The 57,671-nt window shown below is 30.0% G+C and carries 51 protein-coding genes and 1 tRNA gene (1 of these 52 cut by a window edge); 20 read left to right on the plus strand and 32 right to left on the minus strand.

From position 1 onward, the window contains the following. A protein-coding gene (locus tag BA195_RS02335; protein WP_068702041.1) for a DUF4175 family protein crosses the window boundary here: on the minus strand, positions 1–2,015 show its 5' portion. Its footprint begins 1,300 nt before the window's first position; 2,015 of the gene's 3,315 nt are visible here — the first part of the coding sequence; it begins with the start codon at positions 2,013–2,015; the stop codon falls past the left edge of the window. A 124-nt stretch (positions 2,016–2,139) separates the two neighbouring features. Between BA195_RS02335 and BA195_RS02340 the strand changes: the two genes are divergently transcribed. From BA195_RS02340 to gltX, 3 genes are all read left to right on the plus strand, one after another. Then, positions 2,140–2,985, plus strand: coding sequence for a transporter (locus BA195_RS02340; protein ID WP_068702043.1), 846 nt, complete (start codon positions 2,140–2,142; stop codon positions 2,983–2,985). Between the two features lie 98 nt (positions 2,986–3,083). Further along, complete coding sequence (locus BA195_RS14310; RefSeq protein ID WP_176714941.1) at positions 3,084–3,251, plus strand: hypothetical protein; 168 nt, start codon at positions 3,084–3,086, stop codon at positions 3,249–3,251. Between the two features lie 88 nt (positions 3,252–3,339). Then, a complete protein-coding gene (gltX, locus tag BA195_RS02345; protein WP_068702045.1) occupies positions 3,340–4,857 on the plus strand; it encodes a glutamate--tRNA ligase in 1,518 nt (505 codons plus the stop codon). Positions 4,858–4,910: 53 nt separating this feature from the next. Here gltX and BA195_RS02350 read toward each other — a convergent pair whose 3' ends face one another. Together BA195_RS02350 and BA195_RS02355 are read right to left on the minus strand one after the other, a co-directional pair. Continuing rightward, positions 4,911–5,504: an outer membrane beta-barrel protein gene (locus tag BA195_RS02350; RefSeq protein WP_084443023.1), complete on the minus strand. Its 594-nt coding sequence runs from the start codon at positions 5,502–5,504 to the stop codon at positions 4,911–4,913. Positions 5,505–5,562: 58 nt separating this feature from the next. Continuing rightward, complete coding sequence (locus BA195_RS02355; RefSeq protein WP_068702049.1) at positions 5,563–5,997, minus strand: TerB family tellurite resistance protein; 435 nt, start codon at positions 5,995–5,997, stop codon at positions 5,563–5,565. Between the two features lie 359 nt (positions 5,998–6,356). Here BA195_RS02355 and mfd point away from each other — a divergent pair, with 359 nt between their 5' ends. From mfd to BA195_RS02370, 3 genes are all read left to right on the plus strand, one after another. Further along, positions 6,357–9,692: a transcription-repair coupling factor gene (gene mfd / locus BA195_RS02360; protein ID WP_068702051.1), complete on the plus strand. Its 3,336-nt coding sequence runs from the start codon at positions 6,357–6,359 to the stop codon at positions 9,690–9,692. 87 nt (positions 9,693–9,779) lie between these two features. Beyond that, a complete protein-coding gene (locus BA195_RS02365) occupies positions 9,780–10,316 on the plus strand; it encodes a metal-dependent hydrolase (RefSeq protein ID WP_068702052.1) in 537 nt (178 codons plus the stop codon). A 3-nt stretch (positions 10,317–10,319) separates the two neighbouring features. Beyond that, positions 10,320–11,177: a DMT family transporter gene (locus tag BA195_RS02370; protein ID WP_068702054.1), complete on the plus strand. Its 858-nt coding sequence runs from the start codon at positions 10,320–10,322 to the stop codon at positions 11,175–11,177. Between the two features lie 73 nt (positions 11,178–11,250). Here the strand turns inward: BA195_RS02370 and BA195_RS02375 are convergent, their stop codons facing one another. Together BA195_RS02375 and dprA are read right to left on the minus strand one after the other, a co-directional pair. Then, on the minus strand, positions 11,251–12,336 hold the full coding sequence (locus tag BA195_RS02375) for a hypothetical protein (RefSeq protein WP_068702057.1): 1,086 nt from the start codon (positions 12,334–12,336) through the stop codon (positions 11,251–11,253). Between the two features lie 12 nt (positions 12,337–12,348). After that, entirely contained in the window at positions 12,349–13,449 is a 1,101-nt protein-coding gene (gene dprA / locus BA195_RS02380; RefSeq protein WP_068702059.1) for a DNA-processing protein DprA, read from the minus strand. Between the two features lie 95 nt (positions 13,450–13,544). Between dprA and BA195_RS02385 the strand changes: the two genes are divergently transcribed. Then, positions 13,545–14,441: an HU domain-containing protein gene (locus BA195_RS02385; protein ID WP_068702061.1), complete on the plus strand. Its 897-nt coding sequence runs from the start codon at positions 13,545–13,547 to the stop codon at positions 14,439–14,441. Positions 14,442–14,503: 62 nt separating this feature from the next. Further along, positions 14,504–15,016 carry an acyl-CoA thioesterase gene (locus tag BA195_RS02390; RefSeq protein WP_068702063.1) on the plus strand — a complete coding sequence of 171 codons (513 nt, stop codon included), beginning with the start codon at positions 14,504–14,506 and terminating at the stop codon, positions 15,014–15,016. A gap of 7 nt (positions 15,017–15,023) precedes the next feature. Here the strand turns inward: BA195_RS02390 and BA195_RS02395 are convergent, their stop codons facing one another. From BA195_RS02395 to BA195_RS02420, 6 genes are read right to left on the minus strand one after another with little or no spacing between them, the layout of a single operon-like run. Next, entirely contained in the window at positions 15,024–16,058 is a 1,035-nt protein-coding gene (locus tag BA195_RS02395) for an AI-2E family transporter (protein WP_068702064.1), read from the minus strand. Positions 16,059–16,067: 9 nt separating this feature from the next. Further along, positions 16,068–17,282 (minus strand): murein hydrolase activator EnvC family protein, encoded by a 1,215-nt coding sequence (locus BA195_RS02400; RefSeq protein ID WP_068702066.1) that lies wholly within the window; start codon positions 17,280–17,282, stop codon positions 16,068–16,070. Then, the gene (gene lolB1, locus BA195_RS02405) at positions 17,282–18,052 is read right to left on the minus strand and encodes a lipoprotein insertase outer membrane protein LolB1 (protein WP_068702068.1); all 771 of its coding nucleotides are present in this window, start codon (positions 18,050–18,052) and stop codon (positions 17,282–17,284) included. Before lolB1 ends, BA195_RS02400 begins: the two co-directional genes overlap by 1 nt. 19 nt (positions 18,053–18,071) lie before the next feature. Then, entirely contained in the window at positions 18,072–18,998 is a 927-nt protein-coding gene (locus BA195_RS02410; protein WP_068702069.1) for a tetratricopeptide repeat protein, read from the minus strand. A 31-nt stretch (positions 18,999–19,029) separates the two neighbouring features. Beyond that, positions 19,030–20,046, minus strand: coding sequence for a sugar phosphate nucleotidyltransferase (locus tag BA195_RS02415; RefSeq protein WP_068702070.1), 1,017 nt, complete (start codon positions 20,044–20,046; stop codon positions 19,030–19,032). A gap of 57 nt (positions 20,047–20,103) precedes the next feature. Further along, positions 20,104–21,765, minus strand: a complete 1,662-nt coding sequence (locus tag BA195_RS02420; RefSeq protein WP_068702071.1) for an ABC transporter ATP-binding protein — start codon at positions 21,763–21,765, stop codon at positions 20,104–20,106. A 303-nt stretch (positions 21,766–22,068) separates the two neighbouring features. Here BA195_RS02420 and BA195_RS02425 point away from each other — a divergent pair, with 303 nt between their 5' ends. The 3 genes from BA195_RS02425 to dcm all read left to right on the plus strand — a co-directional run bounded on the left by BA195_RS02425 (position 22,069) and on the right by dcm (position 28,790). Further along, positions 22,069–25,458 (plus strand): GEVED domain-containing protein, encoded by a 3,390-nt coding sequence (locus BA195_RS02425; RefSeq protein WP_068702073.1) that lies wholly within the window; start codon positions 22,069–22,071, stop codon positions 25,456–25,458. 76 nt (positions 25,459–25,534) lie between these two features. Continuing rightward, positions 25,535–27,406: an ABC-F family ATP-binding cassette domain-containing protein gene (locus BA195_RS02430; RefSeq protein ID WP_068702075.1), complete on the plus strand. Its 1,872-nt coding sequence runs from the start codon at positions 25,535–25,537 to the stop codon at positions 27,404–27,406. A gap of 139 nt (positions 27,407–27,545) precedes the next feature. Continuing rightward, positions 27,546–28,790, plus strand: a complete 1,245-nt coding sequence (dcm, locus tag BA195_RS02435) for a DNA (cytosine-5-)-methyltransferase (protein WP_068702077.1) — start codon at positions 27,546–27,548, stop codon at positions 28,788–28,790. Here dcm and BA195_RS02440 read toward each other — a convergent pair. Continuing rightward, positions 28,763–29,527, minus strand: coding sequence for an Eco47II family restriction endonuclease (locus BA195_RS02440; protein WP_068702079.1), 765 nt, complete (start codon positions 29,525–29,527; stop codon positions 28,763–28,765). The two genes, dcm and BA195_RS02440, sit on opposite strands and share 28 nt — an antisense overlap. A gap of 126 nt (positions 29,528–29,653) precedes the next feature. Next, a complete protein-coding gene (locus BA195_RS02445; RefSeq protein ID WP_068702081.1) occupies positions 29,654–30,370 on the minus strand; it encodes a 3'-5' exonuclease in 717 nt (238 codons plus the stop codon). A gap of 170 nt (positions 30,371–30,540) precedes the next feature. Here BA195_RS02445 and BA195_RS02450 point away from each other — a divergent pair, with 170 nt between their 5' ends. Both BA195_RS02450 and BA195_RS02455 read left to right on the plus strand, forming a co-directional pair. Then, complete coding sequence (locus BA195_RS02450; RefSeq protein ID WP_068702083.1) at positions 30,541–31,236, plus strand: response regulator transcription factor; 696 nt, start codon at positions 30,541–30,543, stop codon at positions 31,234–31,236. Between the two features lie 54 nt (positions 31,237–31,290). Further along, a complete protein-coding gene (locus BA195_RS02455; protein ID WP_068702085.1) occupies positions 31,291–32,334 on the plus strand; it encodes a sensor histidine kinase in 1,044 nt (347 codons plus the stop codon). 225 nt (positions 32,335–32,559) lie between these two features. Here BA195_RS02455 and purD read toward each other — a convergent pair whose 3' ends face one another. From purD to rnpA, 4 genes are all read right to left on the minus strand, one after another. Further along, positions 32,560–33,834: a phosphoribosylamine--glycine ligase gene (purD, locus tag BA195_RS02460; protein WP_068702087.1), complete on the minus strand. Its 1,275-nt coding sequence runs from the start codon at positions 33,832–33,834 to the stop codon at positions 32,560–32,562. A 142-nt stretch (positions 33,835–33,976) separates the two neighbouring features. Further along, positions 33,977–35,656: a DUF6909 family protein gene (locus BA195_RS02465; RefSeq protein ID WP_068702089.1), complete on the minus strand. Its 1,680-nt coding sequence runs from the start codon at positions 35,654–35,656 to the stop codon at positions 33,977–33,979. A 42-nt stretch (positions 35,657–35,698) separates the two neighbouring features. Continuing rightward, positions 35,699–37,324, minus strand: coding sequence for a S41 family peptidase (locus BA195_RS02470; protein WP_176714942.1), 1,626 nt, complete (start codon positions 37,322–37,324; stop codon positions 35,699–35,701). After that, entirely contained in the window at positions 37,314–37,697 is a 384-nt protein-coding gene (gene rnpA, locus BA195_RS02475) for a ribonuclease P protein component (RefSeq protein WP_068702093.1), read from the minus strand. The genes BA195_RS02470 and rnpA overlap by 11 nt, the downstream gene beginning before the upstream one ends. Positions 37,698–37,822: 125 nt before the next feature. Between rnpA and BA195_RS02480 the strand changes: the two genes are divergently transcribed. Then, positions 37,823–39,001 carry an acyl-CoA dehydrogenase family protein gene (locus BA195_RS02480; RefSeq protein ID WP_068702095.1) on the plus strand — a complete coding sequence of 393 codons (1,179 nt, stop codon included), beginning with the start codon at positions 37,823–37,825 and terminating at the stop codon, positions 38,999–39,001. Positions 39,002–39,091: 90 nt separating this feature from the next. Here BA195_RS02480 and BA195_RS14575 read toward each other — a convergent pair whose 3' ends face one another. From BA195_RS14575 to BA195_RS02510, 8 genes are all read right to left on the minus strand, one after another. Next, entirely contained in the window at positions 39,092–39,226 is a 135-nt protein-coding gene (locus BA195_RS14575) for a hypothetical protein (RefSeq protein WP_262509354.1), read from the minus strand. Between the two features lie 77 nt (positions 39,227–39,303). Then, positions 39,304–40,365, minus strand: a complete 1,062-nt coding sequence (locus BA195_RS02485) for an endonuclease/exonuclease/phosphatase family protein (RefSeq protein WP_068702097.1) — start codon at positions 40,363–40,365, stop codon at positions 39,304–39,306. 51 nt (positions 40,366–40,416) lie between these two features. Further along, positions 40,417–40,965, minus strand: coding sequence for a pyridoxamine 5'-phosphate oxidase family protein (locus tag BA195_RS02490; protein ID WP_068703891.1), 549 nt, complete (start codon positions 40,963–40,965; stop codon positions 40,417–40,419). A 5-nt stretch (positions 40,966–40,970) separates the two neighbouring features. Further along, positions 40,971–42,452 (minus strand): glycerol kinase GlpK, encoded by a 1,482-nt coding sequence (gene glpK, locus BA195_RS02495; RefSeq protein ID WP_068702099.1) that lies wholly within the window; start codon positions 42,450–42,452, stop codon positions 40,971–40,973. Between the two features lie 699 nt (positions 42,453–43,151). Next, positions 43,152–43,829, minus strand: a complete 678-nt coding sequence (locus tag BA195_RS02500; protein WP_068702101.1) for a response regulator transcription factor — start codon at positions 43,827–43,829, stop codon at positions 43,152–43,154. Next, complete coding sequence (locus tag BA195_RS02505; protein WP_068702103.1) at positions 43,822–45,663, minus strand: tetratricopeptide repeat-containing sensor histidine kinase; 1,842 nt, start codon at positions 45,661–45,663, stop codon at positions 43,822–43,824. The genes BA195_RS02500 and BA195_RS02505 overlap by 8 nt, the downstream gene beginning before the upstream one ends. 69 nt (positions 45,664–45,732) lie before the next feature. Further along, positions 45,733–45,879 carry a hypothetical protein gene (locus BA195_RS14315; RefSeq protein WP_176714943.1) on the minus strand — a complete coding sequence of 49 codons (147 nt, stop codon included), beginning with the start codon at positions 45,877–45,879 and terminating at the stop codon, positions 45,733–45,735. A gap of 203 nt (positions 45,880–46,082) precedes the next feature. Then, positions 46,083–46,613 (minus strand): RNA methyltransferase, encoded by a 531-nt coding sequence (locus tag BA195_RS02510; RefSeq protein ID WP_068702105.1) that lies wholly within the window; start codon positions 46,611–46,613, stop codon positions 46,083–46,085. Between the two features lie 103 nt (positions 46,614–46,716). On the opposite strand from BA195_RS02510, the gene mutS reads away from it, so the two are divergent. Then, positions 46,717–49,326, plus strand: a complete 2,610-nt coding sequence (gene mutS, locus BA195_RS02515; RefSeq protein WP_068702107.1) for a DNA mismatch repair protein MutS — start codon at positions 46,717–46,719, stop codon at positions 49,324–49,326. Positions 49,327–49,331: 5 nt separating this feature from the next. Next, positions 49,332–50,666 (plus strand): MATE family efflux transporter, encoded by a 1,335-nt coding sequence (locus tag BA195_RS02520; protein ID WP_068702109.1) that lies wholly within the window; start codon positions 49,332–49,334, stop codon positions 50,664–50,666. Between the two features lie 343 nt (positions 50,667–51,009). On the opposite strand, the gene BA195_RS02525 is transcribed toward BA195_RS02520, so the two are convergent. Further along, the gene (locus BA195_RS02525) at positions 51,010–51,885 is read right to left on the minus strand and encodes a glycine zipper family protein (protein WP_068702111.1); all 876 of its coding nucleotides are present in this window, start codon (positions 51,883–51,885) and stop codon (positions 51,010–51,012) included. Positions 51,886–52,009: 124 nt separating this feature from the next. On the opposite strand from BA195_RS02525, the gene BA195_RS02530 reads away from it, so the two are divergent. The 3 genes from BA195_RS02530 (at position 52,010) to BA195_RS02535 (ending at position 53,500) form a co-directional block, all read left to right on the plus strand. After that, on the plus strand, positions 52,010–52,777 hold the full coding sequence (locus tag BA195_RS02530; protein WP_068702113.1) for an enoyl-CoA hydratase/isomerase family protein: 768 nt from the start codon (positions 52,010–52,012) through the stop codon (positions 52,775–52,777). Between the two features lie 12 nt (positions 52,778–52,789). Then, positions 52,790–52,945 (plus strand): hypothetical protein, encoded by a 156-nt coding sequence (locus BA195_RS14320; protein WP_176714944.1) that lies wholly within the window; start codon positions 52,790–52,792, stop codon positions 52,943–52,945. A gap of 105 nt (positions 52,946–53,050) precedes the next feature. Beyond that, entirely contained in the window at positions 53,051–53,500 is a 450-nt protein-coding gene (locus BA195_RS02535; RefSeq protein ID WP_068702115.1) for a 6-pyruvoyl trahydropterin synthase family protein, read from the plus strand. Positions 53,501–53,545: 45 nt separating this feature from the next. Here the strand turns inward: BA195_RS02535 and pth are convergent, their stop codons facing one another. From pth to BA195_RS02550, 3 genes are all read right to left on the minus strand, one after another. After that, the gene (pth, locus tag BA195_RS02540) at positions 53,546–54,112 is read right to left on the minus strand and encodes an aminoacyl-tRNA hydrolase (protein ID WP_068702117.1); all 567 of its coding nucleotides are present in this window, start codon (positions 54,110–54,112) and stop codon (positions 53,546–53,548) included. A gap of 113 nt (positions 54,113–54,225) precedes the next feature. Next, entirely contained in the window at positions 54,226–54,810 is a 585-nt protein-coding gene (locus BA195_RS02545; RefSeq protein WP_068702119.1) for a 50S ribosomal protein L25/general stress protein Ctc, read from the minus strand. Between the two features lie 17 nt (positions 54,811–54,827). Continuing rightward, positions 54,828–55,769 (minus strand): ribose-phosphate pyrophosphokinase, encoded by a 942-nt coding sequence (locus tag BA195_RS02550; protein ID WP_068702121.1) that lies wholly within the window; start codon positions 55,767–55,769, stop codon positions 54,828–54,830. Positions 55,770–55,892: 123 nt separating this feature from the next. On the opposite strand from BA195_RS02550, the gene BA195_RS02555 reads away from it, so the two are divergent. Further along, positions 55,893–55,974 (plus strand) — tRNA-Leu (locus tag BA195_RS02555). A gap of 31 nt (positions 55,975–56,005) precedes the next feature. On the opposite strand, the gene BA195_RS02560 is transcribed toward BA195_RS02555, so the two are convergent. The 3 genes from BA195_RS02560 to BA195_RS02570 are packed head-to-tail and all read right to left on the minus strand — an operon-like array spanning position 56,006 to position 56,965. Then, on the minus strand, positions 56,006–56,254 hold the full coding sequence (locus tag BA195_RS02560; RefSeq protein ID WP_068702123.1) for a hypothetical protein: 249 nt from the start codon (positions 56,252–56,254) through the stop codon (positions 56,006–56,008). Beyond that, positions 56,244–56,618, minus strand: coding sequence for a hypothetical protein (locus BA195_RS02565; protein WP_068702125.1), 375 nt, complete (start codon positions 56,616–56,618; stop codon positions 56,244–56,246). The genes BA195_RS02560 and BA195_RS02565 overlap by 11 nt, the downstream gene beginning before the upstream one ends. Positions 56,619–56,635: 17 nt before the next feature. Then, positions 56,636–56,965 carry a hypothetical protein gene (locus BA195_RS02570; RefSeq protein ID WP_068702127.1) on the minus strand — a complete coding sequence of 110 codons (330 nt, stop codon included), beginning with the start codon at positions 56,963–56,965 and terminating at the stop codon, positions 56,636–56,638. Positions 56,966–57,671 lie beyond the last annotated feature (706 nt).

A 57,671-nucleotide genomic window follows, 5' to 3' on the forward strand; every position in this document is an offset into this window, starting at 1 on the left:
TCTTTAGTACTTAATTCTTTTTGTTTTTTAGAAAGTTCATTTAAGTCATCAGCTGCCTTTTGTAGCTTTTGTTCAATATAAAAGCGTTTAGTCATTTCTAGAATACGCTCTAAACTCTTTTCTTGTTGTTTATTTTGTTCAGCCAGTTCTTTCGTTTTTTTTATTAAATCTTCCCTAGTTAATTTTTCAGCTAATTTTTTAAGTTCATCTAATAATTTTTGTTGTTTTTCTAGCTTTTTAAGTTCATCAATACGCTTTTTTAATTGTTGTTTCTTTTCTTGTAAACTCTTGTTTTTCTCTTTCTTTTCACTAAAATTACGCTGTAAATTTTTAGTTTGTCGTTGCATCATCTGTTTGTAATGCTCTTGATGTTTAATTATATTTTTTATTTTTTTCTTATCCTTCCAATTAACATTTTCTTTATTTTGAAGATTAAACTGAATTTTTTGCAATTCTTTTTTACTCTTTTTTTGTTTTGTTAAGGAGTTTTCTAGCGTTTGAATATAATTTTGTTGCTCTTGTAATAACTCATTTTCTATTTCATTATTTGTTTTTTGTCTGTACGAGAACTTTTTGCTAATTGTTTTTTTACTACCGTTTACAGCATCGTTATCAAACACCTGAAAATAGAGTTCATAATCGATTCCTTTTGTTAAGTTTAATTCATTAGGAAATTCAAAGAAGAAACTTTGAATTGTGTTGTTGCTAATAGTAATTGATTTATAATTTTTACTTTCAATAATGTTCTTATCATAATAAACTAACTCTAATTTTTTAAAACCATAATCATCACTTATTTGTCCAATAAATTGAGCATTTCCACGTGAAATGCTATCAATATTAGACCTCACATTAATTAAAGGGTGTTCGTCTTTAATTACATTAATAGTAAATTGTAATTGTTCATAGTCTCGTAGGTTTTTGTTTGTTGTAGTTATTTGGTAATTAATCGAATTTTTTATTTGCTTAGAATAATAAAAATCATTGTGTTTATTTTTGCTAAAATGATAACGAAGTTTATTTAATAACAAGTTAACAGTATCAGTTTCAGATGTTTTTACATGCCATTTTACAATTGTTCCTTGTGGAACATTTAGATTTCCAGTATTATTTATGGTTTCATTTTTTTTCTTTGTATACTTAGGATAAGTTAAATTTAATGCTATGTTTTGAATAGCAGGTGTTTTTATAACTTCAATACTATACTGTAACGAAGTAATATTATTTGCTTTTGCATAAAAAATTATAGGCTCCTGAACATCAATAAATGTATAAGAAAATAAACCATTACCTTCATTGTTAAAAAAATAATGTTGCTTATTAAAATGAATTTTTACTTCTTCTGGAGTAATTTTACCAGTGGTTTGAATATATATGGTTATATCTTCTCCTCTAATAACTTTTAAATTTTTAGTAGTTATGTTAAAATAAAAAGGTGCGGGTGCTTGGTAAGCTGTTGAATGGTTTACAACACGGTTAAAACTATCAGATAAATTTTTTGTTGTTCCTGTTATAAACGAAAGTATCCAAATAAAAACAGGAATTGCAGCGTATTTTAAGTATTTAATATTACTACTAAAATTTATAGCCTTGTTAAATGATATGGGCTTTATTTCTTCTGCTTTTTGACTAATACTAGCTAATAATAAATCAGATTGCTCGTTAGTATCCTTTAATTGTAATATGTTTAAAAGTTTATCATTTACTTCTGGAAAATGGTTTCCAATCATTTTTGAAGCTTCTATATCAGAAATTCCTTTTTGTAATCCTGTAATTTTAAAAATTGGAAAACAAATAAAAAGGATAAATAAAAGGAGTTCAATAATTATAAATAGCCAAAACAATATTGTTCTAGCCAATGGTTTTAACCATAAAAAATATTCTATAAATAAGGTGAAAAATAAATATACTAGCCCTAAAGAAATAAATAAAATACTTCCTTTTATTAGTTTGTTGGTATAGTATTTTTTACTAAACTGCTGTAATTTCTGTGTTATTCTATTAAAATCTTCCATATCGATTTATAAAAGTACTATTTTTAAAAGTAAAATTTAGTTAAAGATTTCTGTAAGAACTTTTGTTTATACTAGACTAAGTTATTAAAACTTATATTAAACTTGATTTATATTTACTTTAAAGATGAAAAAACTATTTACTTTACTACTATTAACCATTTCTTATAATTTATTTTCTCAAAGTCCGTGGACTAAGAAAAAGCAAGAATCATATTTACAAGTTTCCTTTACAACAGTTCCATCTTATGATAAAATTTATGGTAATCCAGAGCGAACTACACAAAGAAAAATAACTGATAATACTTTACAATTGTATGGTGAATACGGAATAACAAATAAAACAACTTTATTTGCAAATTTGCCTTTTAAGATGTTAAAATCAGGTGATTTGTCTGAAGATATGTCATTAGAATTACCAACATTTGTTACTGAAAGAGCAACTGAAACAATGCTTGGAAATATTCAAGTAGGAATTAAACACAATTTTTATAACAAAAAATGGATTATATCAGGGCAGTTAGCAATTGAAGCAAATACAGGAAGCTATATAGAAAGCGCTGGTTTACGAAGCGGTTATGATGCTTGGACATTTACCCCATTATTTTTAGTAGGACGCGGTTTTAATAAATGGTACATACAAGCATTTACAGGTTTTGATATTCGTACAAACAACTATAGTAGTAATTATAAATTAGGTGGTGAAATAGGTTATAAAACTCTAAATTGGTTATGGATTGCTGGTTTTTTAGATGGTGTAGCTTCTTTAAAAAATGGTGATATAACATTGCCTCAAGAAAATTTAAGTACAAGTTTGTATGTAAATGATCAAAGTTTTGCTGCATTTGGATTAAAATTTATAGGAGAAATAAATAAAAATTTTGGTGCTAATTTAGCATTAGGAGGTGCCTTTGCAGGACGTAATGTAGCAAAAGTACCCGCAATTAGTTTTGGTTTATATCATAAGTTTTAATTTTTATGGTTTTACCTTACTTATTTTACGGTTAAATTTTGATAAAAGTATTTTGAATTAGATACATTGCTACTTTATTAATCTATAAACTTTAAACTATGTTAAAAAGTATTTCAAATTTAGGCTCTGTATTAAATAAATTAGAACAAAAAAAAATTAATGGAGGAACACAAATAAAAAAAGATTTAGGTTGGTGTAAAAGGAATTATGAAGTTGGAGAACCAGATTATAATTGTTGTGTTGATCCTAAAATAGCTGGTTGTTAATATTTTTATTTCTTTATAACTTAAAGGGTATTTGAATTTTCAAATGCTCTTTTTTTATGACTATATTTGGGCTTTCAAATTAATAACAATGACTGATAACGTAAGAGTGCGCTTTGCTCCTAGCCCAACAGGGCCTTTACATATTGGTGGTGTAAGAACTGCTTTATTTAATTATTTATTCGCAAAAAAATACAACGGAACTTTTGTATTACGTATTGAAGATACTGATCAAACACGTTATGTTGCTAATGCAGAACAATATATAATTGATGCCTTAAAATGGTGTAATATTCCTTTTGATGAGGGTCCAGGGATAAATGAAAAATTTGGTCCTTACCGTCAGTCAGAAAGAAAAGAATTATATAAAAAATATGCCGATGAGTTAATCGAAAAAGGTTGGGCATATTATGCATTTGATACTGCTGAAGAGTTAGATGCACACAGAAAAAATCACGAAGAAAATGGTAAAACATTTACTTATAACTGGCATAATCGTGAAAAATTAAATAGTTCATTGGCACTTTCAGCTGAAGAAGTTAAAGCTAAATTGGCAGCAGGTGATAAATATGTTGTTCGTTTTAAAACACCACAAGATGAAACTTTAATACTTGAAGATGAAATTCGTGGTAAAATTAAAATTGATACGAATGTATTAGATGATAAAGTATTGTTTAAGTCTGACGGAATGCCAACATATCACTTAGCAAATATAGTTGATGATCATTTAATGGAGATTTCACATGTTATTCGTGGTGAAGAGTGGTTACCTTCGCTCCCACTACATGAATTATTATACAAAGCATTTGATTGGAAAGCACCAAAATTTGCGCATTTACCACTAATTTTAAAACCAGTTGGTAAAGGTAAACTAAGTAAACGTGATGGTGATAAACTAGGGTTCCCAGTATTTCCATTAGCATATACGAATGAACAAACAGGCGATATTTCTAGAGGATATAAAGAAGATGGTTATTTTGCAGATGCTTTTATAAATATGCTAGCATTTTTAGGATGGAACCCTGGAACAGAGCAAGAAATTTTTTCTTTAGAAGCGTTAGTTGAAGATTTTGATTTAAGTAGGGTTAGTAAATCAGGAGCTAAATTTAGTCCTGACAAAACAAAATGGTTTAACCAACAATATTTACAGCAAAAATCAAATAAAGAGTTAGCAGCATTATATACTGATATTCTTACCAAAAAAAATATCACTACTGAGGTTGAATTTACTGAAAAAGTAGTTTCATTAATTAAAGAGCGTGCAACTTTTGTTGCTGATTTTTGGGAGTTATCAAGTTTTTTCTTCGAAAATCCTATTGAATATGATGCTAAAGCCGCAAAAAAGCAGTGGAAAGAAACTACTGGTGAGTTAATGCAAGAATTAGCTAAGTTAATTACCACTATTGATAATTTTACAATAGAAAATGCACAAACAGTAATAAAAGCTTGGATAACAGCTAAAGAAATAGGTTTTGGTAAAGTAATGCAACCACTACGTTTAAGTTTGGTAGGTAAATTAGCAGGACCCGATTTGTTTGATATTATGACAATGATTGGTAAAGAAAATACATTATTGCGAATCAATAATGCTATTGAAAAATTATCATAAAAACAAAAATGCCGCTTTTATAAAAGCGGCATTTTTTATGTAGTAAATTTTGTTTAAAACTGATTGTAGTAGCAAGAAGATGAAGATTTACCTCCTCTATTAATACTTCCTGTATTATTCCAGTTTAATTTAAAAACAACACCTAAAGTTCCTTGAATATGTGATCGCATACTTTCAAAACTATCTAAAGAATGTTTGTAATATACTTGTGGGTTGATTCCTATTGTATCATTTAGCCAATAAATTCCACCAGTTCCAATATTAAATGTAGGGGTCATTTTTCGTTCAGAATCCACTACACTTGCTCCTATAAAAGCATATGGTGCAAATTTTTCAAAAACAGGATTAAAATTATAACGTAACGAACCATCTAAAGAAAAATAACTTACAGAATTTTCTATAAAACCAACATCATCTATTGTATTTACAGACATAGCACCGTCAATAGATAAACGCTCACCAATAGGCATGGTTAAACTAAGTACAGGTACTTGAAATTGATAGCGATCTCCAATAAAATCTACATCATCACCACTAAATTTTGTAATTCCTACTCCAACACCTATTTGCCATGAATCGTTTAAATTTTGAGAAAACAATTGCATAGAAAAGCAAAGTATGGTAATAAGTATAATTTTATTTCTCATAAATTATAGGGAGGTTTATTTATAATAACTTAATAAATTGCAATTTAGTATAAATGGTTTAAATACTGTTTACTTTTTTTATAGCAATTATAAAATCTTCTAAATCATTTAAATTCATAACTAAATGTATAGCTTCATCACATACTTTTTCAACATTATCTATTGGGAACTGTAAAGCAACGGCTATTCTTTGCATTAGTGTAACTTGTTCCTTATCTACATGTTTATCTGCATAAATCATCTTTGTTAATAAATACAAACGTTCAATACGTTCATCGTAATTTACAGGTGAGTTTACAGGGTATTTTTCAGGATTCTTTAAAATTTCAACATATTCTGTTTGAGTAATGTTTAACCTCTTTGCTGCTCTGTCTAATAGTTGTTGTTCTCCTTCTGAAATTATTCCATCTGTTTTTGCAATTTTTACAACACTTGCAAAGTGTCCTATTTCTTGTTTGTGTTTTCCACTTGAATATAAATCTGATATTGCCATTTTTTTTATTTTAATTATTTTATAATAACGATAAAAAGTACCGTTTAAATTTTTACTAAAGTTAAGAAATCTATCAAAAATTAAAGATAATTTTTACTTATTATTTTTTATAAATTGATAAATATTATTAATAATAAATGATCTCTAAGAATATGTTTTAAACTCATAAAATAATAAGAGAATATATAATTATTATTTATTGTTTTTGTTAGTTTAAAACATATTTAAAATAAATATTTCTGTTTTAACTGTAACAAAAGACAAATTTTAAAAAAAGTAATCCAAAAAATAAAGTTTATAGATTATTTTTAATTTATAACAAAAAACATTCCTCGTATATTTGCGTAAATTTTTTTAGGTTGAGCAAGCAAACTATTGTAAATTATTACCAACAATCTAGCAATGTTAAGCAGATTGTAGATGCACTTCAACAAGAACAACCCCATTTTCAAATAGCGAATTTGGTTGGTTCTTCGTTGTCTTTTGTTATTTCTGAAAGTTTTAAAAAAGCAGATAAACCCTATTTGTTAATCTTTAATGATAAGGAAGAAGCTGCATATTATTTAAACGATTTAGAACAATTATTAGGCGATAAAAACGTGTTGTTTTATCCGGGGTCTTATCGAAGACCTTATCAGATTGAGGAAACTGATAATGCTAATGTGTTGTTACGATCAGAGGTTTTAAACCGAATTAATTCGCAAAAAAAACCAGCCATAATTGTTACCTATCCTACTGCCTTATTCGAAAAAGTAGTTACTAAAAAAGACCTCGAAAAAAACACTTTAAAAATTACGGTTGGAGAGAGTTTATCGCCCGATTTTGTAAATGAAGTATTATTTGAATATAACTTTAATCGAGTAGACTTTGTTACAGAACCTGGAGAATTTTCAGTACGAGGTGGAATAATCGATGTGTTTTCTTTTTCTAATGATGAACCATATCGAATAGAGTTTTTTGGGGATGAAATAGATAGTATTCGAACTTTTGATGTGGAAACGCAACTTTCTAAAGAAAAACTTAAGAAAGTATCTATAATGCCCAATGTAGAAAACAAAACATTACAAGAAAGTAGAGAGAGTTTTTTAAAATATATTTCAGCAAAAACAGCCATTTTTGTTAAAAATACTGAGATTCTTACCGATAATTTAGATAAGTTTTATAAAAAAGCCGAATTTTCATTTAATGAATTATCTACCGAACTTAACCATTCAAAACCTTCAGAATTATTTTGTAATGGTAGTTTGATTAAAAAACAATTAACAGATTTTACATTGGTTGAAATGTCATCTCAAACACAGTCGAGAGATATTTCAGAAATAAAGTTTAATACCCATCCGCAGCCTTCTTTTAATAAAAAATTCGATTTATTAATTCAGAATTTTAACGAATTTTCAACAAAAGGATTTACCAATTATATATTTTGTTCTAACGATAAACAAGCACAAAGATTCCATGATATTTTTGATGATAATGAAGCTGATGTTTCCTATGAAACCATTGTATTTCCATTATATCAAGGATTTGTCGATTTAGAAAATAAAATTGTTTGCTATACCGATCATCAAATATTTGAACGTTATTATAAATTTCGCTTAAAAAATGGGTACGAGAAAAAGCAATCCATCACATTACAAGAGCTTACCAAGTTAGAAATTGGCGATTATGTAACCCATATTGATCACGGAATTGGAAAGTTTGCAGGTTTACAAAAAATTGATGTAGAAGGCAAAAAACAAGAAGCAATTAAACTTATTTACGGCGACCGCGATATTTTATATGTAAGTATTCACTCGTTACATAAAATATCAAAATTTAATGGTAAAGACGGTAAACCGCCTAAAATATATAAGTTAGGCTCTGATGCTTGGAAAAAAGTAAAACAAAAAACGAAGGCAAGAGTAAAACATATTGCCTTTAATTTAATTCAACTTTACGCAAAACGAAAATTACAAAAAGGCTATGCTTTTGGCCCAGACACACATATGCAACATGAGTTAGAAGCAAGTTTTATTTATGAAGATACACCTGATCAGTTTACAGCAACGCAAGATGTAAAAAATGATATGGAAAAAGCCCAACCTATGGATCGTTTGGTGTGTGGTGATGTTGGTTTTGGTAAAACAGAGGTTGCTATTAGAGCCGCTTTTAAAGCGGTAGATAACGGAAAACAAGTGGCTGTTTTAGTGCCAACTACCGTTTTAGCGTTTCAGCACTTTAAAACCTTTTCTGAGCGTTTAAAAGATTTTCCGGTTACCATAGATTATCTAAACCGCTTTAGAACCACAAAACAGCGTAACGGTGTTTTAGAAGGTGTTACAAACGGAAGTGTAGATATTGTGATAGGAACACATCAATTAACCAATAAAAAAGTCAATTTTAAAGATTTAGGGTTGTTAATTATTGATGAAGAACAAAAGTTTGGAGTTGCCGTAAAAGATAAGCTGAAAACCATCAAAGAAAATGTAGATACCTTAACGTTAACCGCCACTCCTATCCCAAGAACATTACAATTTAGTTTGATGGCTGCACGTGATTTATCAGTTATAAAAACGGCGCCACCAAACCGTCATCCGATTGAAACCAATGTAATCCGCTTTAGCGAAGAAACGATTCGTGATGCTATTTCGTATGAAATTTCTCGTGGTGGTCAAGTGTTTTTTATCCATAATCGAATAGAAAACATCAAAGAAGTAGCAGGATTGTTACAACGTTTGGTTCCATCGGCAAAAATAGGTATCGGTCATGGGCAAATGGAGGGTAAAAAGTTAGAGGAATTGATGCTTGGGTTTATGAATAATGAGTTTGATGTATTAGTGTCTACCACGATTATCGAAAGCGGTTTAGACGTACCAAATGCCAATACTATTTTTATAAATAATGCCAATAACTTCGGATTGTCTGATCTGCACCAAATGCGTGGTCGTGTAGGTCGATCTAATAAAAAAGCATTCTGTAATTTTATTACGCCACCATTTCATATGATGACAGATGATGCTCGTAAACGTATTGAAGCATTAGTATTATTTTCTGACTTAGGAAGCGGATTAAATATAGCCATGAAGGATTTAGAAATTCGTGGTGCAGGTGATTTATTAGGTGGTGAGCAAAGCGGATTTATTAATGATATTGGATTTGATGCTTATCAGAAAATATTACAAGAAGCTATTGAGGAATTAAAAGAAAACGAGTTTAAAGAACTGTATCCGGTAGATGAAAATGAACCAAAAGAGTATGTAAAAGAAGTACAAATAGATACTGATTTTGAAATTCTTTTTCCTGATGATTACGTAAATTCAGTAACCGAACGATTGAGTTTGTATAACAAATTAGGAACCTTAACCGAAGAAAAAGAATTGGTAGAATTTGAAAGTCAAATTACCGATCGTTTTGGTGAATATCCAACTCAGGTTCAAGATTTATTAGACTCTGTTCGTATAAAATGGTTAGCGAAGGAACTCGGTTTAGAAAAAATTATTTTAAAGCAAAAACGTATGATTGGTTATTTTGTTTCTGATCAACAAAGCGGATTTTATCAAACTCCAGCATTTACAAAAATGTTGCAGTATGTTCAAAAAAACTCGAAAAGTTGTGTTATGAAAGAGAAGAAAACCAAAAATGGCTTACGATTATTAATCACATTTATTAGAATTGATTCGGTAAATACAGCTTTAAAAATATTACAAAAAGTATAGGTTCATATCATTTTGAGCGGAGTCAATAAATATTGATTAGATTTTTAACCTTTCGCATGCGCTCGAGGAGATACTTAAAAACATAAAATGGCATCAATATTTGGTCACGCACTAGCATCGTTTGCTCTCGGAAAAGGATTTTCTAAATCGCTTGTAAATTGGAAGTTCCTTTTATTAGGTATTGGTTGTGCAATACTACCAGACGCTGATGTAATAGGCTTTAGTTTCGGAATCAAATACAATAGTTTTTGGGGACATCGCGGCTTTTCGCATTCACTTTTCTTTGCGTTTATTTTAGGGTTTTTAATCACCTTAATATTTTACAGAAAAGAAATATTTACAAAAAAAGGTGTAGCACTCATTTTATTTTTTACAATAAGTACCGCTTCACATGCTATTTTAGATGCTTTAACAACTGGTGGTTTAGGAGTTGCATTTTTTTCTCCTTTCGATACGAGTCGTTATTTTTTTCCGTGGCGACCAATTAAAGTATCGCCGATTGGAATTGAACGTTTTTTTGGTGAAAGAGGTGTTAAAGTATTGATGAGTGAGTTTATTTGGATAGGAATTCCGAGTGTGATTTATATGTTAATTACGAGCTATTTTAAAAGAATCAAAAAATAACCAATGCAAAATAACCATCTTAAAAATATATCAGGCCTATTAGTAGCTACATTTTTTGTGAGTACTTCAGGTGTTTTGGGCAAATATATTGCTATGCCATCAGAGGTTATTGTATGGTTCCGCTCTGCTTTTGCTATGGTGTTTTTATACGCTTTTTGCCGTTTAAAAAAAATTGATATTCCATTAAAATCTACCAAACATGTGATTCCATTTATTATTAGCGCAATTTTTATGGCATTGCATTGGATTACCTATTTCTACGCATTAAAACGATCTAATGTAGCTATCGGTATGCTGTCTTTATATACTTTTCCAGTAATGATTGCTTTTTTAGAACCCTTGTTTTTAAAGATAAAATTTAATCCAATATATATTCTTCTAGGCTGCATGGTTTTGTTAGGGATTTATATGCTAGCGCCAGATTTTAATTTAGAAAGTGAAAATGTTCAAGGAATATTATTTGGACTACTCTCTGCTCTATGTTATGCTATCAGAATTTTAATTTTAAAACAATACGTATTGCAGTATAACGGGGTATTATTAATGTTTTATCAAACCTTAATAATTACTATTTGTTTAGTACCAGTATTGTTTTTTATGGATGTTTCTGGGTTAGAAACTCAATATCCGTATGTACTATTAATTGCTTTTTTAACTACAGCAATAGGTCATAGTTTAATGGTACATTCGTTACAGTTTTTTTCAGTTTCAACAGCAAGTATTATTAGTAGCGTACAACCAATATTCGGAATTGTTTTAGCATTCTTATTTTTAAATGAAGTTCCCACGTGGAACACTTTTGTAGGTGGAAGTTTAATCCTCGCAACCGTAATTATTGAAAGCATCCGAAGTAAAAAATGATAATAAATAAAGTATTAGGTTTTATTTAAAACTGTTAGAGTTTATTCGTCAATGCAGGTAGTTTAATAATAGCCTAATGTATTTTTTGTTGTTGCTGTATAATGCTTTTTAGGGTTACATCTTCATAATTTCTACGAACAAAGGTAAGGGCACTATCTAACACCTCACCCATTCCATCACTATCTCTAAAATTGATATCGCCAGTAAATTCAAAAATTTCTGTTTTTAATTTTTTAATATGTTTAGGAATGGAAATATTATCAGATTTCATGGCAGTAAGTAATCTGTTTAAACGAGAACGAGACCCTAATATGCGTTTTGCAACAATTGAGCGTTCTTCAAGTTGGTACTGTTCTATTGATTCAGAATCAAGTTTTTTAGTAACTAATTGAACCATTTTTAAATTTTCTTTAAAAAATTGAGGGTAATAGACCTTAAATTTTCCTTCGTAACATTGTTGATCAAAATCTATCGGACGTATTTTATACACCACGTTTTCAAAATCGTGTGTAGGTACTACAACATAATTGTACGAACGCATGTCGCCTAACAAACGAATCATACAACGTTCGTTAAATTTTACAAATTCTTTAGCTATTTGTGCTTTTTCAATTTCTAAACAATCGGCCAAATAATCTTTGATAAAAACATCTCCTGGAATTCCAGAAATATGTTCTTCAATTAAGGTGTCTTTATGCACCAAAAAATTTAAATTATAAGGTGATAAAATATCTTCTAATTCTAACCCGTAAATACGAGAAGCATCGGTTTTTTTTACATAAAAATACGTGTAATTATCATTTAAAATATTACGAACTTTTACTCTAAAAGGTTGTGAATTACCAAAGGTGCAAAAATCTACAGCATCAATATTTAAGTGTTTTATACTAGCGTCTGAACCGTTTGAATGTAAAATATTATACACTTTTTTAAGACTTAAATCGATTTCTTCTCGTTCAAACTCGTTGTAATAAACACGCACCCATAAAGTATCATTATCATCTTTATCATATACAGCTATTGATCCTTGAAAACGCAATAAATCATCATAAAAAATAGGAATTTGAATGGTTCTGTTATGTCTTTTTAAGTAAAGCGAAAGCTTTTTATTAACAGGATATGCAGGTTTTTTTTGAGATATTAATTTTTCTTCAGCCATGCTTCAAAGGTACTAAATGGCAAACAATTTACCAGGTAAAGGTTTTACTACTCCTTTAAGTTCCATTTGAAGTAAGATGGATGCTAATTTATAGGTAGGAATTTCACAATCAAGTGCAATAACATCAAGTAATTGTTTACCATTTTGTTGTAGGTAGTCGTAAATTTTTTGTTCAACGTTATTTAAATCAACAAATAACTGTTGTTGTAAAGGTTGGTTTTTAGGTTGTTTAAGATCCCAGTTTAACATTTTTACAATATCTGTAGCTGAGGTTAATAAATGCGCCTGATTATTTTTAATAAGTTTATTACAGCCTTTACTATACATATCGGTAGTTTTTCCGGGTAAGGCAAATACATCTCGGTTGTAAGAATTAGCAATATCAGCAGTTACTAATGAGCCTCCTTTTTCGGCAGATTCTAATATGATTGTTGCTTTTGAAATACCCGCAACAATACGATTTCGTTTTAAAAAATTTTCGCGTAGTGGTTGTTCATTATGATAAAACTCGGTAATAAATCCACCGTTTTTATTTACATCATTAATATATTTTTTATGAACTTTCGGATAAATTTGCTCAAAACCATGTGCTAAAACTCCAACGGTTTGCAAATTGTTTTTTATAGCGGCTTTGTGAGCACAAATATCAATTCCGTAGGCAAAGCCACTAATAATTATGGGATTATATGCAGCTAAGTTTTCAATAAGTTGATTACAAAAATCACGCCCGTAAGAAGTAATATTTCGTGTACCAACTATAGAAATAATTTTTTGACTGTTGAGGTTAATAGTTCCGTCTTTAAAAAATAATATAGGTGCATCAATACAGTTTTTTAAATTAAGCGGATAATCATCTTCTAAAAAATAAGAAAACTGCAATTTTTTTTTCTGAATATACTTTAGCTCCTCCTCTGCCCTTTTTAAGTTAGTTGTATCCAGTAAATGTTTTATAACATGCGTGCCAATTCCGTTTATTTTTTGCAAAGTATTTGCACTTTCTTTAAACACCTGTTCTACACTTCCTGTGGCAGTAATTAACTTTTTTGCTAAAATATCACCAATGTTTTTGGTTGCTTTTAATCGTAAAATGGCCACTAATTTTTCAGATTTCATACAGCAATAATTTGATTATCAATATACAAAAAAACTGTTGATAACATTTGTATGAAAACTTAAAACGACTTAGTAAAAAAACTATATTTGTTATTATGACATTAGCCAACTATATAAACGATTTATTATACAGATACGATTGCGTAATTGTTCCTAATTTTGGTGGTTTTGTAACCAATAAAATAGGCGCTAAAATGAACGATGCTACTCAAACATTTTATCCGCCGAAAAAGCAAATTACTTTTAATGCGTATTTACAGCATAATGATGGTTTATTGGCAAATTATATTGCTTCAAATAAAAATATTTCTTTTGAAAAGGCAACTACTTTTATTGCAAATGAAGTGGCTCAATGGAAAAATGAATTAAACAATACTGCTGTTAAAGTTGCCTCTGTAGGTAGCTTATCTTTAAATGAAGCAAAGCAAATTGTTTTTGAACCAAATACTACTAGTAATTTTTTAACAACATCTTTTGGTTTAGCTATTGTAGAAAGCGAATCTGTAAAAAGATTTAAGCAAACAGTAAAACCATTGCCAGTAGTTGTTAAAGAAAAAAGTAACACAGCTGTTTTATTAAAATATGCAGCAACAGCGACAATTTTATTAGGAATTAGCTATGCTGGTTGGAATGGAATTAAAAATCAACCTGAAAATGATTTGTTAGCAGCGAAACAACAAGCTGAAAAAAAACAAATTCAATCAGCAACTTTTGTTATTAATAACCCGTTACCGACCATCAATTTAAACGCAACGAAAACATCAAAAGGGAGTTTTCATATTATTGCAGGTGCTTTTCAGGAAATAAAAAATGCTGAAAACAAGCTTAAAGAATTGCAAGAGTTAGGTTACGACGCTAAAATATTAGGTAAAAATAAATTTGGTTTAACACAAGTAACATTTACTAGTTTTAATTCTAAAGAAGAAGCTCGTAAATCTTTATTAGAAATTAAAAAAACAGTTAGTGAAGATGCATGGTTATTGGTTAAATAATCATTCTTTTAAATTACTTATTTTTTTAGCTTTATGTATATCTTTGCATCAAAAATTAATTGATGAAAGCGCAAACACCTAAAGAATCATTAACAGTACTTACCGATCTTGTTTTACCAGGAGAAACTAATTATTTAGACAATCTTTTTGGAGGAGAATTATTAGCTCGTATGGATAGAGCTTGTAGTATTGCAGCACGTCGTCATTCTAGACGAATTGTGGTTACTGCTTCAGTAAATCACGTTGCGTTTACAAAATCAGTTCCTGTTGGAAGCGTGGTTACTTTAGAAGCTAAAGTTTCTAGAGCATTTAAATCATCTATGGAAATTTATGTAGATGTTTGGATTGAAGATCGTCAATCTGGTGAAAAAACAAAAGTAAACGAAGGTATTTATACATTTGTTGCTGTTGATGAAACAGGAAAACCAGTTCCAGTTCCACCAATTCAACCAGAAACTGAATTAGAGAAAAAACGTTACGATGCGGCTTTACGTAGAAAACAATTAAGTTTGGTTTTAGCAGGTAAATTAGACCCTAAAGAAGCTAAGGAGTTAAAAGCATTGTTTTTAGGTTAAAAGAAGCTTAAATCTTGTCTAAATCACCATTTTCAGATAAAAATATGGCTATAGATTTTGTTTTTTCAAACTGAGAGAAAATTATAATCATAATTACAGTAATAGGCACACTTAAAATCATGCCTGTTACTCCCCATATCTTACCCCAAATAGCTAAGGATAATATAGTTACTAAAGGGCTTAAATTTAAAGACTTACCAAATAATTTAGGCTCTATAATATTACCTACAATTACTTGTACTGAACCAACAGCAATTAGTACTATTAAGAAGGGAGTAAACTCTCCAAATTGTATCAAACTAAAAATTGCTGGAAAAATTGTAGCAATTAACGAACCAATGGTGGGTATATAGTTTAATAAGAAGATTAAAAAAGCCCAAAAAGGTGCGCTGTCTACGCCTACAATTAATAAAACAATATAACTTAAAACACCTGTAAGTAAGCTTACATAAGTTTTTAAACGCAAGTAATTTGAAATGGAATATTCAATTTTTGTTAACATTAATTGCATACTTGTATGCTTATCTTTTTTTCTTTCAAATACTTTAACAAGTTTCTTTTTAAAACTACTTTCTTCTAAGAAGATAAATAAGGCATAGATGATAATCATAAAAGTATCGCCTAATAAACTACTAATACCGTTAGCAATATCTCCTAAAACCGATCCGTAATTAAAATCACCAATTACCGATTTTACTGATTTTATGATATCAATATGAAAATAAGTATCTAAACTTTTAATAGTTGCATCAATATTTGGCTCATATTTAGAGTATGATGTTGATAAATTTGTAATACTATTGGTAATAATTTCAGAAATAAAACCAAAACCCAATACAATAAAAGTAAATACAAAAACATTACTTAACCAACTAGTAATAAATCTTTTAGCAAACGGTATTTTGTAAATTGTTTTACGAATTTCACGTGTTAGAAACCAAAAAATTATGGCAAATATAAACGGTATTAAAATTCCTTTACCAACAACTAAAACAGCTATGATTGCAACAAAAATAATAATGAAGTTTGTAGAATTTTTCATACACTTATATTAATTAGTACGTATCCATGTTGCTGGATTTAACTTAGTAACATTTTTTGATAAAATAAAAAGTAACGTGGTTTTACCTGAAATTTTGTCGGTAAAAACCTTTCCTATTTTATCGCCTGTTTTTATTATACTACCCTTTTTAACATACACATTTTCAAGATTATTATAAGAGGATATATAACTACCATGTTGTATTAATACTGATTTTTTACCACCAGATTGCGATTGTAATGCTAATACTTTACCGTTAAATATACTTTTAGCATCTGTATTTTTTTTGGTAACAATATGCAAGCCAGGACTGTTAATTTTTATACCAGAAAATGTTGGATGAGGTTGCACACCGTATCTTCTGGTTATAATCCCTGTAACAGGCCAAGGTAAATTTCCTTTATTTTGCTCAAATCTTGCCAGTAATTTTTTTTCGGCAGCATCTAAAACAAATCCTGTCCCACCTTTTTTAGGTTTCTTTTTTCCTTTATTAGCCTTTGCAATTGCTTCTCTAATTAAACGATCTATACGAGCTGTTATTCGTTTTTCTTCTTTGATTTTCTTCTGTAAATTTCGCTTGTATTTACTTTCTTCTTTTTTAATTTTAGAAACTAATTTTTCTTGCGATTTTTTATCAGATTCTATTTCTTCTTTTTGTGATTTTTTAGCAATAATTAATAATTCTTTGTCTTTTTTCTTTTGTATTAAAGAATCATTAAATTGTTTAATTTCATTTGCCTTTACAATAAGATCTTCACCTTGTTTTTTTCGGTAATCATTGTATTGTTGCATGTATTTTAATCGCTTATAAGCTTGGTAAAAACTTTCAGAAGAGAGTAAAAACATGGTTTTACTTTGTTGCGATTTACTTTTATGGGTTTTTACAACCATATCAGCATACTCTTTTTTTAATTTTTTTAACTGCTCATTATATGTGGCAAGTTGTTTTTCGTTTAATGTTATTTCTTTTGATAGTTTTTGTGATTCTAACTCAATAACTTTTATTAAACGTTCTCTAGTATTAATTTTTTGACTTAAGTCCTTTAAATCATCTAAAGCATTCCCTTTTTCTTTTTTTGTTTTAAACAGTAAATTGTTAATCTGTTTAATTTCATTTTTTAGTTTTTGATGCTTCTTTTCTAGTGTTTTTCGTTCTTGACTATAAGAAGGAAAACCTATTAAAAAAACACTTAAAAATGAGATATATAAAACAGTTTTTTTCATTATAATTTTATTTCTTTATAACCTTTAGGCATTTTAAAATCAACATTTAACTTAGTATTAAAATCAACAGATCGAGTTGAAATATCAATATTTGTATAGCTATTGTTTTGTTTTGCGTTGATTTTTATCTTTTCTGGAAATAACACTCCTTTTTTATTTAAAAATTTAGGGTATGCTATATCTAAACGTTGATTTTTTTTTGTGCTTACAACCGATTGTTTATTTAATTTGTAATGAAGTGAATTTACATAAAAAAAGAGATTAAATAATTCGGATTGTTTTTTTGGGGTAAGTTGATACGATTTATCTGTAATTGTTACAGCATGTCTTTTTTGTCTTACATTAAATAACGATTCTCCTAACAACATATTTTGTAGTTGCTTGAAATTAATATCGGTACCTAATAATTTTTTGAGCATTGAAAAATCGCCATCAAAATAGTTTTTATAAAAAGGCGAATAGAATTGCACTTTTGTAGGCGTAATTTTGGCTTTAAAAACAGTTATATATTTGGTTCCTTTAAGCCAAATTACTTCATCTTTTTTAATTTTCATTCGTATTTTAAAGCCTACTTTTTCTTTATTACTTTTATAGTTTACTTTTAAACGAGCATCTACGGTTTTCTCATCAAAATTAGCATTAGTATGTTTTTTTGCTACTCTACGAGCAGACATTTCTTTAATTATGGTTGGTTTATTTGCTATGTTTTTACTCGACTTACACGAATAAAAACTTAAAAATAAAACAATAAGTAGGGTAACGTATTTCATAAAATTTATAAAAGGAAAACTATTTTAGCGTTTTTTCGGCTTTATTTTTAAAAAATGAAGCTTTTTTAGTATCATTTAATTTCTGATAAGCTTTTGCCATTTCAAAATAAAATTGTGCTTCAATTTTAGTGTTATCAATTACAAAATCAATGCCGTTTTGTAAACTTTGTAGCGCTTTCTTATATTGATGATTATTGTTAAGTGCTTTACCGTTCATTAAATAGATAAAAGGCTGTGCCGGAAATAAGGTTAAACCTTGCTCACTATATTTTAATAAATCAGTATGAGTATTTATATGTAACTTATTTAATAAAGGTTTTAAGTTTGCAAATGTTTTTTCTTTTTCAAAAATTACACGTAAATCTACATTTACAATGTTTTTAGGTGCTTTTTTAACTTTGTTGGCTACGTTATTATGTAACCTTTCTTCAATTCTTCGAAGCCTAGAATCTAATAATTTTGCGTTTCTTAGTTCTGATAAGACTTTTTTAGCTGAAGCTACATCACGATTTTGAAGATGTAAATAGACAAGTACTCTTTTTTTCTTCGGATGTTTTTTTGCAAGTTGTTTTTGAACTGTTACGGCTTGCTTAAAATCTGCAGTTCTTCGTAAAATAGCAACCTTATGTTCAAGCATCCAAAGATTATCTTCCTCTATATTTAAAGATAAATCGATGTATTCTAAAGCTTCAATATTTCTACCTAATTTTAAATAATTTTTAGAAAGTTCAAATAAAACAGCCGTATCATCAGGTGTTATTTCATTGCAGTTGTTTAAATATTCAATGGCTTTTTTGTGATTGAAAACAGCTTTTTGTGAAAGTGCTTTAAAAAAGTTTTCTTGAAAATCGATATTGTTTTTTTCGTTAATAGCTATAACACCAGGAATACTGTCTTGTGAATAACATATAAAGGCGTAAAAAATCAAGAAAAAAGATAAAAACATCTTAATTCTTGATTTTTTATGGATTGTTTTACTATGTAAGTTCTGTATAATCACCTATACTGACCGATGTATAATTAGCATTGTATTTTGCATGATTACCAATCATTGCATTATCTAATTTTGCGTTAGATATATGAACGTTTGTTTGAATTAATGAGTTTACAATTGTTGAGTTTTCAACAACACTATTTTCACCAATTGAAACAAAAGGTCCAATTTTTGTGTTTTTTAAAACCACATTTTTACCTACAAAACAAGGTTGTATTATTTCTGAGTTTTCTAATACAACGTCGTTAGCAACTAAATTGTTGCCATCAGCTTGCTCAAAACCTAAAACTTGCTTATTGGTATCAACCGTTGGATCTTTTTTACCACAATCCATCCAAGCATCTACTTTACCAGGTATAAATTTTGCACCTTGTTGTTTTAAAGACTCTAAAACCTCTGTTAATTGAAATTCACCTGAAGGGCGAATATCATTATCAATTAAATGCTTTATTTCTTCACGAAGCTTATCACCATCTTTAAAGTAGTAAATTCCAATAATTGCTAGATCAGAAACAAACTCTTTCGGTTTTTCAACAAAATCAGTAATGAATCCGTCTTTTAATTTCACCACACCAAAAGCACTTGGGTCTGCTACTTGCTTTACCCAAATAGCACCATCTGCGTTAGCATCTAACGTAAAATCAGCTTTAAATAAAGTGTCTGCAAAAGCCACAACGCACGAGCCGTTTAATGATTTTTTAGCGCAATAAATAGCATGCGCAGTTCCTAACGCTTCTTCTTGTACATATACTGATCCTTTAGCCCCTAAACTTTCGGCAATTGCTATTAATTTATCTTTAGTATCCGTAGGAAAACCTTTAGCAGCTGTACCAATTATAAAGGCAATTTCTTCTATTGGTTGGTTTACAACCGAAGTTATATCTTCAACCAAACGTTGTACAATTGGTTTACCAGCTATAACGGTTAACGGTTTTGGAGTTGTAAGTGTATGAGGTCTTAAACGAGACCCGATTCCTGCCATTGGAACGATTATCTTCATGTTTTTCTTTTCGTTTTTTAACGGTGCAATATACCATTAATAAAGCATTGAAAAAAGTTACAAACCTTCTGGTATTGCTGCTATTAATGTTTTGGTATATTCGGTTTTTGGATTGTTGTAAATTTCATCAGCATCTGCAATTTCTTCAAGTTTACCTTTATTCATCACTACTAATTGATCGGCCATGTATTTTACTACCGATAAATCATGAGAAATAAAGATATAGGTAAAGTTAAATGCTGCTTTTAATTGATTTAATAAATTTAAAACCTGTGCCTGTACTGATACATCTAAAGCAGAAACGGACTCATCACAAATAATTAATTTTGGCTTTAAAGCAATGGTACGTGCTATACCAATTCGTTGACGTTGTCCGCCAGAAAATTCATGCGGATATCTATAAAAATGCTCTTTTTCTAACCCAACTTTTTCTAATAATTCGCATACATATTCTTTTCGTTCTTTTGATGATTTTAAAATATTATGAACCTTCATAGGTTCTAAAATTGCGTTACCAACGGTAATTCTTGGATTTAAAGAAGAAAAAGGATCTTGAAATATAATTTGAATTTCTTTCCTTAATTTTTTAAAACCAGATTTTGAAAGTTTTGTAATATCTACTCCGTTATAAATTATTTCTCCTGAAGTTGCGTTTTCTAATCGTAAAATAGTTCTGCTTAACGTGGTTTTTCCACAACCGCTCTCCCCTACTAAACCTAAAGTTTCACCTTCATAAATTTTAAAAGATACATTATTAACTGCTTTTACAATTGTTGGCTTTATAAACCAAGAAGCATTAGAAATAAAATTCTTGTGCAAGTTTTTGATTTCTAGTAATGGAGGTTTTTTGTAAATTTTTTGCTGAAATTCAGCACGTTCACTATCAGAATAAACAGTTTTATTTACCGTATTATTAATAAAATCGTTAACCGTTGGTAATATTTTAAAACGCTTTTTAGTATTCGGTTTTGAGTTTATAAGTGCCTTAGTATAGTTTTCTGTCGGATTCATAAAAACCTGATCAACTTTACCTTGTTCAACAATTTTTCCTTTATGCATTACTACTACGTTGTTTGCAATTTCAGAAACCAAAGCCAAATCATGAGAAATAAAAATAATTCCCATTTTATACTCTTGTTGTAATTCTTTTAAAAGTAAAATTATTTCTTTTTGAACCGTAACATCTAAAGCTGTTGTAGGTTCATCGGCAATTAAAAGTTTTGGTTTGCAAGCAATTGCCATAGCAATCATAACCCGTTGTTTTTGTCCGCCACTTATTTGGTGTGGATAGGAGTTAAAAATAGTTTCAGTTCTAGGAAGTTTTACTTTTTTAAAAAGTGAAATAACCTCTTCTTTTATTTGTTTATTTGATAGATTGGTATGCTGTTCTAAAATTTCAGAAACCTGATTACCACAAGTTAAGGTAGGATTTAAAGAACTCATAGGTTCTTGAAAAATCATGGCTATTTCACTCCCTCTAATTTTTTGAAAATTATTGTTGTTGTAGGTCAATAAATTTTGCTTTTCAAACAGAATTTCTCCTTTAATATTTGCAAATTTAGGAAGCAGCCCTAAAATAGCTAAAGAAGTTACTGATTTTCCGCTTCCACTTTCTCCAACAATACCCACAATTTCGTTTTGTAATATATTAAAAGAAACATTTTGAATAATTGCAGGAGCATTTTTAAAACTTATTGCTAAATTTTTAACTTGAAGCATTGGTGTAATTTTTAATAAAAATACGATTTATATTTATATTTAACTTTTAAAAAGTACTTTGAGTTGTAATTTGTTGATTTTTAGATAAAAACACTAAACCTAGTATTTGTATAGGGTTAAGAGGTATTTTTTCGCTTTGGTTTTATTGAAAATGTATTTTTTTGTGTGTAAAAATATCATTTTTTGTATTTTTTTATATATTTGTCGTCTATTTATTAAAAATTTAAGAGTTTTTAACGTAATTATATTAAGTTGTAATTTTTATTTTTAATAGATAAAACTAACTTTATAACCCTTCAAAAAATGAAACACAAGTACTTAAAAAGTCTTGTATTAGCTGGTGTTGTTTTAGGATTAAATTTCCAAACACAAGCTCAAGACAAAAACGAAGTAGCTAAAATTCGTAGTAATTATGATTTAGCAAAACTTCAAAAAATCAAAGGAGATTTTCAAAAGACTTCAAAAAGAGAAAAGGCATTAGCCGTACAATTAGCAAAACAAAAAGGTTGGAAAACTAAATTTACAACAAGTAAAGGTAATTTAGTTGAATTACAAAGAGTTGTAAACGGAAAACCAATTTACTATACAACTTACAATGTTGATGCTGCTAAATCTACAAGAACAAACCATTTAAATTCAGGCGGATCATTAGGTTTAAATCTAATGGGACAAGGAATGACTGCTCATGTTTGGGATGGTGGTTTAGCAAGAATAACGCATCAAGAATATGATGGTGCCGGAGGAAATAATCGTTTTTCTGTTGGTGATGGTACTACGGCAAGACATTATCATGCTGCTCACGTAACAGGAACCATTATGGCTTCAGGTGTAGTGGCTAATGCAAAAGGTATGGCACCACATTCAAAAGCAATTGGTTATGATTGGAATAACGATAAAACAGAAGTTACCAATGCGGTAGCTGGTGGAATGTTAATTTCTAATCACTCTTATGGTTTTGCAACTAGAAACCAACAAGGCCAAGTACAATTACCTCAAAATTATTTTGGAGGTTATATTGATGAAGCTAGAGATTGGGATCAAATTTTATTCAATGCTCCAAACTATTTAATGGTGGTAGCAGCGGGTAACGATGGTAGTGATAATACTGCAAATAACAACCCAACAGGAGGTTATGGTTTTGATAAATTAACAGGGCATTCAGTTTCTAAAAATAACTTAGTAGTAGCCAATGCTCAAGACGCAAATGTTGATGCAAACGGAAATTTAATTTCAGTAGTAATTGCACCTAGTAGTAGTGAAGGTCCTACGGATGATTTTCGTATAAAACCAGATATTACCGGTAATGGTTCAGGAGTATATTCTACTTATGAAAGTAGCGATACTGCTTATAACTCAATTACAGGTACTTCAATGGCATCACCAAATGTTGCAGGATCTTTATTATTGTTACAACAACATTATAAAAATCTAAACAGTGGTGATTTTATGAGAGCTGCTACTTTAAAAGGATTGGCTTTACATACTGCTGATGATGCTGGTGCTACAGGGCCAGATGCTGTTTTTGGATGGGGATTATTACACACAAAAAGAGCTGCAGAAGCAATTACAAACAAAGGAAACGAGTCTAAAATAGAAGAATTAACGTTAAACTCTGGTCAAACATATACAATTACTGTTGATGCTGATGGAGTTAATCCATTATTGGCATCAATATCTTGGACTGACAGACCAGGTACAGCTACTTCAACAGTAAATGCTACAACACCAGTTTTAGTAAATGATTTAGATATTAGAGTTTCTAAAAATGGAAACACATTTTTACCATACGAGTTAACAGGAGCAACTACGAGTGCAAAAAGAGACAATAATGTAGATCCTTTTGAAAGAGTTGATGTTACAGGAGCTTCAGGCACATATACAATTACCGTAACCCACAAAGGTTCTTTAGTTGGTGGTAGCCAAAATTACTCATTAATTGTAACAGGTATTACAGGTACACCAGTTGTGTGTAATGCAACAGTACCAACAGGAGTTACAGTTTCAGGAGTTTCTGACACAGGCGCAACGATAAATTGGGCAACAGTTACAGGTGCAACGTACGATGTAAGATATAAAGCTACGTCAGCTTCATCTTGGTCAACTAGTACAGTATCAACAACAACAAAAGTGTTAACTGGTTTAACAGCTTCAACTCAATACGAAGTACAAGTACGTAGTAAATGTTCTTCAGGAAACTCAAATTATAGTACATCTGTAAACTTTACAACACCAGCAGTTGTAATTTCTTATTGTAACTCAAAAGGAGCAAGTGTAAATGATGAGTATATTCAAAAAGTTGAATTAGGTACTATAAGTAATACTTCAACTGGAGGGAATGGATATTCTGATTTTACCTCGATAACAACAAACTTATCAAAAGGAGAATCTAATACTATTACAATAACTCCAAAATGGACAGGCACTGTTTATGATGAAGGTTATGGAGTTTGGATTGATTATAATCAAGATGGAGATTTTTCTGATGCAGGAGAAACAGTTTGGACAAAAGCAAAATCTAAAACAACTCCAGTAAGTGGATCGTTTACAGTACCTACATCAGCATTAAGCGGAGCAACAAGAATGCGAGTGGTATTAAAATACAATGCAACACCAACAGCATGTGAGGCTTCTATTCAATATGGTGAAGTAGAAGATTATACCGTAGTAATTGGAAATTCTCAGGCAGATACTACTGCACCAACTGCACCAACTAGTTTAACAGCATCAAGTGTAACACAAACTACTTTAACGTTAAACTGGTCAGCATCTACAGATAATGTAGCAGTTACAGAATATGATGTATATCAAGGAGCAACAATAATAGGATCAACAGCAAATACAACAGCAAATATTACAGGTTTAACAGCAGCAACTACTTATACTTTTTCTGTAAAAGCAAAAGATGCTGCTGATAATGTTTCAACTTCGAGCAATGTTGTAAATGTAACAACTTTATCAAATCAAGTTAGTTACTGTGCTTCTAAAGGAAATAGATCAAGTTATGAGTGGATTGATAATGTAGAATTAGGAGGTATGACCAATGCATCGGCAGGAAATAATGGTTATGGAGATTTTACATCAAAAGTAGCTACTTTAGCTAAAGGTAGTTCTAATCAAATGGTGGTAAGTGCTGGTTTTTCAGGAACTGCTTATAATGAGCACTGGGCTGTTTGGATTGATTTTAATCAAGATGGTACATTTGCAGATAGTGAAAAAGTAGTTTCAGGATCTTCATCAAGTGCTAATAACTTAACAGCAACAGTTGCTGTTCCGTCTGGAGCATTATTAGGACAAACAAGAATGCGTGTTTCAATGAAATACAATGCTGCACAAACGTCATGTGAAACTTTTGCAGATGGTGAAGTAGAAGATTATACTGTAAACATTACAGCATCAACAGCTAATTTTAATACTATTTTTACAGACATAAGCAATGCAGAAAACTTAGGAAATGAAGCAACCGTAAATATAACGGCATACCCTAATCCTGCAGTTGATAATGTTCAGGTTAAATTAGCATCTAAAGCTAAAAATGTAACTTATAAGGTTGTAAACGTAGTAGGTCGTGTAGTACAAAAAGGACGCTTAAATTCATTAAATAACTTAAATGTTTCGAGCCTAATGAAAGGTGTCTATATTTTAGAAGTTAATGATGGTCAAAAAATATTAAAAACTAAATTGATAAAAAAATAAGAAGACTTTCTTACTTAAATAAATAAAACCCGAGCAATTGCTCGGGTTTTTTGTTTCTTTGCATAAAATTTAGAACATGAATTACCTATCAGTTGAAGGCATAGCAAAAGCATACGGAGAAAAAGTACTGTTTGATAACATTTCTTTCGGAATTAACAAAGATCAAAAAATAGCTTTTGTTGCTAAAAATGGTAGTGGAAAAACTTCTATTTTAAATATTGTTGCCGGTATCGATGAGCCAGATTCTGGGCAAGTAGTTAGTAGAAAAGGAATCGATATCGCATATTTGTCGCAAGCGGATAATCACAATCCTGATTTAACCATTGAAGAAACTATTTTTTCTACTGATAATAAAGTTTTATCAGTAATAAAACAATACGAAAAAGCAGTACAAAATCCTGATAATGCAGATGCGTTTCAAGAAGCTTTTGAGCTAATGGAACAATACAATGCGTGGGATTTTGAAACGCAATACAAGCAAATACTATCTAAATTAAAGCTAGACAACTTACAGTTAAAAGTAGGAAAGCTTTCTGGTGGACAAAAAAAACGATTAGCACTTGCCATTGTATTAATTAAAAAACCAGATTTATTAATTTTAGATGAGCCTACTAATCATTTAGATTTAGAAATGATTGAATGGTTAGAAGCATTTTTTGCTAAAGAAAAAATAACCTTATTTATGGTTACACACGACCGTTATTTTTTAGAACGTGTATGTAACGAGATTATCGAGTTAGATAACGGTCAACTATATAAATACAAAGGAAATTACTCATATTATTTACAAAATAAAGAAGAACGTTTAGCTTTAGAAGCCACCAATTTAGGCAAAGCAAAAAGTTTGTTTAAAAAAGAATTAGATTGGATGCGTCGCCAGCCAAAGGCTCGTACAACAAAATCTAAATCTCGTACCGATGATTTTTATGCAATTAAAGAAAAAGCACACAAACGTCGTAATGAGCACGAAGTGCAGTTAGAAATTAATATGGAACGTTTAGGAAGTAAAATTATTGAGCTTCATAAAATGAAAAAATCATTTGATGATAAAGTAATTTTAGACGGATTTGATTACGTATTTAAACGAGGAGAACGTATTGGTATTATAGGTAAAAATGGTACTGGTAAATCATCTTTTTTAAACATGTTAACAGGAGCTATTGAGTTAGATGGCGGAAAAGTCGTAATAGGTGAAACAGTAAAGTTTGGCTATTATACCCAAAAAGGAATTACAATAAAAGAAGGGCAAAAAGTAATTGAAGTAATAAAAGAATTTGGAGAGTATATACCGTTAAGTAAAGGACGAAAAATATCTGCTGGTCAATTATTAGAACGCTTTTTATTTGATAGAAAAAAACAACACGATTTTGTTGAAAAATTAAGTGGTGGTGAACAAAAGCGTCTGTATTTATGCGCGGTTTTAATTCAAAACCCTAATTTTTTAATATTAGATGAACCTACAAACGATTTAGATGTTGTAACACTAAATGTACTAGAAAACTTTTTATTAGATTATCCAGGTAACTTAATGGTGGTTTCTCACGACCGTTATTTTATGGATAAAATCGTTGATAATTTATTTGTGTTTAGAGGCGAAGGACAAATTGATAACTTTCCTGGAAATTATTCTGATTTTAGAGCATATGAAGACTCTAAAGTAAAAGAGTATAGAGAAGCAAAAGAAGTTAAAAAAGAAGCAATAGCTCCTGTAAAAACAGCTAAAAAAGGCGTGTTAAGTTTTAATGAAAAACGTGAATGGGGTTTGTTAGAAAAAGATATTGAAAGACTTCAGAAAAAGAAAGAAACTATTGAAGGTAAGTTTAATAGAGCCGAATTTTTACCAGAAGAAATCAACGACAAATCTGTAGAACTTCAGCAAATAACCGACGATTTAGAAGAAAAAGAAGAACGCTGGTTAGAACTTTCAATGAAATTAGAAGGCGAGTAAGATTTTTTAGTTTACAGAGATTAGTATATTTGATAACCTTAATAAAATTACCAGACCTACTGTATTCTTTACTTTCTTAATATTGTTTATATAGATCTTTTTTTTGTAAATTTGTAACCAATGTATAAGGTTGTGTAATATGGTTACAAAAGAGTATTATTCGTTAAATGAAGTTTCTCAAATTTTAGGAAAGAGTAAAGAAACGCTAAGACGTTGGGATAGAGAAGGAAAATTTTCTGCTGTTAGAGAACCTATTAGTAAATATAGAATATACAAAAAAGAACAAATTAACGCTCTATTAGCACAGTTATCTATTGATTATGAAGATACAGTAGACAACTTTATAGCACCAGTTAAAGAATTTAAAGTTTTAGAATTATTTGCTGGAGCAGGAGGTTTGGCTGTAGGTTTGGAAAAAGCAGGAATAAAATGTGTAGCTCTAAATGAGATTGATAAATGGGCTTGCCAAACGTTAAGAGAAAATAGACCGAATTGGAATGTACTTGAGGGAGATATTAAATCTTTTGATTTTACAGAATATAATAATCAAGTAGATATCGTTACTGGCGGATTTCCTTGTCAAGCGTTTAGTTATGCTGGGAAAAAATTAGGTCTTCAAGACGCAAGAGGTACGCTTTTTTATGAATTCGCAAGAGTTGTAAAAGAGGTGAATCCTCTTATTTGTATTGGAGAAAATGTAAAAGGATTACTGTCTCACGAAAAAGGAAAAACAATAGAGGGAATGATCTCAATTTTAGATGAAATTGGCTATAATGTTGTTCCTGTACAAGTTTTAAAAGCTATCAATTATAAAGTTCCTCAAAAACGAGAACGTGTAATTTTAGTCGGAATTAGAAAGGATATTGATTTGAAATATGAATATCCGAAACCACATAACAAAATTTATAACTTAGTTGATGCTCTAAAAAAAGGAGAGTTATATGATTGTAATGTTCCAAAATCTGAAGGTTCAAAATACCCCGATCATAAAAAGGCTGTTTTAGATTTAGTTCCTCAAAAAGGATATTGGAGAAATTTACCTTTAGATATTCAAAAGGAATATATGGGGAAAAGTTTTTATTTAGGAGGAGGAAAGACAGGTATTGCACGTAGAATAGGTTGGGATGAACCAAGTTTAACGCTTACTTGTAGTCCAGCTCAAAAACAAACTGAAAGATGTCATCCAGAAGAAACACGTCCTTTTACAGTAAGAGAATATGCAAGAATACAAACTTTTCCAGATGATTGGAAGTTTATGGGGTCAATTTCGCAACAATATAAGCAAATTGGAAATGCAGTTCCTTGTAATTTAGGAAGAGAAATAGGTTATTCGATAATTAAATTCTTAAATACTCACTATTTAAGCTTATCAAAACCTACATAATAACTGTAGTTTTCAAAAGTTATTTCATCTAAGATACTCCTATTTGATTCTTTAGAACTTACAGAAATTTCTTCAAGCGCTGAGTTATTTTGCGTTTTCTCACTTTCTTGCTTTTTCAAATAGTCAGAAATGGCCTGTGGCAAAACTTGGTATAATTCAAACAAAGCGTTTTCTTTTCCTGATAACAATTTATAAAATTGATCTCCTGATATTTTATATACCCTACTGTGGCTATATTCCTTTCCGTTAATTTCGCCAAACCATTTTTCATTAAAGCTGTTTTTAGCTAAAACTTGCACCCAATAACACTTGGCTTGTTTATATGTATCTGCATATTTTGCTAATTTCTGAAACAAACTTTCAGCAGAACTACTATTCATGGTGTTGTGTTTATTTTTAATATCAGCAAATAAAGTATTATCAATTGCCTTTATATCAAATCCACTTAGATTTCCTATTTCAAAACCTGTAATTCCCCCTAGTATTTCTTCATGGAAAGTTCCAATAGAGTTGTTGGTAGATTTATCTATTTGGCGATTTATTTCGGTTTTAATCAATGTTTCTTCATCTAAATCATTGAATTTAGCGTCAAAAGTTAATTTGATAGTATCAATTTTGTTTTTGTAGAACTTCTTCTTGCTTATATTAGCTTTGGCTTTTAAATACGATTTATAAAGATTCTCAATACAAGATATTAGGTGTTCATCAGATATAAAACTTAAATATTTATTAGCCATATTTCAATTCATCTTTTAAAGAATACGAATTTAGAGAATATTATTGATTTTTTCATATGTCTTTCATAAATCGAATTATTGTACCTCTATCTGTTTAAAAACGTTTTGTAAAAATGTACAGCCAGTTTATACCGTCACAATGTTTTTAACATCTAACATTGGTTTATTTAAAAAACGCAAAACCAATTGTGCTACGGCTATGGTATCGCGTTCGCAATACTGCACAATACGAGGCAAGTTTTTTTCTTGATAATACACTTTGGCAACCTCGCTGCCGTCAATGTCTTGTTTGGGCGAAGGAATGCCTAAAATAGATGTTAGTAGTCTTAAAGATGTATAATGTTTATAATCACCAAATTTCCACAAATCTAAAGTATCTAAATGCGGAATTTCCCATGGTTTTTTACCAAAGAAGTTCAGTTTTTTAGGTAAATTAATTCGATTGATAATCATTCGACGTGCGATGTAAGGAAAATCAAATTCTTTACCATTGTGTGCACATAATATATGTTTGTTTTGGTTAAAGTGCTTATCAAGTAATTCTTTAAAGTTGTTTAAAATTAATGCTTCGTCATCTCCCGAAAACGAAGTAATTCTTAATTGATTTGTTCCATTATTTTCAACAAAATATCCTACTGATATACATATTATTTTTCCAAATTCAGCCCAAATACCAGCCCGATGGTAAAAATCTTCAACATTTATTTCATCCTTTCGTTGATATTGAGTTTTTAAAGCATACAATTCTTTTTTTTCATCAGATAAATCAGCAAATAATTCCACTTCAGGAACAGTTTCGATATCTAAAAATAAGATATTCTGTAAGTTAATTTTACCTAGCATTTTTTATTTCTTTTTTTAAAGATACAAAAACCACTATTAATTGTTTGCCTCAGAAAAAAAATAGATTTAAGTAAATGTTTATGAAAGATTAAATGAATGTTAAGTTAAACAAGAGTTAATAGGGTTTATAATATTATGGTTACTTTTGGATAACAGAATATAAATGAACTATGAATACGAACGATGTTAAAATTTTATTAGTCGATGATGAACCTGATATTTTAGAAATAGTTGGGTACAATTTAAAATCAGAAGGCTATCAAGTTTTTACAGCTAATAACGGTGCAGAGGCAGTAAAATTAGCTAAAAAGGTAATTCCGCATTTAATTTTATTAGATATTATGATGCCAGAAATGGACGGTATTGAGGCCTGCGAAAAAATCAGAGGAGTAAAATCGTTAGAAGATGTAATTATATCTTTTTTAACTGCTCGAGGAGAAGATTATTCGCAAATGGCAGGTTTTGATGCTGGAGCTGATGATTATATTACTAAACCAGTAAAACCAAAAATATTGGTTAGTAAAGTAAAATCACTACTAAGACGTTTAAAAACTGATGAAAAAACCGACTCAACAACTAAAGTAGGAGACATTATTATTAATAGAGATGAGTATGTGGTTTTTAAGGGTGATAAAAAAATAGCTTTACCAAGAAAAGAATTTGAATTGTTATCATTATTAACATCTAAACCAGGCAAAGTATTTAAAAGAGAAGTAATCTTAGACAGTGTTTGGGGTAATGAAGTTGTGGTAGGAGGTAGAACAATTGATGTTCATATTCGAAAACTTAGAGAAAAAATAGGAGATGATTTTTTTAAAACAGTTAAAGGTGTGGGCTATAAGTTTGTTTTAGAAGAAGAAAAATAAGAAATAAAGCTAAAAATTTTATAGATTGCTGAATAAGCAATCTATTTTTTTATAATGAATAAAATAAAAAAAACATATCGATATGCCCTTTGGTCGGCATTTTACTCTACTTCAATCTCAATAATAATAGCATTATTATCATATTTTCTTTTAATTAACCGCATGGGAATAAGCGCTATAATTATTTTTGGTATTGTGATGTTTATTGCATCATTTTTTATCATTCAATATAGGGCGGAATATTTTATTTATCAAAGGATAAAAAAATTATATCAAGACATTTCTATTTTAGATGTAAATGATTTAGAAAGAAAAACGGTAACTACTGATGTTGAAGAACTAACAAAAAGTGTACAAAAATACGTAGAAGAAAGAAGTAAAGAAATAGCCATATTAACACAAAGAGATTCTTTTAGAAGAGATTTTTTAGGAAATGTAGCACATGAATTAAAAACACCACTTTTTACCGTACAAGGCTATATTTTAACGTTAATTGAAGGTGCTGCAGATGATGAAGAAATACGCTCTAAATATTTGAGTAGAGCAAACAAAGGGGTAGAAAGGCTAACCTCAATTATTAAAGATTTAGATATGATTGCTAAATTAGAAACTGAGGGGATGAAAATGAATGTTGAGACTTTTAATATTTTAGAGTTAATTCAAAATGTTTTTGATCTTTTTGAAATGAAAGCAAAAAAACGAAATATTACCTTAACGTTTGATCGTATCTATGATTTTCCGCACTTTGTAAAAGGGGATATAGAACGTATTGAACAAGTTTTAATTAATTTAATAGTCAACTCTATAAAATACGGAAAAGTAGGAGGAGTAACTAGAGTGAGTATAGAAAGCTATAACCCAAATAAGTTTATTATAAAAATAACAGATGACGGTGAAGGAATAAAAGAAGAACATATTTCACGATTATTTGAGCGTTTTTACCGCGTAGATCAAAGCCGTTCACGCGAACAAGGAGGTTCAGGTTTAGGATTATCTATTGTAAAGCATATTATTGAAGCTCATAACGAAACTATTTTATTAAAAAGTGATTTTGGTAAAGGGTCTGAATTTTCATTTACTTTAGAAAAAATGATGTAAAAACCTATAAAATTTAACAGGTTGTGTAAATGTTATTGTTATTTACACAAAATTCAAAGCAATTGATACAATTTTTATTCATTGAACTGTTTTTAATGATGATATTTGTACCATAATACACATGGAAAATCATATTTGATAAATTGGGGGATTAATCAATAATGATATATAAAAAAAGCGCCACTTTGTTTAAAGTGACGCTTTTTTTATATAACATTATCGTTTTTACACTAAATCAAATCCAATATCTTTTCGATAATTCATTTCTTCAAAAGAAATTTTATCAATGCTTTTATAAGATTTTTCTAAGGCTTCTTCAATAGAATTACCAAAAGAAGTAACTGCCATTACTCTACCTCCGTTTGAGACTACTTTTCCTTCTTTTTCGGTAGTTCCGGCATGAAAAACGATAGAATCATTTACCGATTCGAAACCTGTAATTTCTTTACCTTTTTCATATCCTTCAGGATATCCACCAGCAACTAACATAACTGTTGTCGCTGTTTGATTGGTAACCTCGTATGATTTTTCTCCTAAAGTTTGGTTGGCAACTCCTTCAAATAAATCTACTAAATCCGATTCAATTCTTGGTAAAACAACCTCAGTTTCCGGATCTCCCATACGAACATTATATTCTACAACCGACGGATTTCCGTTATCGTTCATCAATCCGATAAATATAAATCCACGATAATCAATTCCGTCTTTTTGTAAACCATCAATAGTTGGTTTTACTACTAAATCTTCTACTTTTTGTAAAAAATCATCAGTAGCAAAAGGCACTGGAGAAATCGCTCCCATTCCACCTGTATTTAATCCAGTATCACCTTCACCAATACGTTTGTAATCTTTAGCAGAAGGTAGTATTTTATAGTTTTTTCCATCAGTTAAAACAAAAACCGAAAGTTCAATTCCGTTTAAAAATTCTTCAATAACTACGGTAGATGAAGCTTCTCCAAATTTTTGATTCGACAACATTTCTTCTAATTCTGATTTAGCTTCTTCTAAATCATTTAAAATTAAAACACCTTTACCTGCTGCCAATCCATCTGCTTTTAAAACATATGGTGGTTTTAAGGTTTCTAAGAAGCTTTTACCTTGTGTTAAGGTGTTTGCTGTAAACGATTCGTACTTTGCAGTAGGAATGTTGTGTTTTATCATAAATTGCTTCGAAAAATCTTTACTTCCTTCTAATAAAGCACCGTCTTTTTTAGGGCCAATTACAGGAATGTTTTTCAAGTCATTATCTGCTAAAAAGAAATCGTGAATTCCTGCCACTAAAGGAGCTTCAGGACCTACCACCACCATCGTAATGTTGTGTTGTAAAACCACCTCTTTTACTTTGTTAAAATCGGTAGGATTAATAGCAATATTTGTGGCTACTTTACTTGTACCTGCATTACCAGGTGCTACAAAAAGATTTTTTGTTTTGTTACTTTCTGACAGGCTTTTAGCAAATGCATGCTCTCTACCTCCAGATCCTAAAATTAAGATATTCATTATGTGTGTTGTTGCGTTGTAACTGCAAATATAAAACAAGAAAAAAGGCTATGAGCAAAACAAGTATCAAAAAAACAAAAAAGACTTCCTTTTTAGGTAAAAGAAGTCTTTTTAAAATTTATTTTTGATTATTGCCTTTCGATTAAAATATTTGCTCTAATATTTTTTGAGTAATCGCATATGTTGGTGTAACTCCACTCATACCTAAACCACCAGAAGCTAAAGTTGCACCTGTTTCTAGTGGATTATCTGATGCGTAATATGCATAACGTACTTTAATATCTTCTCGTACGTTTCCTCTAATTTTAGAGGCAGATTGTATGGCTTTTTGGTAATGTGCACCTTCCATTTCTAAACCGATAACATTCCAAGTTGAGTCGTGAAAGAAGTTTAATAAATCTTTATTTTGTAATGATGTTCCTAATACACTAACCATAGCTCCGTCAAAAACTTGTACGCCAAAACCTTCTAAATCTTGTTTTGTTAATTCATTTTTAAACGGATAATTGTCTGCAGTACCTTCAAAAATATGTGAAGAAGGAATCATAATATCTCCTTTTCCTCCTTCTAAGATGCCCGCTTTACCCATTATTGAAACTGAATCAACATTTAAATGAATTGTTTCTTTACCCGTTTTATAAGGTTTTAATAATTCATCCATCGTTTCGTAAGCTTGCTCACCAAAGGCATAATCCATCACGATAATTACAGGTTTTTCTCCTACCGAATTTACTTTTTGAAATAAAGTTGTATCAAAATCTATTTTTTCAGTATCAATAATTTGTACATTGATATTGGTTCCTGATGAATCTTTTAAATAGATTAATCCGTTTTCTGAAGCATGTTTTTTTACCGCTTTTTGTAAAGGTTGGCTATTAGCGTTACTTAATATTTCAAAAAGTTCAAAACCTTTGTGTTTTTTAACTTCTTTTGGTAGTGCTTTTTGCGCATAGATACTGTTCATAACACTATGCATGTTTGCACTAATAATATGAATAGGGCGTTCTAATAAATTATTATCTAAAAGATTCTTTTTAATGTTATTTGCCCAGATTTCACCATAAAAATGATGCCCGATTTCTTCAATTAAAACCGAACTAAATTTTACCGAGCGTTTTTGCTCTAAAAGTGCCTCGTTTATAGCTAATTTACCTAACCAATAAATAAGGTGAAAAAATCTGTTAGGATTTTCTTCTGAAGCAAAGGTATTATAGGCATCGTATACCTCGTCATATGTTCTTCCTAAAATATTTCCAAGATGTACAACAATCACATCTTTTTCTTCATCGGTTAATGTTTTGTTATATAAAACAGCTTCTTCTAAATGTGTCCATTCTCTAATAAAACCTTCGCCATTATCAATAACAACGCGATCTTTAATTTTATGAGATTCGATAAATAAGAAAGTAAGGTGTGTAAGAATATCGTAAATTTCAGAACGTCCACGCGTAATTTCAATATTCATTTGATCTTTATCGATACGGTAACAGTTTCTTCTTCTTTTTGGCGGAACGATGGCTTTGAATTTTGAATTTCTATAGCCTTCATCAGCCGTTAAATAAATAAACTGGCACTCTTCAATTCCTTCAGGTAAACGTTCAATAATATAGGTCAACCCGTTTAACTCGGTTTTGTCTTCAGCGATTGATCCGTAAATTTCTGGCCTTAATTGTAATAATGATTTACGCAAAGTTTCACCAGAAATTCCCATTGGTTTATAAAAACCACGACTAAATAAATGACGCATAGAAATATATAGTTTTTCGATGGCATTGGTAGATTCTTGGGCTCTAGTACGTTCTTTATGATTTGGTTTTGACATATATTCTTTTAAAATGTAAAGGTACAAATAATGTTATGGATACTATTTTGTTAAAATAGCAGTATATTTTTTTTGATTCTTTAATAGGTTTACTGCTTTATTGATGGTTTTATCATTTTTAAGTTGATGTTTAAAAACACCTTCTTTGTAAACGTATCTTTTTATAATTTCGTTTTGTATTTCTTTTAATAAAACATCTTCGTTTAAAGCTATTTTTTTAACTTTTTCTTTTTTTAGTTTTTCTAAAATTGTACTGTATTCTGTAGATATATTGGTGTTGTTTTTTACAGCTGTAAAAGCACTTTTAAATAACTTTTCTTCTTTGGTAACAAAAGCAGTGTCTTTTTGAAGTAAATAGTTTTTAAATTTTTTAAAATCGTTAGATTTAAATAGGTAATTTTCAGTGTTAAAATTTGGGTTGTTATTGGCAAAATCAGTAGCAAAGTTAAAAATAACTCTTGATTTTAACAGTTTTTTAGTTTCTGATGTTTTTTTAGAAAAGCCCATCTTTATATCAGGAGTTACCCCACCACCATCATAAACTGTTCTTCCGTTTTTTGTGGTAAATAAACTTACATTTCCGTCAGAAAATTTAGGCACTTTTCCTGTTTTAGCATCACGATTAGCATAATCTAATTCCTGAATACAACGTCCACTTGGCGTATAATATTTAGAAATGGTAGCTTTCATTTGTGTACCGTAATTTAACTCGAAATAACGTTGCACCAAACCTTTACCAAAAGAACGCTCGCCCATAATTACTGCCCGATCATAATCTTGTAAAGCGCCCGATACAATTTCAGAGGCTGATGCTGAACGATCATTTATTAAAACTACAATAGGAATTTCGGTATCTAAAGGCTCTCGATTGGTTTTATAAGTTCTGCTATTTTTTTTAATTTTTCCACGAGTATCTACGACCTTTAATCCTTTCGGAATAAATAAATTGGTAATATTTACAGCATCAAATAACGAGCCACCAGGGTTACTTCGTAAATCGAAAACCAGCTTTTTCATCCCTTTTTCTTTCAGTTCAGTAAAAGCTTTTGCTACTTGTTGTGTTGCTTTTTGATTGGTAAAACGTGTTAAAATAATGTAACCAGTTTCATCATCAATCATATCGTAAAAAGGAACAGGGTTTACAATAATTTTATCAAGTTGTAAACGTGTTTTTTTTACTTTTCCGTTTCTAGTAAATATTAATGAAATCTCTTTATTTGGAGTTCCTTTAATCATTTGAGAGTACTGACTTTTTTCTAAATCAGCCAACTTTTGCCCATTTACAGTAGTAATAATATCACCAATTTTTAAACCTGCATTATCTGCCGAAAAACCTTTGTGAATATCTGCAATGACAATACCTTGTTTTATGTAAAAAGTTGAAATTCCAATACCGCCATATTCTCCCTCTCGTCGAATACGCGCATCTTCAACATCTTGCTCGTTGTAAAAATTAGTGTAAGGATCTAAACTTTTAAGTGTATTTTTAATTGCTTTATTAGTTAACTCACCAGGGTTTATTTCATCAATATAATTAATGTTTAATTCCTTAAATAAGTTGTTATAAATTTCTATTTGTTTTGCAATTTCAAAAAAGCGAGATTGAAATGAGAATAATAAGAAAATAACAAGGAAAGTGCTTAAAAAAATAAGTTTTCTATTCTTCATCTTTAGTAGTTTCAGCTATAAAAAGCGTTAATAATTGCTGCATTTTACGTTCCAAATCAACATATTTCCATTCATCTTTTGCAATATAAGAAATCATAAACACATAAGGTTTACCAACAGCATCGTAAACGGTATGTTTTTCTTTTCGATAAGTTTCTCGTAACAAGCGTTTTATTCGGTTTCGGTCAACGGCACTTTTAAAATTTCTTTTAGGAACAGAAACTCCTACTTGAACAGGAAACTTAGAAGTATGTTCGGTTTGTATGTATACCATACGAAGCGGAAATTTTTTGACAACCTTTCCTTCTTCATATAATTTACCAATTAGCTTTTTGCTCTTTAATCGTTCTTGTTTTCCTAGTGTAAATCTCATCTACTACAAACATACATAAATCGATACTATAAACCATTTTTTTGAGTATTTTTGGAAGAATACTTTATTGTATTTAATAAATCATCAACAAAAATAACATCAGTAATTAATTTTAAAGTAAACTTATGAAACCCGATTTATTTCAAGCACCAGATTATTACCAAATAGATGATTTATTAACAGATGAGCACAAACTTGTTAGAGATACAGCCCGTGAATGGGTAAAGAAAAATTTATCTCCAATTATTGAAGATGCTGCGCAAGAAGCAAAATTTCCAACACAATTAGTTGGTGGTTTAGCTGAGGTTGGTGCTTTTGGCTCATACATTCCTACAGAATACGGTGGTGCAGGCTTAGATCAAATTTCTTATGGATTAATTATGCAAGAGCTTGAACGTGGCGATAGTGGTATTCGTTCAACAGCATCGGTACAATCTTCTTTGGTAATGGGACCAATTTTTAATTATGGAAACGAAGCACAACGAAAAAAATACTTACCAAAATTAGCTTCAGGCGAATGGATGGGAAGTTTTGGGTTAACAGAACCTAATCATGGAAGTAATCCTGGAGGGATGGAAACCAAGTTTAAGGACATGGGCGACCATTATGTATTAAACGGAGCAAAAATGTGGATTTCAAACGCGCCAATTTGTGATGTTGCTGTGGTTTGGGCTAAAAATGAAGAAGGTCGCATTCATGGATTAATTGTTGAGCGTGGTATGGAAGGATTTTCTACTCCAGAAACACATAATAAATGGTCGTTAAGAGCATCAATTACTGGTGAGCTTATTTTTGATAATGTTAAAGTACCCAAAGAAAACTTGTTGCCAAACAAATCTGGTTTAGGTGCACCTTTATTGTGTTTAGATTCGGCTCGTTACGGTATTGCTTGGGGAGCAATTGGCGCTGCTATGGATTGTTATGATACCGCTTTACGTTACGCAAAAGAACGTACACAGTTTGGTAAACCTATTGGTCAGTTTCAATTACAACAAAAAAAGTTAGCTGAAATGATTACCGAAATTACCAAAGCGCAACTATTAACTTGGCGTTTAGGAGTTTTAAAAAATGAAGAACGCGCAACATCTGCACAAATATCAATGGCAAAACGCAATAATGTTGATATGGCTATAAAAATAGCAAGAGAAGCAAGACAAGTATTAGGAGCAATGGGAATATCAGGAGAATATTCTATAATGAGGCATGCTATGAATTTAGAAAGTGTGATTACGTACGAAGGAACACATGATGTTCACTTACTAATCACAGGTTTAGATATTACAGGACTAAATGCATTTAAATAAGAAGAAGTGCTCTAAACGTTAAACCACCAACATTATATAAAGAGCACCTCTTCTAAAAATCAACTATTAAAAAACGATATATACCATTTGTTATTTCTTTCTATTTCCACTATTTATAAGAAGTAAAAGAGTAATAACTAAACCAAGACAAACAAAACCAAAAATAGCAATCATAATGGTTCCGTTTGTCCATGAAACTAAAGGGGTATTAACCAATTTTATCATATTGTATATAAATTATACTCCAAAAATAGATATAACACTTACTATAAAATATGACAAAAATCATATTCGCAAAAAAATTATTTAGACCTGTTATTGCTATTTTCTTTTTTACCGCTATTAATTAGTTCAGTTGTTTCTTTATCTTCTTCTTTTGTAGTTGTTTTTGTAGTACTTTTAATTATAGATGGATTGATGTTGAAGACACAGCAAATAGGAAAGTGATCAGAACCTGTATAACCTAAAAGACGTAGCTCTTTTATAATGATAGAAGTGCTATGAAAAACTAGGTCTAAAGGAGCTCTAAAAAACCAATATTTTGCATGATAAGAAGCAAGAATACCTCTACCATTTCTACCATCAATTAAGCCACTGTTTTTACGAAACAAATTAGCAATTCTAGACCAAGATACAGTGTTAAAATCACCAACAACAAGAGTTGGTTTATTAATTTCTTTAACTCGTTTTGCAATACACATTAAATCACCATCGCGTTCTTTGGAAGTTTCTTCTTCTGTTGGACTAGGTGGTGGCGGGTGCACGCAAAAAACTACAAAACTTTCCCCTTTTTTTGTTTTAAAGTGAGCTTCAATACTTGGAATATCATTTGCAACAAAATAATGTGTTCTTATTTTTTGAAAGGGAATTTTTGCATAAAAATGCATTCCGTAAGTGTTTTCTAGCGTTATCTTTTCGGTGTAAGGATAATCGTTTTCGAGGCTGCGCATTTCAATTTCCCAATCTTTATTACTTTCGATAGTAACAAAAAAATCAGGTTTTTCACTTCGGATAAATTCTTTAAACTTTTTAAACTGAGTATTAAACTGATAAATATTAGCAGAAATAATTTTAAACACCTGTAAATCAGTGATATTTTTGTTATCAGATTTGTGAAACTTTGTAAAACGAGCTAAAAGGTAAAAGTTATAAATAATTAAAGTTACCTGAAATATTAAAACAAACCAAAACCAACTAGTTTTATCAGTAAAAACAAAAAGACCAATACTTGCAATTATTTGAAGTATTAATAACTGTATTTTAATAAATTCAGGAACTCGAAAAGCCCAATGCTGATTTTTTATAAATGGCAGCAGGTTAAAAAATATAAGTACTAGTGATAAAACTAGAAAAAATACATTCATTTCTAATAATTTATACAAAGTTACTATAAAGACAAGCTAATTTAATTATAATTAGGATTGTTCTTTAAGTTTAGTTTCTAACCCATCAATACTTTTTTGATTTTTAGCATTCCAGTATTGTTTTATTCCGTTTTCGCCAATTTCACTTGCCCAGTCTAATAATTCGTTACGTTCTTCTTTGTATTCGTAAAATGGGATAGACATTCCACAAGAGTTTTGTGTTGTTTCAACGGTTACATCAAATATTTGACGTGTACCAGATAGTTTAGGAAATTGTGAAATTAACTCATCCCATTCAGAATCTTCGGGTAAAACTTCTTTAGCATGTCCGTATAAGCGTAAAATATTAGGAGCGCCATCAAAAGCACAAAACATAATGGTAATTCTGTTATCATCTAATAAATGAGCTGAGGTTTCATTACCGCTACCCGTAACACTTAACCAAGCTACGCGATTTTCGTTTAAAACACGAAAAGAATCCATTCCTTTAGGAGATAAATTAATACGTCCGTTTTTAGGAGCAGTTGCTACAAAAAATACTTTTTGCGCTGCTATAAATTGCTGAACTCTAGTGGTAATTTTAGTGTTGAATTTTGCCATAATTTTTAATTTATCCAATCTTTAGTACGTTCTACAGCTTTTTGCCATTTAGTGTATAATTTTTCTCTTTTTTCTGAAGAAAAAGTAGGAGTAAAGGTGTTGTTAATTTTTCGTCTATTTAAAATATCGTTTTGTTTCCATAAGCCAACACAAATACCTGCTAAATATGCAGCACCCATAATTGTGGTTTCAATAATTTCTGGTCGTTCAACTTTTGTGTTTAAAATATCTGCTTGAAATTGCATTAAGTAATCATTAGCGCAAGCACCACCATCAACTTTTAAAGAGGTTAAAGTAATAGCACTATCTTTTTGCATAACCTTTAAAATATCTTTAGTTTGATAAGCAAGTGAATCTAAAGTAGCTTTTACGAGGTGATTTTTTCCAGTATCACGGGTTAGTCCAAAAACGGCACCGCGTGCATACATATCCCAATATGGCGCACCTAAACCAGCAAAAGCAGGAACTACATATACGGGGTTTTCATCTGTTATAGTTTTTGCTAAAGCTTCACTTTCATCAGCGTTGTTAATAATTTCTAATCCGTCACGTAACCATTGAATTGCTGATCCTGCAACAAATACGCTTCCTTCTAAAGCATAATATATTTTATTATCAATTCCCCAAGCAATAGTAGTTAATAATCCGTTTTTAGAATATTCAAGATTTTCACCAGTATTCATTAACATAAAACAACCTGTGCCATAAGTATTTTTAGCTTCTCCTTTGTTAAAACATGCTTGTCCAAAAAGTGCAGCTTGCTGGTCGCCAGCCATTCCTGCAACCGGAATTTGATACCCATCTAAGTCATAATCTCCAAAATGATGTGAAGAAGGTTTTACTTCAGGTAGCATAGCAATCGGAATATTGAGTTCTTCTAACAATTTTTTATCCCAACACAGTTTTTTAATATCATATAACATTGTACGAGAAGCATTACTATAATCTGTAGCATGAACTTTACCGTTGGTTAAATTCCAAAGCAACCAAGTATCAATAGTACCGAATAATAAATTTCCTTTATCAGCTTCTAATTTTGCACCTTCAACGTTGTTTAAAATCCAATTTATTTTGGTGGCAGAAAAATAACTATCTATTACTAAGCCTGTAGTTTTTTTTACATGATTTTGTAAACCTTTTTCTTTTAATTGTTCACAAACATCCGCCGTTCGTTTGTCTTGCCAAACAATAGCATTGTAAATAGGTTTACCTGTTTTTTTATTCCAAACAACAGTGGTTTCACGTTGGTTGGTAATACCAATTCCTACAATTTCTGATGGATGAATATTTGCTTGTTGAATTACTTTTTTTAAGGTTGTAAGTTGTGATTGTAAAATTTCTTCAGGATTATGTTCTACCCAACTATGTTGTGGAAAAATTTGCTCAAACTCTTGTTGATTTATAGCAATAATTTCTCCAGATTCGTTAATAACCACTGAACGAGAACTTGTAGTACCTTGATCTAACGCAACAATATATTTTGCCATTTAAAATTGTAATAAATAATTAAAAAAGCAATTTACAAATTTAAATTTTGTGTAATAAAAAACCTCCTTGATAATTTTAATCAAGAAGGTTTTTACCCCTTAAGTTTACTAACACTAGTGTTTTAAAGCGTAACCAGCACCTTTACCTAACTCAGATAAAGTTGATAAGAACTCGTTAAAAACACGTGTAGTTTTCTTTAATAAAAAAATCCCCATTTTTTTAAAAATTTAATTAATACCCCCTAAATTTTGTTCAAAAGAACATTACAAATATATAACAGTATTTTAAATTTATAAAAGGGATTGCCGCAAAAAAAACTGTGTTTTTACTCAGTATTTAATTGAATATTAGTTTTTTAACTTTTTTTTAAATAAAAAAACCTCCTAGAAATTTCTAGAAGGTTATTCCCCTTAAATATCATTTTTTCGTTTTTATCCCCATATAGTCGAAAATTTGATGTTACAAATATATAGTGGTTTTTTTGTTTTAAAAATGTAATTACCGCAAAAAAAAATGTGTGTTTCCGTGGTGGTGTTTTTGTAAAAAAAAATAAACCTTTCAGTAGTGCCCGAAAGGTTTATTTTGATTTTTCTTTTCTCAATTTCCCCATATAGTATTAAACTATACAGCAAATCTATAATAAACACTGTGTTTAAAAAATGTAATTACCGCAAAAAAAAGTGTAGTTTACCGTATGGTTAATCAATAATACCTAATTCTTTGGCTTTTAATATTAGATCTGTATTGTTATGCGCTTGTAAATCGGTGCGAAGTTTGGCTAGTTTACTCTCTATAGACCGTATTTTAATTAAAGAACCATCTGTTTTTTTAATAATACCTTCTAAATTGGCAATTTTAGCATGGTTTGGTAGCTCTTTTAAAATTTGAATGGCAATCTCATCCATTTGAATTTCAACTAATGCTCTTTTTAAAAGTTTTTGATGTATTTCATGGGTGTAATACACTTCATTTTTTAACATTTTTTGAATTGCAAAAGTTAATTCATCTGTACTACAATTTCCTTTTAAAATATAAGCAGAAGGGTTTAAGTTATGAATAACATTAAAAACACGATTTGTTTCTGAATGACCAGTAATTACACCAGTTTTTATATCAATTTCTTTTTGTTGAATAGCTTTTATTAAAGCTTCACCGCCATCTAAAATAACATTTCCGTTATTGTTGTCAAAACTTAAATCGGTAAAAACAATATGAAACGGATTGCTATGAAGTGCTGTTTTTATTTTAGAAAAAGCTTCATCACAAGAATTTGCAGTTACTATTTCTAAATTATCAATATCTTTTAAATACGAAAGAATTCCTTCGATAATTAATTGATGATCGTCAACTAAAAGTATTTTTGTTTGTCTAGACATTTATGGGGATTTGTATGCTAGTTTTGATTCCGTTACCTATTTCGCTTTCAATATTTAGAGAGCCGTTTAACTCTTCAACACGTTCTTGTAGGTTTTGTAAACCAATTCCTTTTTTACTAATAGCGGTATCAAAACCAATACCATTATCAGCAATGGTCAAATGTACATATTTTTTATGTACTGTAAAATCAATACTTATTTTACTTGCTTGTGCATATTTTTTACTGTTTTGTATACTTTCACGAGTGCTTAAATATAATAAGCGTTTAATAGCATCATTTATAGTATGCCATTCGTTTTCTTGTAAACCTGCAACAGTTATCCTAAAATCTAGTTCAAAATAATCGCTTACTAAATTAATTATCTGATCTTTAAACGAAACTTTACCAAAACTAATGCTACTTAATTGATGTGATAAATTACGTACGTTTTCTTTAACGGTATCTAATTTTTTAGCTTCTTCTAATAAATTTGATTTTTCTAATTTTTGATGCAATAAACGCAAATCTCCAGCCACCTCATCGTGTAATGATTTTGCAATTTGCTGTCGTTCATGTTCTCTTGCTTTAACTCTTTCTAGTTGCGCAAAGTATAATAGTTTTCTTTTTCTAAAGAAATAAAATAAGATACTTACCCCAAATAATAATAAACCACTTGCAGCTACTAACCAACCAATAGTAGTTTGTTGTTTTTGATAAGTTATTTCTGCTTGTTTTTTTATATTATCAGTTTTTAAAACGGTGTTTTCTTTTTCTTTTTTATCAGTTTCGTATCTAATTTTAGCAAATTGATTTTTTAATTGTCGCTCTTTTTGAAATAAACTATCGTTTAAATAGATGTATTCTTGTAAATATTTTTTTGATTGTTCTCCAGATGTTAAATCTGAAAGGTTTTGTAGCGCTTCTAACCAACTGTTGTTGTTGTGAGTTTGTTTAGCGTATCTCAATGCTTCATTTGAGTGAAACATAGCTTTTTCATTTTGATTAAGTGCTCTATAATAATTTGATATATTAATATGTGTTACAGATAGATCTATATATTTTTTTAACTTATTTCTGATTTTTAATACTTCGTTATATTTATCTAATGTTTTTTCTTTCTTATTAATAGAGTTTTTACTAAAGGTTAAGTTCTCTAATAGTAAAGCATAGTGTTCTGGATATTTCTCTTTAATTTTATTAAATTCTAGCCCTTTTTTAAAATAAGAAATAGCTTTATGATGATGTTTTTTCTTTTGATATAGTAGCCCTAAATTATTTATTGTAAATAAATAATTACGCTTATCTTTAACTTTATTATTATTATTTAAGGATTTAGTATAGTATTGAATAGCATTTTTTTCTTGATTAAGTTCTTCTGAAATAACACCTAAATTATTGTAAATTCTTCCTAAATAGACGGAAGGTTCTATAAATTCTAAATACTGTAAAGCTTCAATAGAGCTTATTTCACTTCCTAAAAAATCTTTAGCTTCTTTTTGAAGTATGGAAAGACTTAATAAACGTCTTCCTGTTGCTAATGAATCATTTATTTTTATAGAAATATTTTTAGAAAGCTGATAATAGTAAAAAGCACTATCGTTAGTATAAGTAAGTTTGTTTTGCAGAGCTTTGAAATGATAATATTTTGCGAGTAAAGTAGAATCTTTCGTTTTTTTATATAAAGAGTCAACTTGCGTAATTGTATTTAATAAATAAGGTAGGTTTTTTTTAAAATATGCTTGCCTACCTATTTCTATAAGTTTTTCTTTTGTTTCAATAGAATTAATACTCCTTTTTTCTTGTGAAACAAGTAAAAAAGAGTAAAAAACAAAAAAATAAATAAGCTTGTTCATTTTTAATTATAAAATAAAACCATTACTATTCAAAAGTAATGGTTTTATTTTAATTTCTTCTTGAAGAATTTATACTTTATCACCTCCGTCACCACCACTAGTACCACCGCCAGTATTACCTGTACCACCAGTGTTGTTACCACCACCAGTTTTTGGATTATCTGCAACAACAGAGTTTGATGTCATTTCCACTTCTTGTAAATTTTTGTTTTTCATAATAATAATAATTTTAGTTAAAAATTTTAGTGGGGGACTAATTAAGGCAACTAAATTAGCTTGTTTTAAATAAAAAACAAAAAAATTAGCTATTTTTTATGATACTGCTTCTTTCTTCGTCATTGCGAGGCACGAAGCAACCTTTAACATGTGAGTTTTTAATCGAGAGATTACTTCGTTCATTCTTCTCTCGTAATGACACGTTATGAAGTCATCTTATTAAATAAATCCCAAAGAACAACACCACAACTTACCGATATGTTTAAAGAGTGTTTAGTGCCTAATTGTGGAATTTCAATACATGCATCAGAAGTTGAAACAACCTCTTGTTGTACTCCTTTTACCTCATTACCCATTACAATTGCATATTTCTGATTTTTTTTAGGAATAAAATCATTTAGCATAGTACTGTTTTCAGCTTGCTCTATTGAAGCTACAAAAACACCATCGTTTTTTAATTTAGTAACCAACGTTAAAGTATCTTCTACATATTCCCATGCAACAGATTCTGTGGCACCTAAAGCTGTTTTATGAATTTCTTTGTTGGGTGGAGTAGCTGTAATTCCGCACAAGTATATTTTTTCAATTAAAAAAGCATCCGAAGTTCTAAAAACCGATCCTACATTATTTAAACTTCTAATGTTGTCTAACACCACAATGATCGGTGTTTTTTCAGTTTGTTTAAATTCATCAACCGATAATCGTCCTAATTCGTTGTTTTTTAATTTTCTCATGCGTTTGTTTTTAAGCTGAAAATATAAAGTTGTGAATAACTTGAAACAAAAGAAACTCTAAACTTTTATATCTTCGCAAAACTAATCCAAAAAATCCATAAACTTGGCAAAAACAAAGGCAAAAAAGGTAACACCATTGATGAAACAATACAACGGTATTAAACTAAAATATCCGGATGCAATGTTGCTTTTTAGAGTGGGTGATTTTTACGAAACCTTTGGAGAAGATGCTGTAAAAGCATCCGAAGTTTTAGGAATTATTTTAACCAAAAGAGGTGCTGGTAGCGAAAGTGAAACAGCCTTGGCAGGTTTTCCGCATCATTCGTTAAATACCTATTTGCCTAAGTTAGTAAAATCAGGATTAAGAGTTGCCATTTGCGATCAGTTAGAAGACCCTAAAATGACAAAAACTATCGTAAAACGTGGTGTTACAGAGTTGGTTACTCCTGGAGTTGCGTTAAATGATGAGGTGTTACAATCAAAATCTAACAACTTTTTAGCGGCAGTTCATTTTGCTAAAAAAAATGTTGGAGTATCATTTTTAGATGTTTCAACAGGTGAGTTTTTAATTGCGCAAGGAAACGAAGAATATATTGATAAATTATTACAAAATTTTACACCAAGTGAAGTTTTAGTAGAAAAAAAATACAAGCAGCGATTTTTAGAGTTATTTACCAATCGTTTTCATACATTTTATTTAGATGATTGGGTTTTTCAAAAAGAATATGGTACCGAATTATTACAAAATCATTTTAAAGTTAAAACCTTAAAAGGATTTGGAATTGCTGAGTTAGAAAGTGGAATTATAGCTGGTGGAGCTGCCATGTATTACTTGTCGGAAACACAACATAATAAAGTAGAACACATACAATCTATCAGTAGAATTGCTGAAGACAATTATGTGTGGATGGATAGATTTACCGTTAAAAACCTAGAGTTATACGGAGGTAATGATGTAAACTCAGTTTCGCTTTTAAACATTATTGATAAAACCATTTCGCCAATGGGCGGGCGCTTATTAAAGCGTTGGTTGGCATTGCCTTTAAAAGATTTATCACAGATACAACAACGCCACGAATTGGTTAAGTTTTTAATTGATAATGATGCTTTTTATGAAACGGTAACGTATCAACTACAACAAATTTCTGACATTGAACGATTAATATCAAAAGCAGCTACAGGTAAGGTTTCGCCAAGAGAAGTTATCTTATTAAAAAACTCGCTGAAAGCAATTTTACCGATAAAAATATCCGCAGAAAAAAGCAAGAACAAAGCGGTTAATGAAATCGGAAAACAATTACATGATTGTAAGATATTGATTGATAAAATTACCGAGAGTTTATTAGAAGATGCTCCTGTAAATATTAATAAGGGAAATGCTATTGCAAGTGGAGTTTCTACCGAGTTAGATGAGTTGCGTAACATTTCTAACTCAGGAAAAGAGTATTTAGATAAAATGCTAGCTCGCGAAACGGAAAGAACTGGTATTTCGAGTTTAAAAATAGCGTTTAACAACGTTTTTGGTTATTATATTGAAGTTAGAAATCGTTATAAAGACCAAGTTCCTGAAGAATGGATTCGTAAACAAACGTTGGTAAATGCTGAGCGATATATTACGGAAGAACTTAAAGAGTACGAAGCAAAAATTTTAGGGGCTGAGGAAAAAATTCAGCAACTTGAAACCGAAATTTTTGCCAAATTAGTACAGTTTATTATCGGTTTTGTACAACCTGTGCAACAAAATGCACAGAATGTAGCTAAAATAGACGGTTTATTATCTTTTGCCACTTTAGCGATGGATAATAATTATGTACGTCCGATTATAGATGAAAGCACAGATATTGAAATTAAAAATGGTCGTCACCCTGTAATTGAAAAACAACTTCCGATAGGTGAAGAGTATATTGCTAACGATGTGGTTTTAAATCGTAATCAGCAACAAATAATTATGATTACAGGACCCAATATGTCGGGTAAATCGGCAATATTGCGTCAAACTGCTTTAATTGTTTTATTGGCTCAAATGGGAAGTTATGTACCTGCTCAAAATGCTAGAATTGGTATTGTTGATAAAATTTTTACTAGAGTAGGTGCCAGTGATAACATTTCGATGGGCGAATCTACTTTTATGGTTGAAATGAATGAAACAGCCTCTATTTTAAATAATATTTCTGAACGTAGTTTGGTATTGTTAGATGAAATAGGTCGTGGAACATCTACTTATGACGGAATTTCAATCGCTTGGGCTATTGCCGAATATTTACACGAACATCCATCAAAAGGAAAAACATTGTTTGCTACGCATTATCATGAGTTAAATGAAATGACGAGTACGTTTAAACGTATAAAAAACTTTAATGTTTCTGTAAAAGAGTTAAAAGATAGTATTATTTTCTTACGTAAATTAGTGGCTGGTGGTAGCAATCACAGTTTTGGTATTCATGTTGCAAAATTAGCAGGAATGCCAAATATGGTAATCCACAGAGCTGAAAAAATATTAAAAAAGTTAGAAGAAAATCAATCGAATACCGAAGTAAAAGAGGTACTAAAAGAGTCGCAGCATGAAGAAATGCAAATGAGCTTTTTTCAGTTAGACGATCCTTTATTAGAAGATATTCGCGAAGAAATTTTAGCAACCAATATTGATACACTTACACCAATTGAAGCTTTAATGAAGTTGAATGAAATTAAACGAATGTTGGTAAAAAAATAAAAATATTGCAACACGATATAAGCTTTAAAAATATTAATAAACTTGCTTTTCCAGCTTTAATAGCAGGTGTTGCAGAGCCACTGCTTTCTACGGCAGATTTAGCTATTGTAGGAAATATAACTCATAATAGTACGCAAAGCATTGCTGCTATTGGAATTGTAGGTGCATTTTTATCAATGTTAATTTGGGTATTTGGACAAATACGTAGCGGAATTTCATCAATTATATCGCAATACTTAGGAGCGAATAAAATAGATGAGGTTAAAAATTTACCTGCGCAAGCTATTTTTATTGTAGTAAGTATAAGTGTGCTTGTTTTAGCAATTAGTTACCCGTTTGCCGAAGAAATTTTTAAATTTTACAATGCTTCAGGGGTAATATTAGAATATTCAATTGCATATTATAAAATTAGAGTATTTGGTTTTCCGTTTACACTACTTACCATAGCTATTTTTGGAACTTTTAGAGGTTTACAAAATACCTATTACCCAATGTTAATTGCATTAGTAGGTACCGTTGTAAATATTTTATTAGACATTGTTTTAGTGTATGGAATTGAAGGGTTTATCCCAGCAATGAATATTCAAGGAGCCGCATATGCAAGTGTAATAGCGCAAATTATTATGGCGTTAATGTCAGTACTTTTATTAGTAAAAACAACAACAATTTCCTTAAAGTTACAGCTGCCTTTTAATAAAGAAATACCACGCTTTATTACGATGGTTTTAAACTTATTTGTACGAACTATTGCTTTAAATATTGCCTTGTATTTTGGTACATCCTACGCAACAAATTATGGCGATGCCTATATTGCTGCCTATACAATTGGGTTTAATTTATGGTTGATGGGCGCTTTTATGATTGATGGATATTCATCCGCAGGAAATATCTTGTCAGGCAAATTATTAGGCGCAAAAGCATACGAATCATTAATTGTTTTAGGAAATAGATTGATTAAGTATGGTTTTATATTTGGTTTGTTTTTAGCAGTTATAGGGGTTGTTTTATATAAGTATATCGGAACCATTTTTACAAAAGAAACTGAAGTTTTAATTGAGTTTTATAACACATTTTGGCTAATTTTATTAATGCAACCTATCTGTGCAATTGCCTTTATTTACGATGGTATGTTTAAAGGAATGGGCGAAATGAAGTTTTTAAGAAACCTACTGTTACTCGCAACCACTTTTGTATTTGTACCTACATTACTAATTTTTGATTATTTTAATTACAAGTTACATGCAATTTGGATTGCCTTTTTTCTTTGGATGATTGCCCGATCGATACCATTAATTGTTAAGTTTAGAAGAAAGTTTTTACCCTTAGCTCAAAAAACGTAATTTTGAAAAAAAATATAACCTCTTATAAATCATTTATAAGAGGTTGTAATTGAAAAATTATTTTTTCTTATTTAGTTGCCTTCTTTTCTCTCTATTTATATTTCTTCTTTTCTCTCCTTTTTTTATAGAAGGCTCTACGACATATTTATCCCAAAAGAAGTTTAGAAAAAAGAAAAAAGAAAACCTTATTAAAAATACTTTGAGATTAAAACCCTTTCCTGAATTATTATAACCTAAACATAATGGCAGTAAAAAAAGCCTTAAGAAATTTACAAATAATTTATTGTTTCTTAAAAAGATAAAAAATCTTAAGTATTTTATTTTAGTCATTTTTTTCTGAAATTTAAGGAATTAATTCGTTGTAATTAAAAATAATATCAAAAGTAATATCAGAAGGTAATGATTTAATTTTTTCATCTATTTCTATTATTAAATCTTGTGGTGCTTCTTCTAAGGAAGATTCCTTTATAGCGCATTCTATTGCTTGATACGCAACCTCAGCCAACCCACCATAAACAGCTCCTTTTATTGCGCCTCCAACAACACCTGCTAATGTTCCAACTGGACCTAACCAAGAACCTAAAAGACCACCAGTAATAGCACCAATGGCAGCACCTTTAATTGTAGATTTAATCAAAGATTTAATATTTCCGTTACAGCTTCTATCTCCTCTATTTTGATAAAAAAAAGCATCCTTATTTGATTCTATAACATTAAAAACGCCTATTAAACTTAATAAATTTGGGTTTTCTTTTTCTTTTTTGAATTGATCTAGTAAAGAAAAAATTCCGTTAAAATCATCATTTCTTTGGAATTTATATAGTTCTTTAAAATATGATACAGCTTCTGCTGGTAAGTTTATGTCATCTATAGTAAGTAAACCTACCTCTTTATGATTAAAAGATGTAAATTCATTATAAGAACTTAATTCCAAGTCGTTTAATACTTGTAGGTTGCCATCTTCTATTGATTGAAAAATAGTGTTAAATACTGTGTTTTGATTAGATGGTTCATGGCCTTTGTTTAATTGTTTTTTTTGATATATAAAATTATATATAGTTTGGTTAGTAATGCCATTAATAACCTGTATATCGGCTAAATAATCGTCGTAATTAATAGTTTTTTCAACTTTTTGATTATTGACAAATTCATCGTTTTGACAATTAGCTAAAAATAAAGTAACGATAAATAAAATAATTGCACTTTTAAATGTTTTCATAGATTTTTGTTTTATAAAAACAAATAAACAATTTTTTATGGAATAATTTTATGTGGTTTATTCTTAGGTAAAGGAATTATAAAAAGTATATAATTTTGTAATTTTGAAAAAACAATCAAAATCAATGACTACAACAAGACAAAACGGAAGTTTATATACACACATTGAGCATAAAATAGCTACGGTTGAATTTGGACATCCAGCAAGTAATTCGTTTCCAAGTGAATTATTAGCGCGTTTGGCAAATGAATTTGACAACTTGTCAAACAATGATGAGGTTGCTGTAATTGTATTAAAATCTGAAGGAAATAGAGCCTTTTGTGCCGGTGCTTCTTTTGACGAACTAGTTGCAATTGATAATTTACAAGACGGAAAAGCATTCTTTTCAGGTTTCGCAAATGTGATAAACGCCATGCGTCGTTGTTCAAAATTAATTATTGGTCGTGTGCAAGGAAAAACCGTTGGTGGAGGTGTTGGTTTGGCAGCTGCTTGTGATTATGTATTGGCAACTGAGCATGCTTCTATTAAACTTTCTGAATTTACCATAGGTATTGGTCCTTTTGTAATTGCGCCTGCCGTAGAACGTAAAATAGGTGTAAGTGGATTGGCAGAATTAACTTTAGATGCTACAAGTTGGAAAAATGCATATTGGGCAAAAGAAAAAGGTTTATATGCCCGCGTTTTTGAAAATAGTAACGATTTAGATACTGAAGTTGAGGTGTTGTCAGAAAAAATAGCATCGTATAACCCAGAAGCTTTATCAGAAATGAAAAAAGCTTTATGGAAAGGAACTGAGCCTTGGCAGGACTTGTTGCTAGAAAGAGCTGAAACTTCAGGAAAATTGGTATTGTCTGACTTTACAAAAAAAGCGTTATCAAAGTTTAAAAAATAATTATCTTTAGAGATGGAAAAAAGTGACGCATATAAAACAGGGTATGAGGTAGGAAAATGGATAGCACAGCATCCAACACTATCGGTGCTTATCGGAATTTTATTATCAGTAGGTTTCGTGTGGTTATTGACTAAAATTGTAAAACAAATTCGTACTTTCGGCGAATAAAATATATATTATGGGAGGAGATTATTTATTTGCAATATTAGCAGCAGGAGTTGCAATTGTGTATTTTTACAATAAATATAGAAGTAATAAAAAATTTAAAAGATAGTGGCTAATATCAGAATTACGAAGCAGTTTTCTTTTGAAACTGGACACGCATTGTATGGTTACGATGGTAAATGTAAAAATGTTCATGGGCATAGTTATAAGCTTTCAGTAACGGTAATTGGACAACCAATTACAGATGTATCAAATGTTAAATACGGAATGGTTATTGATTTTGGCGATTTAAAGAAAATTGTAATAGAAGAAATTGTAGATGTTTTTGATCATGCTACGGTATTTAATCAAAATACACCACATGTTGAGTTAGCTAAGGAATTAAAAGCTCGAGATCATCATGTTATTTTAGTAGATTATCAGCCAACAAGTGAGATGATGGTTATTGATTTTGCTGATAAAATTCAGAAAAGACTTCCTGATAATATTAAATTATTTTCATTAAAACTTCAAGAAACCGAAACTAGCTTTGCCGAGTGGTTTGCTAGTGATAATTAATAAAAAAGGCTTAAAATTTAATTTTTGAGCCTTTTTTATTATAATTTATTTACCATTAAAGGCGTTCATTGTGTTTGCTAAGCCAGCATTTATAAATGAAGTTATTGCGTTAACTGAAGTAGGTATGCGTTCAATCATTTCGCTTTCTTCTTCTTTATTCCATTGACCTAATACATAATCTACCTGGCGACCTCTACCGTAATCAGCACCAACACCAAATCGAAAACGAGGATAGGCACCAGTATTAAATTTTTCTTGAATATCCTTTAACCCATTGTGTCCACCAGAACTTCCTTTTCCTTTTATTCGAAGTGTACCAAAATCGATATTCAAATCATCAGTAATTACTAATAGATTCTCTACTTGAATGTTTTCTTGTTTCATCCAATACATTACTGCTTTACCGCTTAAATTCATATAGGTACTTGGTTTTAAAACAATAACAGTTTTTCCCTTGATTTTTAGTCTAGCAATATCACCAAGTTTATCGGTTTCAAAAGTAGTATTATACTCTTTTACAAAAGCATCTACTATTTTAAAGCCTATATTGTGGCGTGTGTTATGGTATTTCTCGCCAATATTACCTAAGCCTACGATTAAGAATTTTTTCATCAGATTTACTATCTATATCTTTTTAGTTTTGTTTTAAATAACAATTATTTATCAAAAATAAAAAAAGCGTTACACAATGGTAACGCTTTTTTATTAAAATAGTTTTGCTATTTTTATGCTTCAGCTTCTTCCTCTTCAGTTGCAGCTTTCGTTGCGTTACGCGACATACGTACTTGAGCAACTACTGTGTTGTCTGGGTGTAAAAACGTATAAGCTTCGTTTTTTAACTCAGTAACATATAGTTTATTACCAATTTCTAATTCAGTAATATCTGCTTGGATAAAGTCAGGTAAGTTAGCTGGTAATGCCTTTACTTTTAATTTACGTAAATTATGACGTAAAGCTCCACCAATCATAACACCTTTAGATGTACCTACTAAACGTACAGGAATATCCATAGTTACCATTTTATCGTCAAATAATTGGTAAAAGTCTACGTGTAAAATACTGTCATTTACTGGGTGAAATTGGATGTCTTGTAATACAGCTGTGTATTTTGCACCATCTAATTCAATCGTAGCAGTATATACATCTGGAGTATAAACTAATGGCTTGAACGATTTTGCTTCCGCTGAAAAATGAACAGGCTTATCTCCTCCGTATAATACGCAAGGAACCTTTCCAGCATTACGTAAGGCTTTTGTTGCTTTTTTACCTACGCTTTCTCTTTGTGATCCGTTGATTGTAATTGATTTCATTACTTTTTTATATTTATTTACATTAAAAATTCATCGCTAATTGATGTGTTATCTTGAACTTTATGCATCACATCAGCGAATAAAGTGGCGCAAGATACTACTTTTATTTTAGATACATTCTTTTTTAAAGGAATTGTATCTGAAACAATTAGTTCGGTTAGTTGTGAGTTTTGAATTCTATCATAAGCATCTCCTGAAAGTATTGGGTGTGTACAAATAGCGCGTACGCTTAATGCACCTCTTTCTATCATTAAATCTGCAGCTTTTGTAAGTGTACCTCCGGTATCAATCATGTCGTCAACAAGAATTACATTTTTACCTTTTACATCTCCGATTAATTCCATGTGAGAAATAACATTAGCTTTTTCACGTTGCTTATAACAAATAACAACATCACTTTCTAAGTATTTTGAATATGCATAAGCTCTCTTAGATCCACCCATATCAGGAGAGGCAATGGTAAGGTTATCTAATCCTAAGCTGTTTACATAAGGAAGAAAAATTGTTGAAGCAAATAAGTGATCAACAGGTTTTTCAAAAAAGCCTTGAATTTGATCAGCGTGTAAATCCATAGTCATTATTCTAGTAGCTCCAGCCGACTCTAATAATTTTGCAACTAATTTTGCACCAATAGCAACACGAGGTTTGTCTTTTCTGTCTTGACGTGCCCACCCAAAATAAGGCATAACGGCAGTAATATGTCTTGCAGATGCTCGTTTAGCAGCATCGCACATTAATAGCATTTCCATTAAATTATCTGCAGATGGAAATGTTGAACCGATTAAAAATATACGCCTTCCACGTATAGATTCTTCAAAAGCTGGTTGAAATTCACCATCACTAAAGTGAGTAGTTATTACATTACCAAGTGAAACTCCGTATTCTTTTGCAATGTTTTTAGCAAGTTCAATACTTTGAGAACAAGCAAATATTTTTGGGCTTAATTGATTTACAGCCATTTAAAGTAGTTTTTGTTTTTGTTAGTGTTGTTGTTAGTGCAAAAGTAAAACTATTTTAAGAGTTTAAAAGTTATTTAAATGAATTAATTAAAATATTTTATAGATTTGCATTCTCTTTATAATGCTCGAGTGGCGGAACTGGTAGACGCGCTGGATTCAAAATCCAGTTCTTTCGAGAGTGCGGGTTCGATTCCCGCCTCGAGTACAAAAAAAGCGAGAAATTTTTCTCGCTTTTTTTAATTTTCTATAATTTTTGTATTTCCAAAACCTATAGCGTCCAAAAGATTATCATATTTTGGAGAAAAAAAGAAATCTTCAAGTATTGCTTTAATATCTCTTTTCTCTGAAGTAGTTTTTTGTACTCCTGGGGGAGCTGTTGCATTTTGCAGAACCTTTTTTGTATAAATATCTTGATATTTATTTATAAAATTAATAAATGTGTCCTCAAAATTATAATTAGTTAAATCAATGGCATTATAGCTCATTGTTTAGCTCTTGTTTATATTTGTTTAAAAGTGTTCTAGTAAGCGCTAAGTTTGCTTTTTTAGAATCTACAGCTAAATAAACAAAATAATCACCACTAGGCGAAATGTTAATAATGTGTATTTGACTGTCTAAATTGAAATGAATGTCGTTTAAGTTTTCATTTAAACCTAAAGATTTCATTGCTTTACGTTTGGCGTTAATAATTTCTACATTGTAGGCACAAGCTAGAGCAGGGTCAAAACCGTCTAAAGCAGAGTCAGAAATAAGTGATTCTCCTGAAGCCATTTCAGCTACGCTAATCCCTATGTATCCAGAAATGTTTTCTTTTACGTTTTTTACTAAGTCGTCTAAAATTTGTTGCATTTCGTTTGAGTTTATAGTTATTGATTAAATTCCTTTTTTAATAGATGTTCTAATAAACCAACATTTATACTTTTGTCAGATAAAAAACACAAAATATATTCGTTGTGCTTAATTATAAGTATATTCTCATTGTTAGATTTTAATATGATTTCTTTTAAATCAGTATTAAAATAATTGCTAAAAAAATGATTACTCATATTAAAAATAGTAGCTTTAAATACTGCTATTTTATCTTGTAAATCACCTAAAACGTTTTTTTTAGGGTAAAAATCAATAGTTTCTCCATCGTTTTTTAAAAGGAATATGGCTTTTGATTTCGTTTCTTTTAATAGTTCTTTTAATTCCAAAGTTAGGCTTTATCTATTGTGATAAATTCAAATTTAAGGCTTATTTGTTGTTAATATATTGCACTATAGTATCATTATATTACACAATATTATTTTTTACATCTTTTTTGTTAAGGAAAATGTATTTATTCTTAGTGGTTGGAATTGAAGTGTTTACATTTATAATATATAATAAGTAAATAATGGATTTTTATCTTAAAAAAATTAACATATGACTAAAAATGTTAATTTTTAGTGTTTTAATTTAGATAAAATAAAAATAAATAGAGGTTAGTAGGGTAAAATTAATGTTGTTTTTTATATCTAATTTTTTAAAACCTTATATTAGATTAATAACGGTGTCTCTTTCTTTAAGTATTTATAATAAAAATGGATTGAGAAGTTTGAAAGAGTATGTAGTAAAGAGAAATCTTGAACTTAAATTTAACACAAAAAATAAAAACTGTGTAGAATATTGTACATAGTTAATTTCAGTTTTACCTATTTACGATAGTCTGATAAGCTTTTTATTTATTAAATTTAAAGCTTATCAGACGAATTAATTATTCACAGAAATGAATTTTCACTTAATTGTGTTAGGATGATAATGATTACTTTTGTGTAGGTTTATTTAATTTATGTTTTGTAAAACACCCTAATAGTTACACAATAGAGTTTAACACATTGTATAGAAGAAGATGAAATGTTTATGATGTGATAGTATTTA

Source organism: Tenacibaculum soleae (genome assembly GCF_001693415.1).
GTDB classification, from domain to species: domain Bacteria; phylum Bacteroidota; class Bacteroidia; order Flavobacteriales; family Flavobacteriaceae; genus Polaribacter; species Polaribacter soleae.

Coding starts and splice junctions, on each gene's coding strand:
- BA195_RS02340 (WP_068702043.1), top strand. CDS start 2,140: ATGAAAAAACTATTTACTTTACTACTATTAACCATTTCTTATAATTTA.
- BA195_RS14310 (WP_176714941.1), top strand. CDS start 3,084: ATGTTAAAAAGTATTTCAAATTTAGGCTCTGTATTAAATAAATTAGAA.
- gltX (WP_068702045.1), top strand. CDS start 3,340: ATGACTGATAACGTAAGAGTGCGCTTTGCTCCTAGCCCAACAGGGCCT.
- BA195_RS02350 (WP_084443023.1), bottom strand. CDS start 5,504: ATGAGAAATAAAATTATACTTATTACCATACTTTGCTTTTCTATGCAA.
- BA195_RS02355 (WP_068702049.1), bottom strand. CDS start 5,997: ATGGCAATATCAGATTTATATTCAAGTGGAAAACACAAACAAGAAATA.
- BA195_RS02365 (WP_068702052.1), top strand. CDS start 9,780: ATGGCATCAATATTTGGTCACGCACTAGCATCGTTTGCTCTCGGAAAA.
- BA195_RS02370 (WP_068702054.1), top strand. CDS start 10,320: ATGCAAAATAACCATCTTAAAAATATATCAGGCCTATTAGTAGCTACA.
- BA195_RS02375 (WP_068702057.1), bottom strand. CDS start 12,336: ATGGCTGAAGAAAAATTAATATCTCAAAAAAAACCTGCATATCCTGTT.
- dprA (WP_068702059.1), bottom strand. CDS start 13,449: ATGAAATCTGAAAAATTAGTGGCCATTTTACGATTAAAAGCAACCAAA.
- BA195_RS02385 (WP_068702061.1), top strand. CDS start 13,545: ATGACATTAGCCAACTATATAAACGATTTATTATACAGATACGATTGC.
- BA195_RS02390 (WP_068702063.1), top strand. CDS start 14,504: ATGAAAGCGCAAACACCTAAAGAATCATTAACAGTACTTACCGATCTT.
- BA195_RS02395 (WP_068702064.1), bottom strand. CDS start 16,058: ATGAAAAATTCTACAAACTTCATTATTATTTTTGTTGCAATCATAGCT.
- BA195_RS02400 (WP_068702066.1), bottom strand. CDS start 17,282: ATGAAAAAAACTGTTTTATATATCTCATTTTTAAGTGTTTTTTTAATA.
- lolB1 (WP_068702068.1), bottom strand. CDS start 18,052: ATGAAATACGTTACCCTACTTATTGTTTTATTTTTAAGTTTTTATTCG.
- BA195_RS02410 (WP_068702069.1), bottom strand. CDS start 18,998: ATGTTTTTATCTTTTTTCTTGATTTTTTACGCCTTTATATGTTATTCA.
- BA195_RS02415 (WP_068702070.1), bottom strand. CDS start 20,046: ATGAAGATAATCGTTCCAATGGCAGGAATCGGGTCTCGTTTAAGACCT.
- BA195_RS02420 (WP_068702071.1), bottom strand. CDS start 21,765: ATGCTTCAAGTTAAAAATTTAGCAATAAGTTTTAAAAATGCTCCTGCA.
- BA195_RS02425 (WP_068702073.1), top strand. CDS start 22,069: ATGAAACACAAGTACTTAAAAAGTCTTGTATTAGCTGGTGTTGTTTTA.
- BA195_RS02430 (WP_068702075.1), top strand. CDS start 25,535: ATGAATTACCTATCAGTTGAAGGCATAGCAAAAGCATACGGAGAAAAA.
- dcm (WP_068702077.1), top strand. CDS start 27,546: ATGGTTACAAAAGAGTATTATTCGTTAAATGAAGTTTCTCAAATTTTA.
- BA195_RS02440 (WP_068702079.1), bottom strand. CDS start 29,527: ATGGCTAATAAATATTTAAGTTTTATATCTGATGAACACCTAATATCT.
- BA195_RS02445 (WP_068702081.1), bottom strand. CDS start 30,370: ATGCTAGGTAAAATTAACTTACAGAATATCTTATTTTTAGATATCGAA.
- BA195_RS02450 (WP_068702083.1), top strand. CDS start 30,541: ATGAATACGAACGATGTTAAAATTTTATTAGTCGATGATGAACCTGAT.
- BA195_RS02455 (WP_068702085.1), top strand. CDS start 31,291: ATGAATAAAATAAAAAAAACATATCGATATGCCCTTTGGTCGGCATTT.
- purD (WP_068702087.1), bottom strand. CDS start 33,834: ATGAATATCTTAATTTTAGGATCTGGAGGTAGAGAGCATGCATTTGCT.
- BA195_RS02465 (WP_068702089.1), bottom strand. CDS start 35,656: ATGTCAAAACCAAATCATAAAGAACGTACTAGAGCCCAAGAATCTACC.
- BA195_RS02470 (WP_176714942.1), bottom strand. CDS start 37,324: ATGAAGAATAGAAAACTTATTTTTTTAAGCACTTTCCTTGTTATTTTC.
- rnpA (WP_068702093.1), bottom strand. CDS start 37,697: ATGAGATTTACACTAGGAAAACAAGAACGATTAAAGAGCAAAAAGCTA.
- BA195_RS02480 (WP_068702095.1), top strand. CDS start 37,823: ATGAAACCCGATTTATTTCAAGCACCAGATTATTACCAAATAGATGAT.
- BA195_RS14575 (WP_262509354.1), bottom strand. CDS start 39,226: ATGATAAAATTGGTTAATACCCCTTTAGTTTCATGGACAAACGGAACC.
- BA195_RS02485 (WP_068702097.1), bottom strand. CDS start 40,365: ATGAATGTATTTTTTCTAGTTTTATCACTAGTACTTATATTTTTTAAC.
- BA195_RS02490 (WP_068703891.1), bottom strand. CDS start 40,965: ATGGCAAAATTCAACACTAAAATTACCACTAGAGTTCAGCAATTTATA.
- glpK (WP_068702099.1), bottom strand. CDS start 42,452: ATGGCAAAATATATTGTTGCGTTAGATCAAGGTACTACAAGTTCTCGT.
- BA195_RS02500 (WP_068702101.1), bottom strand. CDS start 43,829: ATGTCTAGACAAACAAAAATACTTTTAGTTGACGATCATCAATTAATT.
- BA195_RS02505 (WP_068702103.1), bottom strand. CDS start 45,663: ATGAACAAGCTTATTTATTTTTTTGTTTTTTACTCTTTTTTACTTGTT.
- BA195_RS14315 (WP_176714943.1), bottom strand. CDS start 45,879: ATGAAAAACAAAAATTTACAAGAAGTGGAAATGACATCAAACTCTGTT.
- BA195_RS02510 (WP_068702105.1), bottom strand. CDS start 46,613: ATGAGAAAATTAAAAAACAACGAATTAGGACGATTATCGGTTGATGAA.
- BA195_RS02525 (WP_068702111.1), bottom strand. CDS start 51,885: ATGAAAACATTTAAAAGTGCAATTATTTTATTTATCGTTACTTTATTT.
- BA195_RS02530 (WP_068702113.1), top strand. CDS start 52,010: ATGACTACAACAAGACAAAACGGAAGTTTATATACACACATTGAGCAT.
- BA195_RS14320 (WP_176714944.1), top strand. CDS start 52,790: ATGGAAAAAAGTGACGCATATAAAACAGGGTATGAGGTAGGAAAATGG.
- pth (WP_068702117.1), bottom strand. CDS start 54,112: ATGAAAAAATTCTTAATCGTAGGCTTAGGTAATATTGGCGAGAAATAC.
- BA195_RS02545 (WP_068702119.1), bottom strand. CDS start 54,810: ATGAAATCAATTACAATCAACGGATCACAAAGAGAAAGCGTAGGTAAA.
- BA195_RS02550 (WP_068702121.1), bottom strand. CDS start 55,769: ATGGCTGTAAATCAATTAAGCCCAAAAATATTTGCTTGTTCTCAAAGT.
- BA195_RS02560 (WP_068702123.1), bottom strand. CDS start 56,254: ATGAGCTATAATGCCATTGATTTAACTAATTATAATTTTGAGGACACA.
- BA195_RS02565 (WP_068702125.1), bottom strand. CDS start 56,618: ATGCAACAAATTTTAGACGACTTAGTAAAAAACGTAAAAGAAAACATT.